Raw genomic sequence first — 56,989 nt, 5'->3', positions numbered from 1 at the left:
TGGACGCCCTGGCTGTATCTGGCGCCCGCGCTCGTCGTCCTCGCCGGACTGCTGGTCTACCCGATCTACCAGCTCGGCCTGATTTCCTTCCTCGAGTACACCCAGGCCCAGGTCAGCGGCGGTGAACCCACCACCTTCAAGGGGCTGGGCAACTACCAGGAACTCTTCTCCGACCGGCAGTTCTGGGACGTCCTGCTGGCGACGGTGGTCTTCGCCGCCGCCTGTGTGATCGCCACCCTGGCCGTCGGCTGCGCCCTGGCCGTCCTGCTCACCAGGATCCGGGCGCTGCCCCGGCTGCTGCTGATGATGGCCGCGCTGGGCGCCTGGGCGACCCCCGCGATCACCGGCTCCACGGTCTGGGTCTTCCTCTTCGACCCGGACTACGGCCCGGTGAACCGGCTGCTCGGGCTCGGCGACCACTCGTGGACGTACGACCGGTACAGCGCATTCGCCCTCGTCCTGTTCGAGGTCGTCTGGTGCTCGTTCCCGTTCGTCATGGTGACCGTGTACGCGGGCATCAAGGCGATCCCCTCCGAGGTGCTGGAGGCGGCTTCGCTGGACGGCGCCTCCCAGTGGCGCATCTGGCGTTCGATCATCGCGCCGATGCTCCGGCCCATTCTGGTGGTCGTCACCATCCAGTCGATCATCTGGGACTTCAAGGTCTTCACCCAGATCTATGTGATGACCTCCGGCGGCGGTATCGCCGGACAGAATCTCGTCCTCAACGTGTACGCGTACCAGAAGGCCTTCGCCTCCTCGCAGTACAGCCTGGGCTCGGCCATCGGCGTCGTGATGCTGCTGATTCTGCTGGCCGTCACGCTCGTCTATCTGCGGCTCATGCGACGCCAGGGAGAAGAACTGTGAGCAGCACCGTGAACGCTCCCGCGAACGAGCCGGACGAGGCCCCCGGCACGGACTCCGCAACGGTGTCCGGGAAGGCGGCCGGAAAGCCGGCCGGGAAGGCGGCCGGAAGGGCGGCCGGGAAGGCGGGAGGCGGCTTTGCGGTCCGCCGCGGGGGGCCGCTGATCCGCCGCCCCTGGCGGCTCGCCGCCGAGATCTCGGCCGTTCTCATCGCCGTCGTGGTGGCCTTTCCGCTCTACTGGATGGTGCTGTCGGCGTTCAAACCGGCGGGCGAGATCCAGTCCACCGACGCCAAGCCCTGGACGCTCAATCCGTCCCTGGACTCCTTCCGCCGGGTCTTCGAGCAGCAGGAATTCGGGCGGTATTTCCTCAACAGCCTGATGGTGGCCGGAGCGGTCGTCCTGGCGTCCGCGCTGATCGCCTTCCTGGCGGCGACGGCGGTCACCCGCTTCCGTTTCAAGTTCCGTACGACGCTGCTCATCATGTTCCTGGTCGCGCAGATGGTCCCGATCGAAGCGCTGACCATTCCGATGTTCTTCCTGATGCGCGATCTGGGGCAGCTCAACACCCTCTGGTCGCTGATCCTGCCGCATATCGCGTTCTCCCTGCCGTTCGCGATCTGGATGCTCCGGGGATTCGTCAAGGCGGTCCCCGAGGCGCTGGAGGAAGCCGCGTACATCGACGGCGCCAGCCGTACCCGCTTCCTGTGGCAGATCCTGTTCCCGCTGGTGTTCCCCGGTCTCGTGGCCACCAGTGTGTTCTCGTTCATCTCCACCTGGAACGACTTCCTCTTCGCGAAGTCGTTCATCATCAGCGACACTTCCCAGTCGACGCTGCCGATGGCGCTGCTCGTCTTCTTCAAACCGGACGAGAACGACTGGGGAGGAATCATGGCCGGGTCGACCGTGATGACGATCCCGGTGCTGATTTTCTTCGTACTCGTACAGCGGCGGCTGGTCTCCGGACTGGGTGGCGCGGTCAAGGACTGAGCGGTACCGGGGGAGCGGGGGGCAAAAAGGGGGCCTAAGGAACCGGCGCCGCCGGGACGACCCCAACCGGCCCGAGCGACCCGACACGAGACGACCCGAGACGATCCGAGAGGAAGGCTGAAGACGGTATGAGCGACACAGCAGCGACGGCGGGAGCCGGAGAGCGTACGGCAGGTTCCGGGGGGCCCGTGGGGGCCGCCGGACTGATCCCCGCCCCGGTGTCCGTCACCGCGGTGCCGGACGGCGGGACGTTCACCGCCGACACCGCCACCGCGCTCGCCGCGGGCCCGGGTACGGAGACCACGGAGCGCTGGCTGCGGGGCACCGTCGGCGGCGCCCTCGGACTGCCGCTGCCGCCCGGCCCGGCCGGGGCGCCCAACACGGTGACGCTCGTCGTCGACGCGGAGCTGGCGCCCGAGGCGTACCGCCTGACCGTCACCGCCGGCATCGGGGTGGAGATCCGCGGCGGCAGCGGCGCCGGGGTGTTCTGGGGTGCCCAGACCCTGCGCCAGCTCCTCGGCCCGGGGGCCTTCCGGGCCGCGCCGGGCGCCGGATCGGCGATCCCCGCGATCCCCGCGCAGACCGTCGCGGACGAGCCGCGGTTCGGCTGGCGCGGGCTGATGCTCGACGTGTCCCGGCACTTCACCGCCAAGAGCGACGTCCTGCGGATGCTCGACCTGATCGCCGCCCACAAGCTGAACGTCTTCCACTTCCACCTCACCGACGACCAGGGCTGGCGTATCGAGATCAAGCGCCACCCCCGGCTCACCGAGGTCGGCGCCTGGCGGCCGCGGACGAAGTGGGGCCACCGGGCCTCGGAGCTGTGGGACGAGAAGCCGTACGGCGGCTACTACACCCAGGACGACATCCGGGAGATCGTCGCGTACGCCGCCGAGCGGCATATCCGGGTGGTGCCCGAGATCGACCTCCCCGGGCACTCCCAGGCCGCGATCGCCGCCTATCCGGAACTCGGCAACACCGATGTCCTCGACACCTCGAAGCTGGAGCCGTGGGGCGACTGGGGCGTCAGCCCGAACGTCCTCGCCCCCACCGAGGACGTCCTGCGGTTCTACGAGGGCGTGCTGGAGGAGGTCCTGGACCTCTTCCCGGCCGAGGTGTCGCCCTTCGTCCACATGGGCGGCGACGAATGCCCCAAGGACCAGTGGAAGGCGTCCCCGGCGGCGCAGGCCCGGATCGCGGAGCTGGGCGTAGGCGACGAGGACGGCCTCCAGTCCTGGTTCATCCGCCACTTCGACACCTGGCTGGCCGAGCGCGGCCGCCGGCTCATCGGCTGGGACGAGATCCTGGAGGGCGGGCTCGCACCGGGCGCCGCGGTCTCCTCCTGGCGCGGCTACGGGGGCGGTATCGAGGCCGCGCGGGCGGGCCATGACGTGGTGATGTGCCCCGAGCAGCAGGTCTATCTGGACCACCGCCAGCACGGCGGGCCGGACGAGCCGATGCCGATCGGCTACGTCCGCACCCTGGAGGACGTCTACCGCTTCGAGCCCGTTCCGCCGAGCCTGGAACCGGAGGCGGCGGCCCGGGTCCTGGGCACTCAGGCGAACGTCTGGACCGAGGTCATGCAGGACCGTTCCCGCATCGACTACCAGGTCTTCCCGCGGCTCGCGGCCTTCGCCGAGGTCGCCTGGTCGCCGCTGGGCGCCCCGGCGGACCGGGACTGGGCCGGATTCGAGGGCCGGATGGGCGCGCACTATCCGCGGCTTGAGGCGCTCGGCGTCGACTACCGGCGCCCCGCCGGTCCGCTGCCCTGGCAGAAGCGTCCGGGCATCAAGGGCCGTCCGATCGAAGGGGCCCCGCCGAACGTGTGACGCCGTCGGTGCCGGAGCCCGTGAACGGGGCCGGGTGCCGGGCTGTGTCCCCGCGCCCGGCCCCGTCGGCATGCCCCGACAGCCCGGCCGGTCCGCCGGGTTCACCCGGTTCGCGCCGCCACGGCCTCGCCCACCGGAACACGGCTCGGGCGGTGCTTTCCGGGCTTTCCGGCCGCCGTACGGGCCCGGCCGCTCCACCCGCACCGGGGAGGGCACGCCGCGGTGGGCGGAACGGGAGTTCTCCACCGGGAACGCCTGTTTCGGCTACTGCCGGGCGTGCCATGCCATTTCGGTCTCCGCGGGGGATGCCGGATGGCGCGGGTGAAAGGGGTGCATCGGGGTAGTAAAGGTGGCATCTGTCGTGGACGGGCCCTTCGCGGACCCTCCCGCCGGTCGGTCCGGAAGATGTGCCAGAGTTGCCACGTCCGGGCTGTGAGCACGTACGGTACGGCAACACAGGCGGGACGCCGGTACACCGGGAAGGGGCAGCTAGGTGACCACGCACGCACCGCGGACATCGCAGTCGGTGACGCTGCCGGGTTCGCTCGACGAAGCCGTGGCTGCGCTGGCGGCCATGCCTGCGGCCGTACCGGTCGCGGGCGGCACCGACCTCATGGCAGCGGTCAACCGGGGCCAGTTGCGGCCCGCGGGACTCGTCGGCCTCGGCCGGATCAGCGAGCTGCGGAGCTGGCGCTACCAGGACGGCGGACACGCCCTCCTCGGCGCCGGACTCACCCACGCGCGCATGGGGCGGCCCGACTTCGCCGCGCTGATCCCCGCGCTCGCCGCATCCGCGCGCGCGGCCGGACCGCCGCAGATCCGCAACGCGGGCACGCTCGGCGGCAATATCGCCTCCGCCGCACCCACCGGGGACACCCTGCCCGTGCTCGCCGCCCTGGAGGCCGAGCTGATCATCGCGGGCCCCGGCGGCATCCGCCGGGAGATCCCCGTCGCCCATCTGCTGACCGGCCGCGATCTGCTCGGGCCCGCCGAACTCATCGGCTTCGTCCGGGTCCCGCTGCTCCACGCGCCCCAGGTCTTCCTGAAGGCCACCGGACGCACCGGTCCCGGCCGGGCGACCGCATCGGTCGCGGTCGTCCTCGATCCGCAGCGGCGCGGGGTGCGCTGCGCCGTCGGCGCCATCGCGCCGATGCCGCTCCGCCCGCTGGAGGCCGAACGCTGGATCGCGTCGCTGATCGACTGGGACGGCGAGCGCGGGCTCGCGGCCGAGGCACTGGCGGCCTTCGGCGAGTACGTCGCCGCCGCCTGCATCCCGGATCCGGAACCGGCCGCCGCGGGCGAGGAACAGCAGGTGCTGTCGCCCGCGGTACTGCATCTGCGGCGCACGGTCGCCGCGCTGGCCCGGCGTGCACTGGGGAGGGCGCTGTCGTGAACGGCTCCAACGACATCAACGGCATCAACGGCACCGACGACAACACGGCCGACGACCACCGGGTGCGGGGCGGTGAGCACCCCGGGCAACACGAACACGAACACGAGCACCAGCACCAGGGGCACCATCCGCAGTACCCGCAGCAGCCGGGCCACGGGGGCTGGCAGCCCATGCCCCAGGGCGCGTTCGACCACGAGGCCACCGCGTTCGTCCAACTGCCGCCGGAGGACGCGCTGCACGCCGCGCCGCTGGAGGCACCCGGGCACGGCTACGTACCGCCGATGATCCTGCCGCTGACGCCCGTCGCCGATCCCCAGGTGCCGCCGGAGGCCCGGCTGCCCGAGGACCACGGCCACGGGCATGCCCCGGGGCAGCCGCACGGCGGCTGGCCCGAGCCCGCCGCGCCCTACGCGGACGCTCCGCACCGGCCGCACGATCCGCACGCCACCGGCCAGTGGGCCTTCCACGACGCCGCGGGCGGGCAGGGCGCCGGGCCCGCGACCGATGTCACCGGGCAGTGGACGATTCCGGTCGCCCGTGGGGACCTCCCCGAGGAGACCGGCGAGTACACCCCCGCCATGCTCCAGGGGCAGCAGTGGCACGCCCCCGCCCCGCACGCGCCCGCGGCCCCGCACGCGCCCGCGCGGGAGGCCCACGCGCCCGCGCCCCCCCAGGACACCCTCCCGGGCGCCACGGAGGCGCCCTGGGCCTCGGGGGCGCCCGCGACCCTGCCGGGCGGCGCGTCCGCGCCGTGGGCGCCGGAGCCGCATCCGCACGCCGGGACGGGGGCGCACCCGGAGGCGGTCGCGCACCCCGGGACGGCCACGCGCCCGGAAGCACCGGAAACCGTCGCCCACCCGGAAACGGGCGCGCATCCCGAGGCGGTCGAGCACAGCGGCCCCGCCGGTTTCGCCCCGCCGGTCGAGCCCGCGGACCCCGCGGGCCGGCCCGTTGTGCCGCAGCCCGCCGCGCCCGCCGCCGAGGAGCCGGCCGGACACCCGGCCCATCCGCCGGCCGCCGAGGCCCCCGCGCCCGACCCCGCACCGGAACCGGAGGCCGGTCCGGAGGCCGGCCGGGAAACCGCGCCGGAAGCCGCGGTGGAGCCTGCCGCCGAAGCCCCGGCCGCCGCATCCGATTCCGCGCCCGATTCCGCGCCCGAGCCTGCGCCCGAGCCCGGTCCTGAACCCGTACCGGAGCCGGAAGGCGGGCCGGAGGCCGCGGCCGACCCCCATCCGGAGCCCGCCGCCGAACCCGCCCCCGAGCCGGTGTTCGCCGAATTCGAGGAGCACCCGCCCACCTCGTACGTCCTGCGCGTCAACGGCACCGACCGGCCCGTCACCGACGCCTGGATCGGCGAGTCCCTGCTGTACGTGCTCCGCGAGCGCCTCGGCCTCGCGGGCGCCAAGGACGGCTGCTCCCAGGGCGAGTGCGGAGCCTGCAACGTCCAGGTCGACGGCCGGCTCGTGGCCTCCTGCCTGGTGCCCGCCGCGACCGCCGCCGGAACCGAGGTCCGTACGGTCGAGGGGCTGGCCGCCGACGGCGAACTCTCCGACGTCCAGCGGGCCCTGGCCGAACAGCGCGCCGTCCAGTGCGGCTTCTGCATCCCCGGTATGGCGATGACCGTCCACGATCTGCTGGAGGGCAACCACCGCCCCACCGACCTGGAGACCCGGCAGGCGCTCTGCGGCAACCTCTGCCGCTGCTCCGGCTACCGCGGGGTGCTGGACGCCGTGCACCAGGTCGTCGCCGAGCGCGAGGCGAGCGCCGCGGCGGCGGAGGAGGGCGCCGGATCCCCGGCGGAGACCCCCGGCCCGGAAGCCCGCATTCCGCACCAGGCGCCGCCCGGCGCGGGTAGTGTGCAGCCCCACCCCCATGACGGAGGCATGGCGTGACCAGCGACGCCACGGCGACCACCACCGCGACGCCCCGGACGGCAGCGGTCTCCGGACCCGGCCCCGAACCGGTACCCGGGCCGCCGCCCCACGGCCTCGGCACCTCGCTGCCCCCGGCCGACGCCCGCGCCAAGACCGAGGGCACCTTCCCGTACGCCTCCGACCTCTGGGCCGAAGGCCTGCTGTGGGCCGCGATCCTGCGCTCGCCGCATCCGCACGCCCGGATCACCTCGGTCGACACCTCGGCCGCGGAGCGGATGAAGGGCGTCCGGGCCGTCATCACCCACCGCGATATCCCGGGTGACGCCGCCTACGGCCGCCGGATCGCCGACCGCCCGGTCTTCGCCGCCGAACTGGTCCGCCACCACGGCGAGGCGATCGCCGCCGTCGCCGCCGACCACCCGGACACCGCCCGGCTGGCCGCCGCCGCCATCGCCGTCGAGTACGAGGTCCTGGAGCCCGTCACCGACCCCGAACTCGCCTTCGAGGCACCGCCGCTCCACCCGGACGGCAATCTGATCCGGCATATCCCGCTCCGCTACGGCGACCCCGACGTCACCGGCGAGGTCGTCGTCGAGGGTCTCTACCGCATCGGCCGCCAGGACCCCGCGCCGATCGGCGCCGAGGCCGGACTCGCCGTCCCCCGCCCGGACGGCGGCGTCGAGCTGTACGTCGCCTCCACCGACCCGCACACCGACCGCGATCTGGCCGCCTCCTGCTTCGGCCTCGAACCGGACCGGGTGAAGATCGTCGTCACCGGGGTGCCCGGCGCCACCGGCGACCGTGAGGACCCCGGCTTCCAGCTTCCGCTGGGCCTGCTGGCGCTGCGCACCGGCTGCCCGGTGAAGCTGACCGCCACCCGCGAGGAGTCCTTCCTCGGGCACGCCCACCGCCATCCCACCCTGCTCCGCTACCGCCACCACGCCGATACCGAGGGCCGGCTGGTGAAGGTGGAGGCCCAGCTCCTGCTGGACGCGGGCGCCTACGCCGACTCCTCGTCGGAGTCGCTGGCCGCGGCCGTCGCCTTCGCCTGCGGCCCCTACGTCGTCCCGCACGCCTTCATCGAGGGCTGGGCCGTGCGCACCAACAACCCCCCGTCGGGCCATGTCCGCGGCGAGGGCGCCATGCAGGTCTGCGCCGCCTACGAGGCGCAGATGGACAAGCTGGCGAACAAGCTCGGCATGGACCCCACCGACGTCCGGCTCCGCAATGTCCTGGCCACCGGCGACATCCTGCCCACCGGCCAGACGGTCACCTGCCCGGCGCCCGTCGCCGAACTGCTGGAAGCCGTACGCGACCATCCCCTCCCCGCGCTGCCGAAGGACTCGCCCGAGGACGACTGGCTGCTGCCCGGCGGCCCCGAGGGCGCGGGCGAGCCCGCCGCCGTCCGCCGGGGTGTCGGCTATGCCCTCGGCATGGTCCATATGCTGGGCGCGGAGGGCACCGACGAGGTGTCCACGGCCACGGTCAAGGTCCAGGACGGTACTGCCACGGTCATCTGCGCGGCCGTCGAGACCGGATCCGGATTCAGTACGCTCGCCCGCCAGATCGTCCAGGAGACCCTCGGCGTCGACGAGGTCCACATCGCCTCCGTCGACACCGACCAGCCCCCGGCGGGCGCCTCCTGCCACGGACGCCACACCTGGGTTTCGGGCGGCGCGGTGGAGCGGGCCGCGAAGATGGTCCGTACGCAGCTCCTCCAGCCCCTGGCGCACCAGTTCGGCATGTCCACGGAGCTGCTCCAGATCGCCGACGGCAAGATCACCTCGTACGACGGGGTGCTCTCGGTGACCGTCGCGGAGGCCCTGGAGGGCAAGGAGCTGTGGGCGACGGCGCAGTGCCGCCCGCATCCGACCGAACCGCTCGACGAGGCCGGTCAGGGCGATGCCTTCGTCGGTCTGGCGTTCTGCGCGGTGCGCGCGGTCGTCGACGTCGACATCGAGCTGGGCGCGGTCCGGGTGGTGGAGATGGCGGTCGCCCAGGACGTCGGCCGGATCCTCAATCCGGCGCAGCTGGCGGTCCGGATCGAAGCGGGCGTCACCCTCGGCGTCGGTACGGCCCTGACGGAGAACCTCCGCACCAACCGCGGCGTCGTCCGCCGCCCCGATCTGACCGGCTACCCGCTGCCGACGGCGCTCGACGCGCCGGATATCCGGATCGTGAAGCTGGTGGAGGAGCGGGACGTCGTCGCCTCCTTCGGCGCGAAGCCCGTGAGCGCGGTGCCGGTGGTGACGTCTCCGGCGGCGGTGGCGGCGGCGGTCCGCGCGGCGACGGGCCGCCCGGTCAACCGCCTCCCGATCCGCCCGCAGGCGGCGGTGGCGCACACGTAATCCGGGCGCCGTTGGAAATGCCGTGGAGAAGGCCAGGGGCCGTGCATAGCGTCGCCCCATGACCGATCACCGCCACGCCCCCTTCGGCCCCGTACCCTCCGTCGTCCTCGTCACGGGCATCATGGCCGCCGGGAAGTCCACCGTCGCCCAGGCGCTGGCCGAGCGGCTGCCCCGGTCCGCGCACGTCCGCGGCGACGCGTTCCGGCGGATGCTGGTGTCCGGCCGGGCGGACATGGGCACGGACGAGGCGGGCCGGGCGGAGGTGCTGGAACAGCTCGCACTCCGCCACCGGATCGCCGCGCACACCGCCGATCTGTACACGGAGGCGGGCTGGACGGCGGTCGTCCAGGACATCGTGATCGGGGCGGCGCTGCCCGCGTTCGTCTCGCTGGTCCGCACCCGCCCGCTGTACGTGGTGGTGCTCGCCCCGCACGCGTCGGTGGTCGCGGCCCGGGAGGAGCAGCGCCCGAAGACCGGTTACGGACTGGGCTGGACCCCGGAGGGCATGGACGCGCTGCTGAGGGCGGAGACCCCGAGGACCGGGCTCTGGCTGGACTCGGCCGGGCTGACACCGGCGGAGACGGTGGACGCGGTGGTGGCGCGGGCGGCGGAGGCGAGGGTGGAGTAGGGGGTACGGGTCGCCTGGGCGCCCGGCGGAAGGGGGCGTACCACCCGCGCATCGGTCCTGAGCGTCTTGAGTGCACCGGCCGCAGCAGAGCGCGACGGCCTCCGGACGGCGCAAGCCCGGCCGCCCCCCTTCCGCCGGAGGGGGACGGCCGGACCCGTTCCCTGTTGCCATGGGCGCTGCCATGGGTCGCCCGCCCGAAGGCGGGACGGACCGAGACCGTGACCGGAATCGAACCGGCGTAACTCGTTTTGCAGACGAGTCCCTGAACCTCTCGGGTACACGGTCGTGAGTTTCTCCCGCCGGGCTTCCCCTGTGCTCCACCCGGCCGGGCCTTCCCTCTGGTCACGACCGTAGGCCCCATCCGCCTTGTGGACCAAGGGAATCGGGGGCCCCGCAACACGACCGCCATGCTCCGTTCACAGACTCCGCTCGCGGACGTAGGTCCAAGGGATGAAGCCGATCCCCGCCCTGCGACAGGTTTTATCGTTGGCCATGCCACTTACCCTGGGCTGATGAGCGCCCTCGAACCCCGTGGCCCGGAGGTCACCCAGCAGCCCCCCGGACCTGTCGTATCCCCCGCCCTGGAGCGTCCCCTCGCCGTGGACACCGGGCCGGACGCCCTGGGACCGGAGGCCGGGGTGCTCAGCCGTACCTACCGGGCGCTCAGTATCGGGATCATCGCGGTGGTGCTGCTGATCGCCTTCGAGGCGACGGCGGTCGGCACGGCGATGCCGGTCGCGGCCCGGGAGCTGAACGGCGTCGAGGTGTACGCGTTCGCGTTCTCGTCGTACTTCACGACCAGCCTGCTGGGCATGGTGGTGGCCGGGCAGTGGGCGGACCGGGACGGTCCGCTGCGTCCGCTGGCCACCGGGATCGCGGCCTTCGCCGTCGGTCTGGTGCTGTCGGGGACGGCGACGGCGATGTGGCTGTTCATTCTGGGCCGGGCGGTGCAGGGGCTGGGCGGCGGTCTGGTGATCGTCGCGCTGTACGTGGTCATCGGGCGGGCGTACCCGGAGCATCTGCGGCCGAAGATCCTCGCGGCGTTCGCGGCGAGCTGGATCATTCCGTCGATCGTGGGCCCGCTGGCCTCGGGGACGGTGACGGAGCAGCTCGGCTGGCGCTGGGTGTTCCTCGGCATTCCGGCGCTCGTGGTCTTCCCGCTGGCGCTGGCGCTGCCCGCGATCCGGCGGATGACGTCGGGCCCGGCGGACCCGTCGGCGCCCCGGCCGCCGTTCGACCGCCGCCGGATCCGGCTGGCACTGGCCATCTCCGTCGGCGCGGGGCTGCTCCAGTACTCGGCGCAGGACCTGGTCTGGCTGTCGCTGATCCCGGCGGCCGCCGGTGCGGCCCTGCTGGTGCCCGCGGTCCTGGGCCTGCTGCCGAAGGGCACGTACCGGGCGGCCCGCGGACTGCCGTCGGTGGTGCTGCTGCGGGGTGTGGCGGCGGGTTCGTTCATCGCCGCCGAATCGTTCATCCCGCTGATGCTGGTGACCCAGCGCGGTCTCTCCCCGACGATGGCCGGCTTCTCGCTGGCGGCGGGCGGGCTGACCTGGGCGGCGGGCTCGTTCCTCCAGTCGCGCCCGTGGATGGAGCCGTACCGCGAGAAGCTGATGGCCGCGGGCATGGTGCTGTGCGGTCTGGCGATCGCCGCGGCCCCGACCGTACTCATCGACGCCGTCCCGGTCTGGACGCTGGCCGTCACCTGGGCACTCGGCTGCTTCGGCATGGGCATGGTGATCGCGTCGACGGCTGTGATGCTGCTGAAGCTGTCCGCGCCCGAGGAGGCCGGGGCCAATTCGGCGGCGCTCCAGATCTCCGACGGCCTCTCCAACATCATGCTGCTGGCGGCGGGCGGCGCGGCGTTCGCGGCCCTGGGCGGCGGCGCGGTGGGCCACCACGGGGCCGCGGCGGCCTCGTCCTCCGGCGGCTCCCACCCGGCGGCGTTCGCGGTGGTCTTCATCCCGATGGCGGTGGTGGCGATCCTCGGCGCCTGGGTGACGACGCGCCTCAAGCCCTCGGCGCCCGAGACGGTGTGAGCGGCCCCCGATAGGGTCGGGCCCCCGTACCGAGACAGAGGGAGCGGATGTGCCGGCGGACATCGTGATCGCACAGACCACCATCGACGACGAGGGCAGGGCGGAGGCCCTGGCGCGGGGCGCGGTGGAGGCCCGTCTCGCGGCCTGCGCCCATATCGACCCGCCGCTGAAGGCGGTCTACCGCTGGCAGGGCGCCGTCCAGGCCGAGCGGGAGTGGCGGATCTCGTACAAGACGCCCCGCGACCGGCTGCCCGCACTGGCGGAGTGGGTGGCGTCGGCGCACGCGTACGAGGTCCCGGAGTGGATCGTGCTGCCGGTGGACGGGGGCTCGGAGGCGTATCTGCGGTGGGTGGCGGAGGAGACCGCGGACGTCTGAGACGCCCATGCGAAGGCCCGTACCGGTCGGGTACGGCCCGCAGCCGTTCGGATTCCGTCTGCTCTCCCTCCGTCCGCAGGACGCCCGTCCGTCCCGCTGAGTACGGTGCTGGAAAGCGTCCGAGCGGATGGAGCCCGAGCATGCTGGAAGAGCCTGAGGAGATCGGCCGCCGGGTGCGGCGGGCGCGGCTGCGGCTGGGGATGCCGCAGGCGGATCTCGCCGCCGCACTCGGGCGGACCCAGGGCTGGGTGTCCAAGGTCGAGCGCGGACTGATCGAACTCGACCGGGTCGGACTCCTCAACGAGGTCGCCGCCGAACTCCACATCCATCCGAACGATCTGATCGGACGGCCCTACAACAGCTCGCCTGAGGAGAACCAGTGGCAGATCGCGGCCTCCGCCATCCTGCGTGAACTGCGGCGCTACGACCTGACCCCGGTCTTCGACGGAACACCCCGCCCGTCCCGCGAACTCTGGCGGCAGACGGAACGGCTCCACCGGCTGCGGGACTCGGCGGCGAACACGGCGATCCTCCGCGTCCTCCCCGACCTGTTCCGGGAGGCGCGGGCGCTCGCGGAGGTCTCCACCGGGCACGAACGGCAGGAGGCGTACGCGATCTACGCGGTCTGCTGCAAGTTTGCCCACACCGCTGCGCATGCGCTGGGCCACCCCGAACTGATCGCGATGGCCTGTGAACGGGCGGCGTGGTCGGCCCGGCTCTCCGGAGACTCCGTCCTGCCCGCCGTGGCGGACTGGATGCGGGTGTGGGACATGTGGGCCACCGCCGACTGGGACGACGCCGTCGCCCTGTCGGACCGGGCCCTGGAAAGCATCCGGCAGGGGTACGAACGAGGCGACGAACCGGCCGTACGCGCCTGGGGGACACTGCATCTGAGGGCGGCGGTCTCCGCGGCACGCGGCGGCAGAGCGGCGGAAGCACTGGAGCGCATCGAGCACGCCCGGACCGCGGCCGGCCGACTGGGCGACCGCACCGGCCCCCCGGCGTACGACCGGCACTCCCTCACCTTCTCGGCGGGCAACGTCGAGATCCACGCCATCAGCGTGGCCCTGGAACTCGGCGAACACGCCACGGCCCTGGCCGCCAACCGCACCACCGACCCCGCCCTCGTCGCCGCCCTCCCCAACTCCCGCCGCGGCCACCACCACATGGACCTGGCCCGCGCATGGCTCTGGGACGGCAGCCGGGACAAGGCCCTCGCGGAACTGGAGACCGCCGAACACCTCGCACCGCAGCTGGTACGCAACCACCCCGTCGCCCGCGCGACGCTCCGCAGCCTGGTCTGCGCCGAGCGCACGACGACCCGCGAGAAGCTCCGCCGCATGTCGAACCGGTTCCACCTGGACGGATAGCGGATCAGTGTCGGCCCCACCGGGCATCGTGACGGCCCGACCTCAGGGTGTCGAGCCGGTGCCTGAGTTCGGCGGCAGCGGTCCGGTCGCCCGTGTCGGCGCGCTGGATGAATGAGCCGAGGGTGTGCAGGTCGCGCATGGTTACCAGAGTCCGCAGGCCCGGCCAGGGCGAGGGATCGTGGCCGTAGGCATCGGTGAAGGACCGGATCTCCTGGGGCGTACGTCCGTACCGGACACCCTGAAAGGTGTTGGCGAGGTCGAGTTCACGGGGTCCGACGGCGACTTCGTCCCAGTCGCCCAGCCGCACCTGCTTGCCGTCCCACAGGGTGTTTCCGGGGTAGGCGTCGCCGTGGACGAGGCCATGCCCCAGCGGGAAGTCGAGCCGCCGGTATTCGTACACCAGCTTGTCGGTCATCTCGATGAGCCACGCGCACTCGTCGGTGTCCAGGGTGCGGCTGCGCTTCACACTCGCGGTCAGGGAAGTGAGCGGCTGGTACGGCGGCAGGGCGACCGGCGGTTCGGGGAGGTGGTGCAGCTCCCGGAGCAGTGCGCCGAGTGCTCCGGCGGGCGGTGGCGTGGTCGGCTGCGGATAGTGGGACCACAGAGTCACCACGTACGGAGGCTCCGTCAGCGGTTCGGTCAGCGGTTCGACCGCCGGATAGCCCAGGCCGATCAGCCACCGCAGCAGTTCGGAGAGCTTGAGGGCGGCCGTCGACTCGTCCACCGGGCGCACTCGTGCCACCGCGCCCTCAGAGGGCAGTAGATAGACCCCGGTGGCGTGCCGCCGGATCGCCCGCAGCCCGGCGGTGGACAGCCCGGCACGGCGGCAGACGTCGCGGACGGCTTTCTCCTGGGCGTGCTGCGTCGAGGTCATCACTGGGACGGTAGCGCGGGTGCGCCGAACGCCCGGTGGGTCAACTCGTTTTCTGCGCAACAACGTTCTCGGTCTGGGTAGGGTCGTTGTCCCTGACGGAGGAGGGAGCGGACGTGCCGACGGACATCGTGGTCGCGCAGACCACCATCGACGACGAGGGCAAGGCAGAGGCGCTGGCGCGGGGCGCGGTGGAGGCCCGGCTCGCGGCCGGTGCGCATATCGACCCACCGCACAAGGCGATTTACCACTGGAAGAACGAGATTCAGGTCGAGAGGGAGTGGCGGATCTCGTACAAGACGACTCGTGACCGGCTGCCCGCGCTGGCGGAGTGGGTGGCGTCGGTGCACGCGTACGAAGTACCGCAGTGGAATGTGCTGCCGGTGGACGGGGGCTCGGAGGCGTATCTGCGGTGGGTGGCGGAGGAGACCGCGGACAGTTGACGTGCGTCGGGCTCTGCGCAGGGGCAGCCGCATGACCTACAGGGTGGAGGCCGCCCAATCCCATGGGCGAGCCGCCACCTTCTCCTACGTCAGGGACGTGCCGTGGCGCTCTACCGGATCAGGCGTTCCAGTCTGCCAGCAGATCGTGCACAGTGGGCAGGTGCCGATGGGGTGTGAGGCGGTCGAGGACCCCGTTGACCCAGTTGTCGGTCCGCGGTGAGTCGGTGCCCTTGACGAGTGCGACGGCCCGTCCGGCCGAGGCGACCGCGCGGTCGAGGTCACCTGCGTCGATGTACGAGCCCGCCAGCCAGCAGGCGAAGAGGGCGACCTCGCGGGAGTGGGTCTCGTCGTACGGCATGTCGATGCCTTCGAGGACGGGCACGGCACGCCGGTGCTCGCGCAGCTCGGCCCAGCAGCGGCCTGCCATGATCCGCGACTCGTCCCGGTTGATCCAATACACCCAGTCGGGCTCGGGTTCCGTACTGGAGTCGCGGCGGTCGTGGAAGTCTTCCGACAACCCCAGTGCCCGGTCCACCCCCTGCGCGTCGCCGGTACGGGCGCAGGCCCAGGCCAGCCGATCAGCGAGGAGGACCCGGGCGGAGGGCAGGGCGTCCTGCGGCGCGAGTGCGAGGGACGCGCGGGCCATCTGAACGGCCTCGCGCGGCTGCGGCCCCGATGCCGTCAGATACGACAGCTCCGAGAGCGCGGAAGCCGCGAGGATCCGGTTGCCTGCCTGGTGGGCTGCCGTCGATGCCCGCTGGGCCAGTCGTTTGGCCTCGCCGAGCCTGCCCGAGTCGAAGGCCACCCAGGAGGTGAGCTGGTGCGTTTCGGCGAGCACCTCCAGCATCCGCCGCCCCACCTCGTCCGTGTAGACGGCCCTGCTGAGGACGTTCTCGGTTTGCCGGGCCGTCCTTACCGCCAGCGGGTAGGTCACTCCGCCGCCCGAGTAGTCGTCGAGCCTCCGGAGATCCGCGAGTGCGAGCCGGAGCCGCTCGACATCGGCCTGCCCGACCCGGCGGCCCTCCTGGGCCGAGGCCTCTCCCGGGACCATCGCACCCGCGAAGACGCCCGCTCCGGCACTGATGAGTTCTCTGCGGTCCACATCCGTCTCCTTCTCCTCCAGTGCCTCTGCGGCCAGTGTGGAGCACGGCACCGACGATGCGATCTCCAGTTCGAGAACGGTCGCGAGGGCAGATAACCAGTCGCGCGGTGAGCGCCGTCCGGTCTCCCAGCGGTAGACATCGTTGGCCGTGCAGCCGCCGTACTCGTATCCGCGCAGCTCATTGAGGCGATCGGCCAACTGGCGCTGAGTCCAGCCCCGTTGCCCCCGGGCCGATTTGATGGCGCTTCCGATGAGTGACGGTCGACCCTCATGCATCACTCGTTCCCCCCGTCAATCTGCCTGGTTGGCAGAAGCCTGGCAGACCGTCGGGCAGGTCCACGGCCGTACGCAGAAGGGCTTCACTTCCATCAGCGGCCGGATCGGCGGCTCCGCCTGTGATCGGACACCAGGCCGGACCGGGCGTACCTCGTCCACCCCCCTTACATCCCCCTTCTGGAGGTGCCCATGCGCAGTTCACCCGGTGCCCGGCCGGTTTCGTTGACGCCTGGACCGAGGTGCTGGAGCTGCGGCACCGAGAACGGCGTCCAGCAGGTTGCGTCCGTGCCCACCGCGTCCGGTTCCGACCGTCCCGTGTACGGGTGCCCCGAGCACGCCGACGGGCTGCGCCGGGCCGCGGACAAGACGCTCCGGGTCGCGGAGGCGCTGCTGCGCATCGCCGGTCGGGGGGCGCCATGAGCACCCCGTACCGCATGGACTGGTGCACCCGCTGCGGGCGGCCCGTCGAGGCCACCGAGGAGAACGAGGTCTTCGACGGGTTCTCCGCCTCCGGCGCCCGGCCCGCGCTCTACGCGCACCCCGACTGTGACAACCCCCTGCCGCCTGCCGCCGGGCGGACCTGAGACCGGGTTCCGGCCCGGTGTCCCCGTCCCGGGCCGGGGCCCCCGCATCCGAGGAGCCGACGCAACCGTGCGCGCACTCGTCAACCGACTCGCCGCCCGACTCGCGGGTGCCCGGCGCCCGGGGCCGGGCCGGCACACCGCCACCCACCTTCGCGCCGCCCGCGTCCCGCGCGCCCGGGCCACCCGGCACGGCACCCGCACCCGGCGTGCCCCGAACCGGCCCGCGAGCCCCTGGGACCGGCCCTTCGCCGGGCCGACGCAGGCGCAGGCCCGGGCCTTCTTCGCGCGGCAGGCCGCCAGCCCGCTCCGGACCCGCTTTCTGCACCGCGGCCACCGCACCCTCTACATCGCGCCCCAGGGCATCGACCTGCCCCTCCTCGCACTCCTCGCCGGGCCCCCGGCGCCCCGCCGCGAGGTGTGCTGCGTCTGCGGGCGCGCCACCGCCGCGCCCGTGGCGATACGGGACGTCATGGGCCCCGGGGGCCGTACCCGCACGCTCTACGCCTGCCCCCACCACGTCGACGCCCGGCTGACCGGCCCCGGGGGCGACGATGCCCCCTGACGGGAGCCTTCACCGGACCCACCCCTCCTCCGGGGCCGGCGCACCGGGCCCGGAGGTTAGCCTGCGGGCGTGGACATTCCTCGCGCAGCCCGCATCCCGCATGTACCGGGGAAGCGCCCCCGGGTCGGGCACATCCAGTTCCTCAACTGTCTGCCGCTCTACTGGGGCCTGGCCCGTACCGGCACCCTGCTCGATCTGGAGCTGACCAAGGACACCCCGGACCGGCTGAGCAGTCTGCTGGTCGACGGGAGCCTGGACATCGGCCCGATCGCCTGTATGGAGTACCTCAGGCACGCCGGTGATCTGGTGCTGCTGCCGGACATCGCCGTGGGCAGCGACGGGCCGGTGACCTCCTGTCTGATCGTCAGCCAGGTGCCGCTGGGCGAGCTGGACGGGCGCCGGGTCGCCCTGGGGTCCACCTCGCGCTCCTCCGTACGCCTGGCCCGGCTGCTGCTGGAGGAGCGGGAGGGGGTCCGTCCGGAGTACTTCACCTGCCCGCCGGACCTGCCGGTGATGATGCAGGACGCGGACGCCGCCGTGGTGATCGGCGACGCCGCGCTCCGCGCCTACCTCCATCAGGCCGAGGAGCTGGGCCTGCGGGTGTACGACCTGGGCGCGTTGTGGCGGGAGTGGACCGGTCTGCCGTTCGTCTTCGCGGCCTGGGCCGTCCGGAAGGACTATCTGGCCCGGCATCCGCACATCGTGCGCGAGGTCCACCGGGCCTTCCTGGAGTCCCGGGACCTCTCCATGGCCGAGATCGACAAGGTGTGCGAGCAGGCCGCCCGGTGGGAGGCGTTCGACGAGGAGGCCCTGCGCCGCTACTACACCGAGGCGCTGGACTTCTCCTTCGGGGAACGCCAGCTGGAGGGGGTGCGCGAGTTCGCCCGCCGGGTCGCCGCGGACTCGGGCTTCGATCCCGAACTGGAACTGACGATCCTGCGGCCGTAACCCACTCCCGCCGGGCGGGGGACCGGTCAGAAACCCGAGGCGGGGCGCGCGGTGTAGTGCTCCCCGAGCCGGGCCAGCTCCTCGGCGCCGAGCCTCAGCCCGACCGCGGCGACGGCGTCGGTGAGGTGGTGCGGCTTGGTGGTGCCGATGACCGGCGCGGTGACGGCCGGCTGCTGCATCACCCAGGCCAGCGCCACCTGGGCGCGGCTGACACCGCGCTCCGCCGCGATCGCGGCGACCGCGTCGGTGATCCCCCGGTCGGCGTCCGCGGTCCCGCCGTAGAGGATGGTCCCGGAGCCGTCCGTGTCGCTGCGCAGGGTCTGCTCCTCCGGGTCGCGGGTCAGTCGGCCGCGGGCCAGCGGGCTCCAGGGGATCACGCCGATGCCCTGGTCCAGGCAGTACGGCAGCATCTCCCGCTCCTCCTCGCGCTGGAGCAGGTTGTACTGGTTCTGCATGGACACGAACCGGGTCCAGCCGTGCAGGTCCGCGGTGTGCTGGAGCTTGGCGAACTGCCATGTCCACATCGACGACGCGCCGATGTACCGGGCCTTGCCCGCCTTCACCACGTCGTGGAGCGCCTCCATGATCTCCTCGGCCGGGACCTCCGGGTCGAGCCGGTGGATCTGGTAGAGGTCGATGTAGTCGGTGCCCAGCCTGCGCAGGCTCTCGTCGACCTGGGTGAGGATCGCCGCCCGGGACAGGCCGCCGCCCTTCGGCCCGGGGCCCATCCTGGCGTGCACCTTGGTGGCGATGACCACTTCGTCCCGCTGCGCGAATTCGCGCAGCAACCGGCCGGTGACCTCCTCGCCGGCGCCCAGCCCGTACATATTGGCGGTGTCGAAGGCCGTGATCCCGGATTCGACGGCCTGCTTGAAGTACGGCCGGGACGCGTCGATGTCCAGGGCCCACTGATGGATGCCGCGGGCCGGATCGCCGAAGCCCATACAGCCCAGCACGACCTTGGAGATCGACAGCCCGCTCTTGCCCAACCGGATGTACTGCATGGCGACAGGTCCTTACCAGGTGACGGGAGGGATGGGACGCCGTACACGAAGGTGCCGTACTCGAACGGGTGAGGCGGAGAGGGCGTACGAGTACGGCAACTCTGCGTAACTTAGCGTTCGTTCAGTTATGGAGGGCAGAGTAGCCCCGCCCGGCCGCGTGCGCTGTTGCGTACGGGCCGGATGTGACCCAGGTCATTCCGTGACGAGCCAGACCACTTCGTCGACGAAGTCGAGGAGGGCCTCGGCCGGTACCGGGTCCCCGGCGGCGTGCCAGAGCGCGACCCGCCCGTGGGTCGCGGTGAAGACCAGGACCGCGGCCCGCCGCGCGGGCAGCCGCAGCCGTACCCCGGCCCGTTGGCAGCCCTCGAACGCCGTGGCCACCCTGGACACCAGGTCGATCATCGGCCCGGTCCGGGGAGCCGTCAGCGGCTGATGGTTGATCATCAGGCGGTAGTGGCCGGGGTGGTCCACCACGAACCGGCAGTAGGTCCGCACCTGGGCCCGCACCCGTTCCAGCACGGCGTCCTGCGGGCAGGATTCGTCGGCCGCGGTCATGGCCCGCGAGATCTGCTCGTAGTCGTCGTCGATCAGGCCTCTGACCAGTGCGGGCTTATCGGCGAAGTGCTGGTAGATCGCGGCGGGCGAGATCCGCGCGGCGCGGGCGACGCCGCGGATCGTCAGCCCCTCCTCGCCGCCCAGTTCGGACAGCAGGCGCCCGGCCGCCTCCAGGATCTCCAGGCGGAGCCGGTCGCCCTGCCCTCGTGGATTGCGTGCGCGCTGTGTCGTCTCGGCCACGAGGCACTGTAACCGGTGCGGCCGGACCGGCCGGGCGGGTGCCGCCGCCCGCCCGGATCCCGGTGCGACCGGTGGCCGGGCCCGCCGTGGGGTGCTTCCGGGTGGGCGCTGTCGGTGTGGAAACGCGGGCGGGCGGGTAGCGCTGCCTAGACACACTGAACGAATGTTCACTTATGGAGGATGGTCATGTCCCGAAAAGCTCCCCGCCAGGCCCGGGACCGGACTGCCGGGTCCCGCGAAGCGCCGCGGTCCGCCGCGACCGGCCGGGGGACCGGCCGATGAGCCCCGGCCCCGGACCGGTCGTCGCCCGCCCCGGGTCCGGCCCCGTCACCGGCATCCGCGGAGCGGACCGGTTACTGCGGTTCCCCGGAATCCGCTACGGAACCGCCGAACGGTTCGCGCGGCCGGTCCGGGCCGCCCGCCACCGGGACACCGTCGACGCCACCCGGCCCGGCCCGATCTGCCCGCAACTCCCGTCGCTCCTGGAACCGGTCTACGGCCCGCAGCGGGACGAGCCGCCGCACTCCGAGGACTGCCTCTACCTGGCGATCACCACACCGGATCTCACCGGGACCCGCCCGGTGATGGTCTGGGTCCACGGCGGCGGCTATCTCACCGGTGGCGGCACCCTCCCCATGTCCGACGGCGGGCGGCTCGCCGCCGACGGCGACGTCGTCGTGGTGTCGGTCAACTACCGGCTGGGCGCGCTGGGCTTTCTGGCCCACGAAGGGGTCAGTGACGGCAACCTCGGCCTGTACGACCAGATCCTCGCGCTGGAATGGGTGTCCGACAACATCGCCGCGTTCGGCGGCGACCCGGCGAACATCACCGTCTTCGGCCAGTCCGCCGGTGCGAGCTCGGCCCTGGTGCTCGCGTCCGTCCCCCGCAGCCGGCGGCTCATCCGGCGGGTGATCGCACAGAGCGCGCCGACCCTCGCGACGCTCCCCACCCGCGAGGAGGCCTTCGCCGCCGGGCCCCGCTTCGCCGAAGCGGCCGGGGGCGGCGATCCGAGGACCCTCCCGGTGGAGCGGATCCTCGAAGCCCAGGCCCGGACCGCGCAGTGGAACGCCGATCCGTCGGCGGGGACGGGGGCGGTGCCCTTCCGGCCCGCGCTGATGGAGCCGCTCGGGGAGCCCGCGGCGTACGAACGGATCTTCCGCTCCGAGCCGGTACCGGACCTCGTCATCGGCTACACCTCCCACGAGGGCAGGGCGTTCGCCGTCAGCGCCCCGTCCCCGGTGCCGGAGGAGGCCGTCGCGGAGCTGACCCGCACGCTGTTCACCGAACCGGCGCACCGGACCGGGCGGCAGCTCCTCGACGCCGGGGGAGCGGTGTTCCTGTACGAGTTCGGCTGGGCCCCGGCTGAAGGCGGCTTCGGCGCGGTCCACGGGGTCGAGCTGCCCTTCCTGCTGGGTACGGAGGAGGCCTGGGCCGGCAGCCCGGTACTGGGCGGCACCGACTGGGCCGGCGTCGAGGCCGGGGGCAGGATCCTGCGGCGGAGCTGGGCACACTTCGCCCGGTACGGATCGCCCGGCATCGACGGATTCGCCTGGCCGCGGTGGACCGGCGACGACACATCCGTCCGGCTGATCGGCCGGTGACCCGTACCGGTCCGCAGGAACCCGGCCCGCCCCGTGTGAGGTAGGTCGCACCCGGCACCGCACCGGCCTCGTCCGGCCCGGGGCGGTCCGGGTGCACCGGTAGGGTGGCCCGGTTGTCATACCGAGCCCCGGGGGCCCGGACGGGCCCGCCCGGGACCGTGCCGGACCGCTGGATTCCGGGGTACGCGACCGACCGCCCGCCGCCCACCGAGCCCCTGCACCGGAGACCGTGACTACTACCGCCTCCCACTCCCACCACCTTTCCCCCGCCTTCCCCGGCCGCGCCCCCTGGGGCACCGCGGGCAAGCTGCGAGCCTGGCAGCAGGGGGCGATGGACCGGTACGTACAGGAGCAGCCGCGGGACTTCCTCGCGGTCGCCACCCCCGGCGCGGGGAAGACCACCTTCGCGCTCACCCTCGCGTCCTGGCTGCTCCACCACCACGTGGTCCAGCAGATCACCGTCGTCGCGCCGACCGAGCATCTGAAGAAGCAGTGGGCGGCCGCGGCCGCGCGGATAGGGATCAAGCTCGACCCGGACTACAGCGCCGGTCCGCTGAGCCGGGAGTACCACGGCGTGGCCGTGACCTACGCGGGTGTCGGAGTCCGCCCCATGCTCCACCGCAACCGCTGCGAGCAGCGCAAGACGCTGGTCATCCTGGACGAGATCCACCACGCGGGCGACTCCAAATCCTGGGGCGAGGCCTGTCTGGAGGCCTTCGACCCGGCGACCCGGCGGCTCGCCCTGACCGGTACGCCCTTCCGGTCCGACACCAACCCCATCCCCTTCGTCACCTACGAAGAGGGCAACGACGGAATCCGCCGCTCCGCCGCCGACTACACCTACGGCTACGGGCACGCCCTCGGCGACGGCGTCGTCCGGCCGGTCATCTTCCTCTCGTACAGCGGCAATATGCGCTGGCGTACGAAGGCGGGCGACGAGGTCGCCGCCAAGCTCGGCGAGCCGATGACCAAGGACGCGATCTCCCAGGCCTGGCGGACCGCGCTCGACCCGCGCGGCGAGTGGATGCCGAACGTGCTGCGCGCCGCCGACCAGCGGCTGACCGAGGTCCGCAAGTCCATCCCGGACGCCGGGGGGCTCGTCATCGCCGCCGACCAGGACGCGGCGCGGGCGTACGCGAAGCTGATCCGTGAGATCACCGGGACGAAGGCGACGGTCGTCCTCTCCGACGACACGGGCGCCTCCAAGCGGATCGACGAGTACAGCGAGAGCACCGACCGGTGGATGGTCGCCGTCCGGATGGTGTCGGAGGGCGTCGACGTACCGCGGCTGGCGGTCGGCGTGTACGCCACCACTATCTCGACCCCGCTGTTCTTCGCCCAGGCCGTCGGCCGTTTCGTACGGTCGCGGAGGCGCGGCGAGACCGCGTCCGTGTTCCTGCCGACCATCCCCATGCTCCTCGGCTTCGCCAACGAGATGGAGGTGGAGCGCGACCACGTCCTCGACCGTCCGAAGAAGGACGGCGACGAGGATCCGTACGCCGAGTCCGAGAAGGAGATGGACGAGGCGAACAAGGCGCAGGACGAGGACACAGGAGAGCAGGACCAGCTCCCGTTCGAGGCGCTGGAATCGGACGCCGTCTTCGACCGGGTGATGTACAACGGCGCCGAGTTCGGGATGCAGGCGCACCCGGGCAGCGAGGAGGAGCAGGACTACCTCGGCATCCCCGGCCTGCTGGAGCCGGACCAGGTGCAGATGCTGCTCCAGAAGCGGCAGGCGCGGCAGATCGCCCACAGCCGCAAGAAGCCCGACGACGAGGCGGACCTGCTGGAGCTGCCCGCCGAGCGGCGGCCGGTAGTCTCCCACAAGGAGCTGCTGGAACTGCGGAAACAGCTCAACACGATGGTGAGCGCGTACGTCCACCAGAGCGGGAAGCCGCACGGCGTGATCCACACCGAGCTGCGGCGGGTGTGCGGCGGCCCGCCGAGCGCGGAGGCGACGGCGGGGCAGATCCGCGAGCGCATCAAAAAGGTGCAGGAGTGGGCGACCCGGATGCGGTGAAGGGCCTCGCCCGCTCCGGCATCGCCCATATGTTCGGTCGGTCTATCGTGGCGTCATGACGACGACCGCCCCGACACCGAACCGTGTGCTGAGAGCCGTCCGCATCGACATGGGCCTGAGCCAGGACGATTTCGCCGCCGCACTCCGCCGGGCCGGCGACGAACTCGGGGAACCGAACAAGGCCTCCCGGCGGCTGGTGGAACGCTGGGAGTCCGGTACGAGCAGGACGCCTCGGGCCGGGTACATCAGGGCCCTGGAGCGGGTCACCGGTATGACGGCCGAGGACCTGGACATCGGCTGGTAGGTCCCGGCTTGCCTCAGCCGAGTCTGGTCCGTGCCGACCGCGGGCCGGACGCAGACCGCCGCCCGCGGGCGCGCCGGACCGGGCGCGCCGGATCGCCCGCGGCGTCCGCGGCCTGAGCCGCCCGGAGGGCCATCGCCTCGAACAGCGCGGCGGGCAGCCCGGACCGCGCGACGATCTCCCGGGCGGCGGCCCGGCACTGCCCCAGCCCGCAGTGGACCGGGCTCGCGACGAGCCCGGGACGACCGGGGTACGTCATCGACTCGGGGGGCAGGTAGTGGGCCGCGCAGCCCAGGCACAGGTACCACGTGCGCACTTTCGCTCCTTACTGCGGGTGCTGGTGGCTGGTTCCGGATCCCGAACAGTGGCTGCACGCCCCGGTCCACCGGTGCACCACCGGTCTGTGGTGGCCGTGTTCGTCCGGTTCGACGGTGTGCCGCTCGTGCTCGGTCAGCCCCGTCTCGCCACACGAGGTGCACGGCTGCTCACTCATGCCACCAGGATGGCGCACCGGGGGGCCGGCCGGGAGGGGGCGTTCGGGGGCGTCGGCCGATTACCGTGCCGCGCGGACGGACTCCACCGTCTCCCGTACGCCCGGGTCCGGATCGCCGGCGAGACCGACCAGCAGCCCGGCGACCCCGGGCGAGGGCCAGTGGCCCACGGCCCGCGCCAGGGCGTCCCGTAGCGGACGCCAGATGTACGGACATCGCCATGAGCGGGCATGGTACGGGCCCGTTTCCCCGGCCGTCCCGGGAATGGGCGCCGCTGGACGTCAGGAGGCCCCGAGCTTCCGGTAGTCGAGAACGCCGTCCTTGAGCTTCGCGGTGGGGGTCTCGCCGTTCTGCACCTGACGGGACCGCTCGGCGATCACCTTGCCGAGAGCCACCAGCTCCGCCCCGACGTAGATCTTCGCATTGAGCCCGCCGGTCTCGACGATGAGCAGGGTGGTACCGACCCTGCTGACGGTGACCGAGGCCTGGGAGCGCAGCTTGCTGGTGCCGCGTTTGGCGCGCGAGGAATCACCGATCTCTGCGGGCAGCCGACTGTCGTGGATGCTGTCAGGAAGCAGGTTCGCCGCGGCGTACTGGTCCAGCATGGGCACCGCGGCGCCCATGGCGGCCGAGACCTTGTCGTACGCGTACACGGTGACGGTGATGGTCCCCGCGTCCGGGCGGGTGAACATCGTGCTGGTCGCGAAGAGCGCGCCCGGGCAGATCGGGTCCTTCCGCTTCACGCAGCTCACCGGCAGCCACTCCTGGGTGCGGAGGTTGACGGTCGGGTCGTGCCCCTGGTGGCCTTCCCAGCCGGGAAGATCGCCCTGCCGCGGCAGGACGGCCGCGACCTGCTTGTCGTCGAGCACGGCCCCACTGCCGGCGACCCCGGGTGCGCTCGACGAGGGCTTGGTGCCCTTGGCCCCTGTGCTGCTGTTGCTGTTGTTGTTGTTGCTGCTGCCGTCGCTGTCGCCGGAGCACCCGGTCACGAGCAGCGCGCCGACGAGCGCGCCGACGACGGCGGCCCGGTGCGTGAGCCGACGGCTGTGCCCTGTGGCGCTTCTCCTGTGTCCCATGTTCCCCCCAAGCAGTTGCCCGTCCGCGATGGTACGGACGGCCGGCGCTCCGGTGGGCCGGCCGGGGAGGCGGGGCCGTCGTACGGGAATGACTACGCGGGCGGGGCGGTGTCCGGTTCCAGATGGCCGGACCATCCCCGCGCGTGCGGGGCCGACCTGGCCGCGTCCGGCAGTAGTCCCTCATGAGCGGGAACACCCCCGCTCGCGCGGGGACCACTTCCGCGGCCCTGGCCGAAGATGGGCCGGGGCCGCTGGGTGCTACATCCGGGGAACGATGAAGCCCTTGATCGGTCGTTGGTGCGAGTTGTTGCCCGTCGACCGCTGTGCGCGTCGCCAGGCAGCCACCAACTCGGCGTACCGAGGGTCGATCCACTCCTTCTTCATGGAGCCTCCTATCCGGTCCAGCCTAGAACCATCCCCGCACGCGCGGGGAGCGCCCTTCCGTCCAGGTCAGCGGGCATCCACTCCCCGGACCATCCCCGCACGCGCGGGGAGCGCAAGGGTCCGGGAACGACCTGTAAAGGGTCCGGGGGACCATCCCCGCACGCGCGGGGAGCGCAGACCGGCTATGTGGATGCCGCGCTGAAGCATGGGACCATCCCCGCACGCGCGGGGAGCGCAAGACCGTGGGGTTTACCTACGCGTCCGGGACGGGACCATCCCCGCACGCGCGGGGAGCGCATGGCGGCGCACGTCGCGGTCGCCACCGAGACGGGACCATCCCCGCACGCGCGGGGAGCGCCGATGAACAGCTTCAAGTTGGAGGGGAAGGACGGGACCATCCCCGCACGCGCGGGGAGCGCACTTCCTGACCTGTCGCTTTCTCATCCGCCGACACCGTTTTGAAGCAACTTCACCGACTCCGGCGAAATGCGTCAAATCGGCTCAATGTGTACGGGCCGATACGCCTCCACCCCTCCCGCCGCTCCACCGCACCCCGACCCTACTGACCGGCCCCTCCCCTCACCGCCGAAATGCACCGGCCGATGCGGAAGGGGAGCCTCCGTGGGGCCGTGGTGAAGCCTCGGCAAACAGCTATCAAACGGGCCGCGTTGGTATACCCCCGACCGGATTCTGGACGAGGTCTTCCGCTGAGCGAACCTGGTCGATACTGTCCCGCTCACCAATCTTGCGCCCCGTGGCAGCGAAGCCGCGGAGCCCATCCGGTGTGCCATGGCCTGCCGGCGGGTCCTCGGTGCGTCGCCGGCGGGACGGCGCCGCGTCAGCCGTGGGGCTTCGCCGTCACTCACTCCGAAGGAGAGGGTCTCGTGACCGCGGAGACCTCCCAGACGCTCGACCGGGGACTACGTGTCCTCAAGCTCCTCGCCGATACCGACCACGGGCTGACCGTCACCGAACTGTCCGCCCGGCTCGGGGTCAATCGCACCGTCGTCTACCGGCTGCTCGCCACGCTGGAGCAGCACGCGCTCGTCCGGCGCGATCTCGGGGGGCGGGCCAGGGTCGGGCTGGGCGTGCTGCGCCTGGGGCGGCAGGTGCATCCGCTCGTACGGGAAGCCGCCATGCCCGCGCTGCGCGCCCTCGCCGAGGACATCGGCGCCACCGCCCACCTCACCCTCGTCGACGGCGCCGAGGCGCTGGCCGTCGCGGTCGTCGAACCCACCTGGACCGACTACCACGTCGCCTACCGCGCCGGGTTCCGCCACCCCCTCGACCGGGGCGCCGCCGGGAAAGCCATACTCGCGGCCCGCCAGGGGAACGGCGACAACCCCGGCTACACCCTCACGCACGGCGAACTGGAGGCCGGTGCCAGCGGAGCCGCCGCGCCCCTCGTCGGTGTCACCGGGATAGAGGGCAGCGTGGGGGTGGTCATGCTCTCCGACTCCATTCCCGAGCGCGTGGGGCCCCGCGTTGTCGACGCCGCCCGGGAGGTCGCCGACGCGCTGAGGTGAAGTGAAAGGGGAGGGGAGGAGGGGAAGGGGAGGGGAGCGCGGGGAGTCGGGGGGTGCGCTCGGATGCTCCCGGACCCGCCCCGACCGGCCCCGGCTCCGCCCGCCCCTCCGGCCCCGTCCTCCCCGCCCGCCGCCGTACCCTCCGCCGCCCCGATAGATTGGGCCCGTGCCCTTCCGCCTCACTCGCCCCCGCGCCCTCCTCCTCAGCGCCGCGCCCGTCCTCGGGCTGCTCGTCGCCGCGGCCTTCGCGCCGCTGCCTTTCGTGATCGCGCAGCCCGGGTCCACCGCCGATGTGCTCGGGGCGCAGGACGGCACCCCGGTGATCACCATCGAAGGGGCGCCCGTCCGGAAGACGACCGGTGAGCTGCGCATGACCACCATCTACGCGACCGGGCCCGCCACCGACGTCAATGTGGACGAGGTCGCCGACAGCTGGTTCAGGGGGGACCGGGCGGTTCTTCCCCGGGAGGCCGTCTACCCCTCCGGGAAGTCCGACCAGCAGGTCGAGAAGATCAACCTGGAGGCCATGGAGGAGTCGCAGAATGATGCGGCCAAGGCAGCCCTCCGCTATCTCAAGAAGGACCCCGCCGAGGTGAAGGTGAAGCTCCGGCTGGAGGACATCGGCGGGCCCAGCGCCGGTCTGCTGTTCTCCCTCGGGATCGTCGACAAGCTCGACGGCAACGGCGCGGGCGGCGATCTCACCGGCGGGCGGAGCATCGCCGGTACGGGCACGATCAGCCCCGACGGCACCGTCGGCGAGGTCGGCGGCGTCTCCCTCAAGACCCAGGCCGCCAAGCGCGACGGCGCCACCGTCTTCCTGGTGCCCGAGGGCGAATGCTCCGACGCCCGCGCCGAGCAGCCCAAGGGGCTCAGGCTGATCCCCGTCACGACGCTGACCGGCGCCGTCGACGCACTCCGCGCCCTGGAGAAGGGCGGCAAGGTTCCGTCCTGCTAGACCGAACCCAAGGGCTTGGGTGAGTAAGCCCGGAGCGTGGCCGGTGGTCGCAGGCGACGAGTGACCTGGTCAGTGGGGTGCCGGTGGCCCCGCTGTGCCGGATTGCCGTGGTCGGGGCGAGGGTGCGTCGTCCGACGCCGGCCAGGATTCCGGCAGGGTCCCGGCTTATGACCCCCGGTGATCAACTGTGTCGCCCGCCCTGGCCGTGGCTGCGACGGAACCACCCTGATCAGGAGGCGGCGGTCTCGGCGGAATCGGGGTAGGCGTCCGCCATGGGGGAGGTGCCGGTGGTGAGGAAGTCGTGGATCGCGGCCAGATAGGTGTCGCGGTCGACGGTACCTCCGCCGTGGACGTCGAGTGCGGTGAACGCGGCGGCCGCGCCGCCGGCGCTGTTCCCGGTGGCGGCCCGTAGCCGGGTGAACTCGTCGCGGCTCAGGCGTCCGTCGCCGTCGAGGTCCGCGAGGTCGAACAGCGAGCCGAGTGCGGGGCGGCAGGACTCCTCGAACGCGTCGTGTCCGGCCCAGGCCCGGTACTCCTCGAAGGTGACGCGGCCGTCGGCGTTCCCGTCCATCTGCTCGAAGACTTCCCGGTGTGCCGCCGTGGCGGCTGTGACGAGGGGGTGGCTGGGGTCCCGGCCACTGGCCGCCGCGGCCCGTTCCACCCGGCCGAGGTACTCGGGGAGCGTGATCACGCCGTCCCTGTCGGCGTCCAGCATGGCGAAGATGAGCCGTTTCGCGGTGTCCGACATTCCATCACTTTCCATTCCTCAGGTGCAGTGCCACTCCAGGAACGGCTCCCGGCCCCCTTCGGACACTGGCCCGCCGGTGTGAAAGCCGCAGCCGATCGGCGGCCTGACGCATCGGAGCGGACCCGCCGACCTGGAGAAGTGTCTGCGGGACGAGGAGGCGATCCGGAGCCTGCCGCCGCCCAGCGACCGCCGACGCCCTGCGGGTTCGGCGGCCCGGCGCTGCCGGCCCCGGACGTCGTCCGGCGGCATCGGCACCTCACCCCTTGGCCGTCCCGGAGGCCGGGGCGGGCACGTCCTGGCCGACCCGCGTCGGACGACGCATCCTCGCCCCGACCACGGCAATCCGGCACACCCGGGCCGACGGCACCCCACTGACCAGGTCAGTCGTCGCCTACGGCCGCCAACCACCCACACTCCGGGCTTACTCGTTCAGTGGTCGGCCGCCTGTTCCACCAGCGGGATGATCCGCAGCGGTACGGGGTTCTCCATCACGATCGCCGTCGACGCCCGCACGATCCCCCCGAAGCCCACCACCCGGTCGATCACCCGTTGCAGATCCGCGTTCGACCGCGCCACCAGCCGGCAGAGCATGTCGCCCTCACCCGTCGTCGTATGCAGCTCCAGCACCTCCGGTACGGAGGCCAGATGCGCCCGTACGTCCGGGCCCTGGCCCTGTTTGATCTCCAGGGTCGCGAACGCCGTCACCGGATAGCCCAGCGCCGCCGGATCCACCTGGGGGCCGAAACCCCTGATCACCCCGGTCGACTGGAGCCGGTCCAGCCGCGCCTGCACCGTCCCGCGGGCCACGCCCAGCCTGCGCGACGCCTCCAGTACGCCGATTCTCGGCTCCCGTGCCAGCAGCACGATGAGCCGTCCGTCCAGATGATCGATCGCCACGAGGACTCCCCGATGGTCATCATGTACAGAAAGTGCCCCCATCGTGGACCCACAGTGGGCAGATTGCCCAGGGGTCCCGCGAACTATTGCGCACCTTGTGGATCGGGGGGAGCCTGCGACTATGACTGAGACCACTGACCACCACCCCACCACCGCGCGCGAGGCCGACCCCTTCCCGGTGAAGGGAATGGACGCGGTCGTCTTCGCCGTCGGCAACGCCAAGCAGGCCGCGCACTACTACTCCACCGCCTTCGGTATGAAGCTGGTCGCCTACTCCGGACCGGAGAACGGCAGCCGCGAGACCGCCGCCTATGTCCTGGAGAACGGCTCCGCCCGCTTCGTCTTCACCTCCGTCATCAAGCAGGCCACGGAGTGGGGCGCCTTCCTCGCCGGCCATGTCGCCGACCACGGCGACGGCGTCGTCGACCTCGCCATCGAGGTCCCGGACGCCCGCGCCGCCTACGCCTACGCCACCGAGCACGGCGCCACCGGTCTCGTCGAGCCGTACGAGCTGAAGGACGAGCACGGCACCGTCGTCCTCGCCGCCATCGCCACGTACGGCAGCACCCGCCACACCCTCGTCGACCGCTCCGGCTACGACGGCCCCTATCTGCCCGGCTTCGTCGCGGCCGACCCGATCGTCGAGCCCCCGGCCCGCCGTACCTTCCAGGCGATCGACCACTGCGTCGGCAATGTCGAACTCGGCCGGATGAACGAGTGGGTCGGCTTCTACAACAAGGTCATGGGCTTCACCAATATGAAGGAGTTCGTCGGCGACGACATCGCCACCGAGTACTCCGCGCTGATGTCGAAGGTCGTCGCCGACGGCACGCTCAAGGTGAAGTTCCCCATCAACGAGCCCGCGATCGCCAAGAAGAAGTCCCAGATCGACGAGTATCTGGAGTTCTACGGCGGCGCCGGAGTCCAGCACATCGCGCTCGCCACCAACGACATCGTTGCCACGGTGCGTACCATGCGTGCCGCCGGGGTCCGCTTCCTCGACACCCCCGACTCGTACTACGACACCCTCGGCGAGTGGGCCGGCGAGACCCGCGTCCCCGTGGAGACCCTGCGCGAGCTGAAGATCCTCGTCGACCGCGACGAGGACGGCTATCTGCTCCAGATCTTCACCAAGCCGGTCCAGGACCGGCCGACGGTCTTCTTCGAGATGATCGAACGCCATGGCTCCATGGGCTTCGGCAAGGGCAACTTCAAGGCCCTCTTCGAGGCCATCGAGCGCGAGCAGGAGCGCCGCGGCAACCTCTGAGACTGACCGCCCCGGAAAGAGACGAGTCCAGGTGCGGTACGGGCCGCCGGCCCCGTACCGTACCCCCGTTCGACTCTCGTACCTGTCTACGATCGGTGCCGTGTGCGCACATGTGATGATCGCCGAGGACGACGACAAACAGGCCGAGCTGATCCGCCGCTATCTGCTGCGCGAAGGGCACTCCGTCACCCTGGTGGCGGACGGCCGCACCGCGGTCGAGGCCGTCCGGCACCGGCCCCCCGACCTGCTCGTCCTGGATGTGATGATGCCCAGGATCGACGGCCTGGACGTGCTGCGGATCCTGCGGGCCGAGGCGTACGAACTGCCCGTGCTGATGCTCACCGCCCGCTCCACCGAGGACGATCTGCTGCTCGGACTCGACCTCGGCGCCGACGACTACATGACCAAGCCCTACAGCCCGCGCGAGCTGATGGCCCGGGTCCGTACCCTGCTGCGGCGCACCGCACCGCGCGGCACCACCGCCCCGCCCGCCGGCGAGCATCTGCTGACCGTCGGAGACCTGGTCGTCGACCCGGAGAAACACGAGGTCAGGGTGAGTGGCAGCGGGATCGACTGCACACCGGGGGAGTTCCGGATCCTCGCCGCGATGGCCTCCGAACCGGGCCGGGTCTTCACCCGCCCGCGCCTCCTTCAGGAACTCCACGGCTACACCCGCTATATCGGCGACCGGACCGTCGACGTCCACATCATGAATCTGCGGAAGAAGGTCGAGACCGAGCCCAGGCGGCCCGAGAAGCTGCTGACCGTTTTCGGCGTCGGCTACAAGCTGGTCGACCCCGCGGCCGGTACGGCCAGGGGCACCGGCACCGGCACCGGAGGCGGTGGACGTGCGTCGTAGCCGCCCGGGACGGCAGGACCCGCGCGCCCGCCCCCTGCCGCTCCGCAAAAGCCTGCTCGCCCGGCTCCTCGCGGTCTCCGCCCTCGTCGCCGTCTGCTCCGTCGCCGCCACCGCCTGGCTCGCCGCGCAGACCACCACCGGCGCCATCAAACGCGAACAGGGCCGCGATCTGGCCAAGGACGCCCAGATCTACCGCGAACTCCTCGGCCACGCCGCCACCGGCCCCCAGTGGGACGGGGTCGAAGGCAAGGTCGCTGCACTGGCCGCCACCCACGACCGGCGGATCGTCCTGGTCAACCGCCGTACCCAACTCGTCATCGCCGACTCGTCCACCGCGAAGAACCCGCCCCCGCTGCCCGAGACGTCGTCCGCCCTCATCGACCCGCTGAACACGGACGCCGCGCTCGTCGAAGCCACCGAGCGGACCACCGCCGGCGCCGGGGCCAGGGCCGGCAAGGGGAGTATCGACCCGCGTGCCGTCGGCCCCTTCCAACTGCCCGGCAAGGAGCGGGAGGCGCTCCGCGGCCTCGCCGAGAAGGCCGTCTCGTGTCTGCGCGAGCTGTCCGTCACGGCCGAGCGCATGACCACCCCCAGCGGCCGTTCCTACGTCCGGATCGCGGGGCTGGAACCCGAGGGCTACCGGCAGTGGTGCTCACTCGAACGGCTGGCGCGGCCCACCGCCACCGAGGAGAAGGCGGTCGCCGCGCTCAACAAGCTCTCCGACGACTGTCTGCGGCAGGCCAAGCGTCCACCCCTTCCCCTCTGGCTCAGCCATGGCTCCGAGGGCGAACCCCGGATCCTCATCGGCGACGGGAAGGGCCTCATCGAGCCGACGATCTTCCCCGTCTATCAGCCGAAGCCGGGACCCGCCGAGAAGGCACGCGTGCCCCGTATCGAGATCGTCGACATGAAGCTGGCTCCCCACAAGGTCGACAGCATCGTCGAGAACTGCGTCGAAACCGCCCGCCGGGGCCAGCTCGGCTCCCATGTCGCCGCCCCCGCCCAGCTTTACATCAGCGACCCCGACGGCAGTCCCACCGCTCCCGGTTTCGACCTCTCCCCGGACGACTCCGCCCGGATCGCGGGCGTCGCCGCACTGGTCCTGGCGCTGACCGTCGGTGCGTCGGTGCTGGCCGCGACCCGCCTGGTCCGGCCTCTGCGGGCGCTGACCTCGGCCGCGCAGCTCATGAAGGACGGCGAGGCCACCGCCCCCGTCCCCGTGCGCTCCGACAACGAGATCGGCCGGCTCGCCGCCGCCTTCAACGATATGGCGGCCCACCGGGCCCGGCTGGAGACCCAGCGCCGCGAGATGGTCGGCGATGTCGCCCATGAGCTGCGGACCCCGCTGAGCACCATCCGGGGGTGGCTGGAGGGCGCCCAGGACGGTGTCGCCGACCTCGACCCCGCGTTCGTCTCGTCGCTCCTCGAAGAGGCCGTCCAGCTCCAGCACATCATCGACGACCTCCAGGACCTCGCCCAGGCGGAAGCGGGGGAGCTGCGGCTGAGCCCCGCGCCGGTACGGATCGGGGAACTGCTCGCCCAGGTCGCCACCGCGCACGCGCCCCGCGCCGAGACAGCCGGGGTCCGCCTCGCCGTCGCCGCCCCCGACGGGCTGCCCGATCTCACCGCGGACCCGGTCCGGCTGCGGCAGGCCGTCGGGAACCTGGTCTCCAACGCCGTACGCCACACCCCGCACGGCGGCACGGTCACCCTGCGGGCGCACACCACCGGGACCCGGCTGACCGTCGAGGTCGAGGACACGGGGAGCGGGATCCCGGCCGAGGATCTGCCGTATGTCTTCGACCGGTTCTGGCGGGCCGACAAATCCCGCAACCGGCGGACCGGCGGCAGCGGGCTCGGCCTGGCGATCGTACGGAAACTGGCCGAGGCGCACGGCGGTACGGCGACGGCCCGCAGCACCCCGGGGAAGGGGTCGGTGTTCACCCTGGAACTGCCGGTGGCGGGACGGGAGGACGCGGCGGGGCCGGGCCGGTGAGCCGCCGGGCCGCCGGGCCGCCGGGCCGCCGGGCCGTCGGGCCGTCGGTGGCTGCGACGCGGCTGCGACGCGGAGGGGCTCGGCCGCGATGCGGCTGCGATTCGGCCGGGATACAGCCGGAATCCGACGGTACGGCCGCGGTACGGCCGCGGTACGGGCCCGGCGCTGACCGGGAGGCGACAACACCCTGACAGGTTCTTCATACGCCTTGGCCAGCCTGGGGACCGTACCCATCCGAACCTCCGAATGGAGCACCCCATGACAGCTGCGTCCTCGCGTCGCACCCTGCGTGCCATCGCCGTCGCGACCGCCGCCCTCGGTGCCGTCCTGGTCTCCGGCAGCGGCGCGTTCGCCGACAGCAGCCCCTCCCCGGTCAAGATCGAGGTCGTACCGGCCGAGAAGCAGAAGTGCACCCCGGTGCCGGAGAAGGGCAAGGAGAGGGCGAAGCCCGCCGACGGCAAGGACGGCCTCATCTACTGCGTCCTGGCGTCCGACGCCGAGCGCCGTGCCGCGGTCGCCATGCCGCGCGGCGGCGTCGCCGCGGGCGAGCGGCCCACCACGGTCCAGGGCGGCGGCAACCCCACCACCGTGATCGTCGGGGCCACGGCCGCGGCGGTCACCCTGGCCGCCGCGGGCACCGTCGTGATCCGGCGCCGTACCGCGCACCACGACGCCCGCTGAGCCCCAGTAGCACCAGTAGCACCAGCAGTCGTACACCGGTCCGGTCCGCGGTGGTGCCGCTCCCGTCGCCGCCGCGGCCCGGCCCGGCCGCCGTACCCCACCCTGAACATGCGTTACCGGAAGGCTTCCTCATGCGTCGTCGTCGCCTGCCGGCCTGGTACGCCGTCGGTCTGGCCCTCGCCCTCGCGGTGACGGGCTGCTCCACCGAGGCCGGATCCGAGGCCGGATCCGAGGCCGGATCCCCGACCGGAACCGGGACCGGAGCCGGAGCCGGAGCCGGAGCCGCGAAGGACCCCGCGCCGCCGTCCGCCCCGCTCTCCGGGACCTCGGCCGCCGACCCCGTCCAGGTCACCATCCCCGCCATCAAGGTCAGCAGCAAGCTGCTGCGCCTCGGCCTCAACCGCGATCAGACGGTCGAGGTGCCGGCCCCCGAGCAGGGGATGACCGCGGGCTGGTACACGGGCGGCGCGATCCCGGGCCGGAAGGGCGCCGCCGTGATCATCGGCCACAACGACACCAGGTACGGCCCCGCCGTCTTCAAGAATCTGAAGAAACTCGGCAAGGGCGCGAAGGTCACGGTCCGCGACGCCCGCGGCAAGAACCTCACCTTCACGGTCACCGCGACCGAGACCGTACGGAAGACCGCCTTCCCCACCCAGCGCGTCTACGGCCCCACCGCCACGCCCGAACTGCGCCTCGTCACCTGCGACGGCGAGTTCGACGCCCAAGGGCATCCGGTGGACAACCTGATCGTCTACGCGAAGCTCTGACGCTCACGACCGGACCGGACGCCCCTCACCGCGCGGCGGTCGCACGGCGCGGTGTCCGGGCCGGTGAACCGTACGAACCCTGCCCCTCCCGGCCCGTCATCTTCCGGGGGCCGCCCGCCGGGGGATCGCCCAGCGCGGTCAGCGCCGACCGCGCCGCGGGAGCCAGCAGCGGCGAGAACTCGGGGTTGATGCGCAGCGCGTCCCCGAGATGGCGGCGGGCCGCCCCGTACATCCCCAGCGACCGCTCCAGCTCACCGCGGTGGTACGCGAACATCGCACTGCGCGCGCCATCCTTCGTCGCCCGCATCGCGTACGGCAGGGCCTCCTTCCCCCGGCCCGACCGGAACAGCGCCCAGGCGAGCGCGTCCGCCGCCCACGGGCTGCGCACACCCCGGTCCCACTCCTCCTGCAGCCGCTTCGCCGCCACCGCCGCGTCACCCGCGTCGCCGTGCTCCGCCTCGTAACGGGCCAGCGCCAGACCCTCGTTCGCACCGTGCTCCGCCGCCCGGTCGGCGAGGGTGCGCACCTTTCCGTACGACTCCGCCGCCTCCGCGTCCCGCCCCAGCGACTCGTACAGTTCGCCCGCCTCCAGCGCGTACTGCGGCAGCGGCGCCTTCGCCAGCGCGGCCTGCCAGTCCCGTACCGCCTCGTCCGTACGGCCCAGCGCGGTCAGGACACGGGCCCTGGCCGCCAGCGCCTGATGCTGGTCCGGGGCCAGCCGCAGCGCCGAGTCCAGGCTCGTCACCGCCTCCTTGTGGTCCCCGCGCTCCCAGGCCAGCTCCCCGACCCGCCACAGCGCCACCCCCTTCTCCGCGGCGCTCTGTGCCGCTCCCACGGCGTCGTAGGCGTTCGCCGTCGCGTCCTCGCGCCAGCCCAGCTCGCGGTAGACCCGGGCGGCGAGGGCCCGCGCCTGCGAACCGCCGTAGAGGTTCTGCACCGAATCCAGCGACTTCTGCACGGCCTTCTTCGCCCCGAGTCCGCTGTACGCGTCGACCAGCGCCCGGTGCACCGTCCAGCGGCGCGGCTTCTGCTTGCGGGCCAGGACCGCGTAGTCGCGGGCCGCCGCGTAGTCGCCGCGGGCGTTGGCGAGACCGGCCATCCCGAGCAGCGCCTCCGTATTGCCGCGCTCGCCGGACCGGACGGTGAGGGACCGTTTCAGCGCCGTCTCCGCCTTGGCGTACGCCGCCCAGTCGGCGCGCCGTACGGCCCGTTCCGTGTAGGCGGTCCCGAGCGTCGCCCAGGACTCCTCGTCGCGCGGATGCGTCCGCAGCCACGTCTCCCGGTCCGCGATCAGCGCGTTCAGCTCGGCCGGGGAGGCCGGGGCGCCCGCCTGCGCCGCCGACTGCGCCCGGGCGAGCGGGCCGGGCAGCGGGGGCGGGCCCTTCGGCGGGGAGCCGGGGATCGCGAGCACGATCCCGGTGAGCAGGGTGACGGCGACGAGCGCGGCGACGGCGGCGTTCTTCGCGGACTCGGTGGCGAGCAGCCCGCCGGAGCCGGAACCGGAACCGGAGCCGGAACCGGAGCCGGAACCGGAGCCGGAACCGGAGCCGAAATCGGAGCCGGAGCCGGAGCCGGAGCCGGAATCGGAATCGGAACCGTCGTGGCCGGAGGCGTACCCGTAGCCTCCGGAGCGGCTGCCGAAGGGGCCCGGGTCCGGCGGGCCTCCCGGACCCCCTGTGCCCCCTGTGCCCCAGGGACCCCCTGCGCCTTCCGCGCCTTCCGGGCCGCCGGGCACCCCGTCTGCTCCTGCGCTCACTCTCCTCATGTCCCTCACTCTGCGTCCGCCGACCGTCCGGTACGACGATCCGCCAAGGGGCGCAAGCACGGGTTCACACCGATGGCGGTCGGTGCGACGCTGGACCCATGGATCATGACGACGATCTCCGCGACGGTCCGCCCCCCGGCCGCTCCGACGGTCTCCTGGACCGGCTCCGGGCGGGGCTCCCCGCCGAAGCCCTGATCACCGACCCCGACGTCACGGTCTCGTACGGACGGGACATGGCGAGCTTCTGCGAGGCGGGCACCCCCGCCGTCGTCGTCCTGCCGCGCACCGTCGAGCAGGTCCAGCATGTGCTGCGGACGGCGACCGAGCTGCGGGTGCCCGTCGTCCCGCAGGGCGCCCGCACCGGCCTGTCGGGCGCGGCCAACGCCTCCGACGGCTGCATCGTGCTCTCCCTGGTCAAAATGGACCGGATCCTGGAGATCAGCCCGGTCGACCGGATCGCCGTCGTCGAACCGGGTGTGATCAACGCCGATCTGTCGCGCGCGGTGGCCCGGCACGGGCTGAGCTATCCGCCCGATCCGTCGAGCTGGGAGTCGTGCACGATCGGCGGGAACATCGGCACCGCGTCCGGCGGGCTGTGCTGCGTCAAGTACGGGGTGACCGCGGAGTACGTCCTCGGGCTCGACGTCGTCCTCGCCGACGGACGGCTGCTGACCACCGGCCGCCGTACCGCCAAGGGCGTCGCGGGATACGACCTCACCCGGCTCTTCGTCGGCTCCGAAGGCAGCCTGGGAGTCGTGGTCAAGGCGGTGCTGGCGCTGAAGCCGCGGCCGCCGGAGCAGCTGGTCCTCGCCGCCGAGTTCCCCAGCGCGGCCGCCGCCTGCGCGGCGATCTGCGCGATCATGGAGAGCGGGCACACCCCGTCCCTGCTGGAGCTGATGGACCGGACGACGGTCCGGGCGGTCAACGCGCTGGGCCGGATGGGGCTGCCCGAGACCACCGAAGCCCTGCTCCTGGCCGGTTTCGACACCCCGCACGCCGCCGGGGACCTGGCCGCGGTCGGTGAGCTGTGCACGGCCGCCGGGGCCACGGAGGTCGTCCCCGCGGACACCGCCGCCGAGTCCGAACTCCTCCTCCAGGCACGGCGGACGGCGCTGCCCGCGCTGGAGACGCTGAAACCCGCCACGATGATCGACGACGTCTGCGTACCGCGTTCGGCGCTGGGCGCGATGCTGGAGGGTACGGCCGCGATCGCCGGGAAGTACGGACTGACGATCGGCGTCTGCGCGCACGCGGGCGACGGCAACACCCACCCCGTTGTCTGCTTCGACCACCACGACCCCGACGAGTCCCGGCGGGCCCGCGAATCCTTCGACGCGATCATGGCCCTGGGCCTGGAGCTGGGCGGCACGATCACCGGCGAACACGGCGTCGGGGTGCTGAAGAAGGAGTGGCTGGCGCGGGAACTGGGACCGGTGGGTGTGGAGTTGCAGCGGGGGATCAAACGGACCTTCGACCCGCTGGGGATCCTGAACCCGGGCAAGCTGTTCTAAGAGGTTCCGGCAGGGCCGGTTCGGTACGGAGCCGGGGGCGCGGGGTGCTGGAGTACGGCCCCCACGCCTACTCCCCCCGGACCCCCCCTGCCGCACCTCATCGCGTCCCGCCTCCGTTCACCTCCAGGCGCCAGCTCACTTCCAGGCGCCCGCCTCCGCCGCGTCCGCAACAAAGGCCGTGAAGTCGCGCGGCTCTCGGCCCAGCGCCTCACGCACCCCCTCCGACAGCTGCGCCTCGATACCCCGCCGGATCGGCGAGAGCAGGTCCGCGAACCAGCCCGCGTCCTCCTCCGGCATCCCGGCGGCGACCAGCCCGGCCGTGAACTCCTCCGGTGCCAGCGGCACATAGCGCAGCGGCCGGCCCGAAGCGGCCGAGATGGCCCCCGCGGCCTCGGCGAACGTCAGCAGGCGCGGGCCCGACAGCTCGTAGGTACGGCCGTGGTGCCCGTCCTCGGTCAGCGCGGCGACGACTACATCCGCGATGTCCTCGGCGTCCACAAACGGGACCAGCCCGTCCGCGGCGGCCAGTGCCAGTTCACCGCCGCGGACCGAGTCGGCGAAGAGGCCCTCGCTGAAGTTCTGCGCGAACCAGCTCGGCCGGACCACCGTCCACTCCAGACCGGTCTCCCGGATCGCCGCGTCCCCGTCGATATGGGTGATCGCCGACGGATTGCCGTCGGCCATATAGCTATCGACGTCGACCCCGCGACCCGAGAGCAGGACGGCCCGCCGGACACCGGCCCGCTCGGCGAGGGCGAGGAAGGGCCGGGTCAGCCGGGCGCCCTCGTGCGGTACGACGTAGACCGCGTCGACGCCCTCCAGCGCCGGGTCCCAGGTCGCCGGGTCGGTCCAGTCGAACCGGACCGGCTCACCGGTGCGGGAGCCGATCCGGACGGTGTGCCCGAGGGCCCGGAGCCGGGCGGCGACCCGGCGTCCGGTGGTGCCCGTGCCCCCGAGGACGAGGATGTGCTGCTGCTGGTGCTGCCTCTGCTCTGCCATGCCTCCAGTCAATCGGCGGTGGCGAAGACGAACCATTGCTCAGGCTCTTCGTTCCATATCCCATCGTCTTACGCTGAGTTCATGGATGCGGGGAGCGGCGCGACCACGAAGGGGACGGCCATCGGCGGGGTCGGTCCCGACGGCAGGACCTCCGCCGGTGCTGTCCGTACGGATGCCGCCGGCGCGGACGTCCTGGCCGAGCTGATGGACGGCGTGCGGGCCCGTGGTGCCGTGTTCCGCTGCGCCTGCGTCGACGGCCCGTGGTCGCTGCGGTTCGCCGGAGGCGCCCCGCTGACCCTGGTCGCCCTGGTGCGCGGTACGGGGTGGATCGTGCCGGACGCGGGGGAGCCGGTGCCCCTGGCGGCGGGCGATGTCGCGGTGGTCAGGGGCCGGGCCGCGTACACCGTGGCCGACGACCCCGGGGCGGGGCCGCGCACGCTGATCACGGGCGCCGCCTACTGCCCGCCGCCGGCCGGGGGCGACGGTGTGGAGATCCTGGTCGGTACGGGCCGTGCCCGGACGGCGGAAGCCGCCGTACCGGCATCTCACGAGGACCCCCGCGATCCTCGCGAAACCGCGGCGGGCCGCCCGCCGCGCCCTTCCGTACCGCCCTGCGGCACCGAAGCCGTGCCCGGCACCGAAGCCCCGCCCGGGGACGCCCCGTGCGACGACGGTGTCCCGTTCGGTGATGGTGTCCCGTACGACAACGGCGTTCCGTTCGGCGATGGTGTCCCGTTCGGCGACGGAGTTCCGCCCAGTGACGCCGTCCTGCTCAGCGGCGCGTACGACGCCCCGGGCAGCATCAGCGACCGGCTGCTGCGGGCGCTCCCCGAGATCCTCGTCGTCCCCGGCACCGACTTCGACCGCCCCCTGTTCGATCTGGCCGCGGCCGAGATCGGGAGTCCGCGGCCCGGCCGCCGTACGATGCTCGACCGGCTGCTGGACCTGATGCTGCTGGCCGCCCTGCGCGCCTGGTTCGACCGCCCCGGTGCGCAGGCCCCGCCGTGGTACCGGGCCTGGGAGCACCCGGTGGCGGGCCCGGCCCTCCAGCTGATGCACGACGCCCCGGCCCACCGCTGGACCGTCGCCTCCCTCGCCCTCCGTACCGGAGTGTCGCGCGCCGCGCTCGCCCGGCACTTCACCGAACAGGTCGGGGAGCCGCCCATGACGTATCTGGCGGCGTGGCGGGTCGGCACGGCGGCCGATCTGCTGCTCGGCACCGACGACACGGTCGACACGATCGCCCGCCGCGTCGGCTACGCCAACGCCTTCGCCCTGAGTGTCGCCTTCAAACGGCTCCGCGGCATCAGCCCCACCGAACACCGGTCCCGCCGACCGGTCCCGGCGACCTAGGTCCCCGGCCCGGGCCCCTGTCCGAGCCCCTGTCCGAGCCCCTGGCCCGGCACCGGCGTCTGCCGGGTCCCGCGCCCTACGACCAAGGCCCGATGGCCCCGCCCCGCCTCCCGCTCCTAGGGTGGGGAAGACGGCTGCCGCCGGGCTCGACCATCCCTGGGACAGCGGTAATTGACCCGACCGGAGTACGACTGAGGAGGACCCGTGTCCGCACAACTGGACCACACCATCGTCCACAGCAGCGACCGCTTCGGGGGCGCCCGCTTCCTGGCCGAACTGATCGAAGCGGCGGAGCCGCCGTACACCAACGGCCCGTTCGCCGCACTGACCCTCGACGACGGGCTCACGCTCGACTATCTGGACCGCGAGGGCGCCATCGTCTCCCAGCATCTGGCCTTCCGGGTCCCGGACGACCTGTTCGAGCGGATCCTCGCCAAGGTCGTCGAGCGCGGGCTGCCGTACTGGGCCGATCCGTACCACACCCAGCCCGGGGCGACCTACCTCCTCCACGGCAGTCGCGGTTTCTACGTCGACGACCCCGACGGGCACGCGCTGGAGTTCCTCACCCCGCCCACCGAGGCCGCCGCCGGCTGAACCGGGCGCCGACCGGGGCGGTCCCCAGCGGTCCGCCTCCGGTGCCCGGCCGTCCACGGAACCTCTCTCAGGCATCGCCGTCCTCCGTCTCGCCGGTCTCCGGGCGGGAGCACCGGCCCCGGCCGTCCGCCGAGTGGTGCGCCAGCAGCCCGGCGATACCGTCGTCGATGTCGAGCATCCCGGCCTCGGAGCCCGGCGGCACCAGCCGCAGCGTCCGCTCCAGCCAGGACGACACCACCGAGGACGGTGCCTCCAGCAGGGCGTCGCCGTCGGGGGAGCTGAGGGCCATCAGCACCACGTTCCTGCCGTCCACCTTGGTCGGCCAGATCCGTACGTCTCCGTGGCCGCACGGCCGGAACACCCCCTCCACCAGCAGCTCGCGGGCGAAGGTCCAGTGGACCGGGGACTCGGAGCCGATGTGGAAGGTGATGTGCACGGCAAAGGGGTCGTCGGTGCGGTACGCCAGCTTCGCGGGCACCGGAATGCTCCGCTCCGCCGACAGCACCAGCCGCAGTTCCAGTTCGCGTTCCACCGTGGAGTGCATGGGCTTCTTCTCCTCGTCGTCACGGGCCCCGAAACGGGCCCACGCAAGGGAGAGCGGCCGGACGCCGGACTATTACGCGACTTCGGCAGATTTTTTTTCGGTCCGCTTCCGGTTCGGTTCCGGTCCGCTTCCGGTCCGATCCGGTTCCGGTCCGGTTCCGGTCCGGTTCCGGTCCGGGCCGCTGCGACCGGCCTCGACACGGCAGCCAGGGGGCCGGTGCGGGCCGCTCTCCACCGTCCGGTGAGGAACCCGGCGGCCGCGAACACCGTGGTAAGAGTGAAGGGCTGATGTTCACTCAAACGGGGGCTTGACGCTATGGCAGTAACCGTGCCGGACTGGGCGGATACCCTGCTCGACCTGATCGGCGTCAACTGGCCGAACGTGGACGAGGACGCCTACCGCGATATGGCGGCCAGTCTGCGGTCCTTCCAGGAGGACATCCTCGACGACGGCCAGATCGCCAACCGGCACGTCCAGCGGCTGCTCTCGTCCGGCGAGGGCGAGGCGATGACCGCCCTCAACCAGCACTGGGACAAGGTCAAGGGCAAGCACCTCAAGGACCTGGCGACGGCGGCCGGGCTGATCGCGGAAGCGTTGGAGAAGGCCGCCACTGCCATCGAGGCGATGAAGTACGTGGCCATCGGCCACCTCGGCGCGCTCGCCGCCAAGGCCGGTATCTCCATGGCCCTCATCCCGGTGACCGGCGGCCTCTCCGGACTCCTCGGCGCGGGCGCGATCGCCGCCTGCCAGCAGCTGGTCCGCAAGGCCATCAAGGAGTGCATGAACGAGGTCGTGAGCTACATCGTCGGCGCCATGACCGCACCGGCGGTCGCCGCGCTGGAGTCGATGGCCGCCGACCTCGTCGTCCAGGCCGGATCCGCCGCGCTCGGCCTCCAGGACGGCGTCAGCCCGGAGCAGACCGCGCAGGCGGGGAAGGACTCCCTCAACCTGAACTCCGCGGGTGGGGGCGGCCGCGGCGGCGATCGGGGGAAGGTCGACCACGCGGAGCACGAACGCGCGGGCAACGACCTCAACCTGGTCAGCGTCCGCGTCAACGGCCGCACCACGTCCCGCCTCGACAAGGCCCGCTCCCACCACGGCCGCACCCGGGGCCGCGACGATATCGCCCAGGCGCTCGACCCCGTCGTCGACAAGGCGATGGAGGCCCTCACCAAGGCCACCTCCACCATGGGCAACCACCTCGGCACGACCCTCCCGGAGAACGTCCGCCGGATTTCGCGGATCAACAAGGGCGTCGACGTCGATACCCGGGACAGCGTCAACAAGGGCCGCAAGGTCCAGGGCGACGGCGGCGACATATCCGGCACCACCCCGCCCGGGTCCGGCAACACCCGCAAGGGCCCCGCCGACACCCGTACCCAGCCCGCGTCACTCGACGGTGCCAAGTCCGATCCGCGCGGCAACAGCATTCCGCCCGAGCTGCGGGAGTGCGAGGGCGACCCGGTGGACGTCGCCTCCGGGCAGATGCTGCTGCCGCAGACCGACCTCACCCTCCCCGGCACCCTCCCGCTCGTCCTGCGCCGCGTCCATCTCTCCGGCTACCACCACGGGCACTGGTTCGGCCGCAGCTGGGCCTCCACCCTGGACGAGCGCATCGAGTTCGACAGCCGCGGGCTGGGCGCCCTGTGGGCCCGCGAGGACGGCACCGTCCTGATCTACCCCGCCCTCCCGGCGCCCGGCGACCCGACCGGGGTCCTGCCCCTCGAAGGCGACCGGCTGGCGCTGACGCACGGCGGCACCGACGAGTCGGGCGCGGAGACCGCGTACACCGTCACCGATCCCCGCACCGGACTCGTCCGCACCTTCACCGGCAGCCCCTACCACCCCTCGACCGCCTTCTGGCTCACCCGGATCGAGGACCGGCACGGCAACGGCGTCACCTTCCACCGCGGCCCCGACGGCGCCCCCGACCGCATCGTCCACGACGGCGGCTACCGCATCGCCGTCACCGTCCGCGACGCCCGCGTCGACCGCATCGCCCTGCGCACCCCCGACGGGCCCGTCACCGTCATGTCGTACGGCTACGACGGCGACGGCAACCTCGACGCCGTCACCAACTCCTCGAACCTCCCCCTCCGCTTCACCTACGACACCGAAGCCCGCATCATCTCCTGGACCGACCGCAACGAGTCCACGTTCCACTACGTCTACGACACCGCGGGCCGCGTCATGCGCACGGTCGGCCCCGACGGACACCTCTCCGGCGTCTTCGCCTACGACACCGCGGGCCGGACCACCAGCTACACCGACTCCACCGGCGCCACCAAGGTGTTCCGCTTCGACGACCGCCTCCGCGTCGTCGCCGAGACCGACGCCCTCGGCCACACCGAACTCCGCTCCTACGGCCCGGGGGACCGGGTCGTCAGCCGTACCGACCGCCTCGGACACACCACCGAGTACGACCACGACGACCGCGGCAACCTCGTCGCCGTACGCCACCCGGACGGCACCGCCGCCGCCGTCACCTACGACGACCACGGCCGCCTCACCTCCGTCACCGACGGCGAAGGAGCGGTCTGGCGGCAGGAGTACGACGCCTCCGGCAACCCCACTGTCTTCACCCACCCCGACGGCACCACCACCCGCACCGGTCACGACGCCCACGGCCGGCTCACCGCACTCGACGACAGCCTCGGCACCCTCGACCGCGTCCGCCACGACGCCGCCGGACTGCCCGAGGCCGTCCGCGGCCCCGGCGGCACGGTCACCCGCTACGAACGCGACCCCTTCGGCCGCCCCGTCCGCATCACCGGCCCCGACGGCGGTACGACCGTCCTCGAATGGACCGTCGAAGGCCTGCCCGCCCGCCGCACCGAACCGGACGGCACCGAACAGTCCTGGACCTACGACGGCGAAGGCAACTGCCTCAGCCACACCGACGCCCTCGGCGGCACCACCTACTTCACCTACACCCACTTCGACCTGCTCAAGACCCGTACCGGCCCGGACGGCGACCGCCACACCTTCGGCTACGACACCGAACTCCGCCTCACCCGCGTCACCAACGCCCGCGGAATGAGCTGGACCTACGGCTACGACCCGGCGGGCCGCCTCACCGCCGAAACCGACTTCGACGGCCGCACCCTCGCCTACACCCACGACGCCACGGGCCGCCTCACCAGCCGCACCAACGGCGCCGGGCAGACCGTCCGCTACGAACGCGACCGGACCGGCCGGCTGATCACCAAGGACGTCGAAGGCGCCGTCACCCGCTTCGGGTACGACGCCCGCGGACTCCTCACCCATGCCACCGGACCCGGCTTCGACCTCCAGTACACCTACGACACGACCGGCCGCAGACTCCTCCGCGAACTCTGCAACGGCCGGGAGCTGACCTTCCACTACGACGCCGGGGGCCGCCGCGTCCACCGCACCACGCCCAGCGGCGCCACCAGCGACTGGACCTACCCCGGCGGCACCGCCGAACTCGACGCCTCCGGCCACCGGATCGTCTTCGGCTTCGACCCCGCAGGCCGCCGCAGCACCCGCCGCCACGGAGACCGCCTCACCGTCGACCAGAGCTACGACGGCCTCGGCCGCCTCACCGCCCAGCACGTCCGCACCGGCCCGGAAGCCGACCGGACCGTCCAGCGCCGCGCCTATACCTACCGCGAGGACGGCGCCCTCACCGCCGTCACCGACCTCCTCGACGGAGACCGCGCGTACGCCCTCACCCCCACCGGCCGGGTCACCGCCGTCACCGCCGAGGGCTGGACCGAGCGGTACGCCTACGACGACCTCGGCAACCAGACCGAAGCCCGCACCCCGGCCGCGCCCGACACCAACGGGCCCCGCGGGTACGCCGGCACCCGGATCAACCGCGCCGGCACGATCCGCTACGAGTACGACACCCAGGGCCGGGTCGTCCGCCGCCGCCGTACCCGCCTCTCCCGCAAACCCGACAACTGGCACTACACGTGGGACGCCGAAGACCGCCTCACCCAGGTCACCACCCCCGACGGCACCCGCTGGCGCTACACCTACGACCCCCACGGCCGCCGTATCGCCAAGGAACGCCTCGCCGCCGAAGGCGACCACGCGGTGGAGCGCACGGACTTCACCTGGGACGGTGACGTCCTGTGCGAGGAAGCCTCCGGCTCCACGAGCAGCCCCGGCATCACCACCGTCCTCACCTGGGACCACGACGGCCTCCACCCGGTCTCCCAGACCGAACGCCGCCTGCGCGCCGACGCGCCCCAGGAGGAGATCGACCACCGGTTCTTCGCCGTCGTCACCGATCTGGTGGGCGCGCCGCGCGAACTCGTCGACGAGCAGGGCGATGTGGCCTGGCGCGCCCGCACCACGCTCTGGGGTACGACGGGCTGGCACCCGGGCGCGACGGCGTACACCCCGCTGCGCTTCCCGGGCCAGTACTTCGACCCGGAGACGGGCCTCCACTACAACCGCCACCGCCACTACGACCCGGCGTCGGGCCACTATCTGACACCGGACCCGCTGGGGCTCCTGCCGTCGCCGAACGCTTATGCGTATGTGGGGAATCCGACGGGGGAGATCGACCCGCTGGGGCTGGCGGCAGAGCCGGGTACGGGCTGTCCCACCAGAGACAAGGGGGGACGGCACAGTGTGGTGCTGGGTGTGGATCTGGGCCCGAACGCCGGGTCGGACGGCCTGGCTGATCATCTGCGGAGGAATGGAGACCCGGGAGCCCATACGTACAACGGCCCCGAATTCTCATCCCTCGGGAGTGGGAATCCGCATTGGATGCTCAACGTTGGGGAAGCGGTGTACGACCGCAATGGAACGACGCTTTCTGTGACTCTCGACGGTATGCCCATTACGAGGGACGGCAAGGACGTGCTGGGGAACTGGAACACTCCCGAGACGATTGTTGAAGCCTTCGTCAAGGCGGTGGAGAAGGGGGAGAATTTCGGTCTCAACAACTGGCCGGGTTCTGGTAGCGGGACGGCATGGGAGATGAGTGTCATCGCCAGGGCCGTACGGGAATATGAAGGGGGTATAGCCCTTGGCGATACCGAGGAGGAGGCGCGGGGCCGTTCCTGGGACTCGATCCGCTGGTACTCGGAGAATCAGGAAATCAAGGTGCCGCGGCCCGATATTCCGCACCTGGGCAAGTTCGGCCCCAAGTCGACGGCGGACTGACCACGTATGCTGTCGGGCGCATGCGTAACGGCTCGTATGAAGAAGGATTTGGTGGAACATGTTGACTGCTGACACGGTGGACGAGCAGTGGGAACTGGTGCTCGGGATGACTGATCGCCAGATCAGCGCCGAAATTCCCAGGGCCGCTTACGCTCGCCTTGAACTCCGGCAGTTGTATCCACTCGTCAGTCACGGCGCCCTCTCCTTCAGTCGGTGCATTCGCTTTCCCTGGCTTGAGGATGTGGGAACGATCTACCTGATGGGGGAGGGGTACTTGGTGCGTCGTGCAAGTGATGGCGCCACCCTCGGGACGCCCGACACGATCGAAGAGGCCATGGACCTGATCGTGGCCAACCTCCCAGCCGGGACCGGGCCCGCGATCGACGGGACCGCGGACGACGTGCCGCGGGGCTGACTGCCCTCCCCGGACCGGCCCGGACTCGTGCAGATGTCGTGGACAACATTCCGCTGTGAATGCAGAAGGTTTCGCATGCCGTATCGGATCAAAAGATGCGACTCCATTGATCACCGTCGACGGTATATTCAACAAGGAAAGGCAGAAAGATAACCGGACCACCCCGGAGATCATCGTGCAAGTTTTGCAGTCGACTGCCGCCAAGGGCAGGAACTTCGGTATGGCCAGCCGTGACGTTCGGCCGGATTCCTGTCATACGGTACCGGCCGGGAGATGAGCCTGCTCCTGAATGCCACACGCGCACACGATCCGGATTTTCTCGACAGTGCTACCAACTCTCGTCGGCAGACCCGGCGGTCGATCAACCGGCACTCGGAGAATAAGAAGATCCACATACCCAAGGCGAACATCCCGGACCTCGACCCGCTGAGGCGGTTCGGACCCGGCCCGTGTCGCCACACTGTGGACCCGGCCCGGAGCCGTCAGGGCCTGGGAAGCGGCAGGCTGGGCATCTGCGGGTGCCGCAGATGTTGCCCGTCGGCGTGGACGTGCAGAGTGAAGCTCTCCGGCCCTGGCTGACCTGCTGCGTCATAGGCGTCCAAAACGCGCTCGATCCGCTCCCACAGCTTCACCGGCCCGCCTTCGCGTACGGCCCAGCCGCCCTCGCCGGGACTGAGGGTCGCGGCGGAGCCGCTGACGACGTCCACCAGGTGCACCACCTCCGCGAGCCCGCGCTGGAAGAGGTCGCCACCTTCTTCATCGCGGCCGACGCCTCCAAAGGAGGCGGCCTGTACCGATCTGCGATCGTCGCCCAGCTCGCCGAAGTCGCCCGGCGCATTGAAAACGGCGTACCGCCGAGCCTCAAGACCCGGGTCTTCTCCGCGACCGCCGACCTGGCGGCCCTGGCCGGGTGGGTCAGCCACGACAGCGGCCGGTATCCGGCAGCGCAGCGGTACTGGAGCTACGGCATCTACTCCGCCAGCGAGGCCGGACAGCGCGACCGCGGAGTCGAGATCGTCACCCGCATGTCGCACCAGATGATCTATTTCGGGCGGCCGCAAGATGCCCTCGGGCTCCTCGGTATCGCCGCTAGGAAGGCGACACGGCCCGCGATCCGCGCGCTGGTGGCCTCGCAGACCGGCCGCGTCCACGCTGCCCTCGGTAGCGCCCACGAGGCTGACAGGCACCTGGACGAGGCCGGCGCCCTTCTGGCGGACGGGCTCGGAGATGACGTTCCCGCGTGGGTGGACTATTTTGACGCCGCCGAGCACGCCGGCGCCCGCGCGGTCTCCGCGCGCGACCTCGCCGCGCTCCACCGGGGCCGCAGGACGGCGAGCATCCACTTCGAGGACGCTCTCCGCCTCCACCGGCCCGGCTTTGACCGGGTGAAGGCCATGGACTGTGTCGGGTTCGCCGCCGAGCTGTTCGATGAGGGCGAGCCGGAGCGCGCCGCCGCAGCAGCCCATGAGGCATTCGACAGCGCAGCCCGCATCGACTCAACGCTCATCACATCCCGGCTCAACACCCTGCTTCACGCCGCCCGCACGTACGAGACTGCCGCGGTTGACGACGTACGAGACAGAGCCAGGGACCTTGCCGCCAGTCGTCCAGCCACGATCGCTGCCTGAGACAATCGAACGCATGGGCAAGCACCGCCGACCCGGCCCTCCGAACCAGCCGTCCCGCGCCGCCCCGCGGCTTGACGCCATCAACCCACTGGCCATGTACGACAAGCGGCGCCGCCCACCGCTGGACGTCTACCGCCGCCACCGGCCCCTCTATGGCGGCGCCGGACACATCCGACCGGACACACCACGCGCGCTGGAAGAGTGGGACGGCTTCACCTTTACTCCGGCCGGGACGGCACCCGATCTTGCCTCAGCCCAGCTATGGGTCAACGAGCTGAGCCCCGACGAGATCGGCTGAGCCATGTAACGCCTGGCGGCGTAAATCCGTCCATAAGGCGAGGCCAATCCGACACGGGTCGGCCCCACCCTGATCTGTCGCCGCCGGGAGGACCCAGACTGTGCCGACTCCAGTCCGCGAGGACAGAATGCAGTTCGAACTCGAACTGTTTCGCGACCTCTTCGCCGAGTGCGTCGGCACCGCCCGATCGCCAGCCGTGGGCGATCCGGAGCTGAGTTTCGCGCGTGTCTGGATCGTTGCGGCCGAGAGCAAGGTGGAGGAGCGGGTTGCCAAGCTCGCGGACTTCCGCGGCAGCTTCACCACGCTCCCAGGCACCCGCGTCCCGCCCCGGAACACCCCCGCATGCGCGGGGCCGACGCTACGTTTTGGTAGGCATCGGGCTTGTGATGAGGAACACCCCCGCTGGCGCGGGGCCGACGACCCGCGGACCCCGCAAGTAGCCGAGCAAGCAGGAACACCCCCGCTGGCGCGGGGCCGACCACATCACCCAGAACATCACCTCAACCGGCCTCGGAACACCCCCGCTGGCGCGGGGCCGACGGATGGACAACTCGTGTACCGGCGGTGGCGCGCGGAACACCCCCGCTGGCGCGGGGCCGACAACTCGCTTCCGGGCGGGGCCTGGAGACGGCGGGGAACACCCCCGCTGGCGCGGGGCCGACGTAGACGTTGCCGTCCTCGCCGCTCAGCTGCACGGAACACCCCCGCTGGCGCGGGGCCGACAGGCTCCAGGCCAGTCCGCACTCGCGGAGCTCCGGAACACCCCCGCTGGCGCGGGGCCGACGTGTGGTCGGCGATGAGGGCGAGCACGGGGCGGGGAACACCCCCGCTGGCGCGGGGCCGACTTCAGCCGGTTGGATGCCGCGAGGAATGCCGTGGGAACACCCCCGCTGGCGCGGGGCCGACGCCTTCGCCACGCCGGGCAGCTTCGACGGCACCGGAACACCCCCGCTGGCGCGGGGCCGACGCGCCAGCTCGTTCGGCCCCGCGATGGACTGCAGGAACACCCCCGCTGGCGCGGGGCCGACTTCCTCGGCGAGGGCGTCGGCGAGCGCGAGGGAGGAACACCCCCGCTGGCGCGGGGCCGACGTCACGGCGCGATCACCCTCGTCGGCGCCGAACGGAACACCCCCGCTGGCGCGGGGCCGACCGCAGTGCGGGTACCCCGAGGTCACGCAGGGCCGGAACACCCCCGCTGGCGCGGGGCCGACCATCCACTGGGCCGGGCACTCTGGTGATCCTGCGGAACACCCCCGCTGGCGCGGGGCCGACATGGGCATCCACGCCGATGAGACCGGGTTCCGCGGAACACCCCCGCTGGCGCGGGGCCGACTGGAGCAGCAGCCGCTGTTTCGCGGGCCACTTCGGAACACCCCCGCTGGCGCGGGGCCGACAACCGGTCACCGGCCACATGCTCGGCGCGGTACGGAACACCCCCGCTGGCGCGGGGCCGACCTCCCGTACTCCGCGTACGTGTCCACGCTGGTCGGAACACCCCCGCTGGCGCGGGGCCGACCGCCCAGGCGGATCGCTCCGGAGATCCAGGCCGGGAACGCCCCCGCTGGCGCGGGGCCGACGCTACCGGCTCGGCGCCGAGGACGCGCTGCGCCGGAACACCCCCGCTGGCGCGGGGCCGACCTGGTAGTAGGGAGGAAGCGCGGCGTGGATGAGGGAACACCCCCGCTGGCGCGGGGCCGACGTGACCGTGCCCGTGTCGCCGATGCTCCAGACGGGAACACCCCCGCTGGCGCGGGGCCGACTTCCCTCTCTCGTCAATGGGTGATGAAGCAGGGGGAACACCCCCGCTGGCGCGGGGCCGACAATCTTGAGCCCATTCTCGCGGCACTTTCTGACGGAACACCCCCGCTGGCGCGGGGCCGACGGGACCGTGCTCGGGTGGGGCTGCAACGCGGCGGGAACACCCCCGCTGGCGCGGGGCCGACTTGTGGGACGCCCACACGCACCTGCTCGACGCGGGAACACCCCCGCTGGCGCGGGGCCGACGCTGAGGAGGGGCCGGAGGAAGAGGAGCGGGTGGGAACACCCCCGCTGGCGCGGGGCCGACTGGGACTGGGCGGTCACGCACCCCCCGCTCCGGGGAACACCCCCGCTGGCGCGGGGCCGACACTTGCTGACCTGGGGTTCTTTCAGCCGTTGACGCCCGTTTCATTTAGTTGGAACGTGCGCTCTCGGCTACCGGCCGAGTCGGTGTGCGGGAATTGGACATCATCATGAACACCATGGCCTCGGAGACAGGCGCGAACCACTTGGCAACCCCTTGTCGCGGAAGATCGTGCCGTATCGCCATCGTTCCCGATGCCGCACGCTCCCGTCCAGCACAGCACACTGGGGTGCGCGGGGCCTGAATGGCCAAAGGCCGCCCGCCGGGGCGGCAGACTGCCCGCGCGCCGCAGGCGCGCCTTCGGGCAAGGGAAGGAGGTTTGGACCGATGGCCTCTCGGGTCGGCTTCGGCCCGACAGCGACCGTGCGTATGCCCTCAGCTCCACCGGCCGGGTCACCGCGGTTGCCGCGAGGGCGAGCGAGCGGTATGCCTACGACGACCTTGGCAATCACGAAGCTCACGCCCCAGCCGTGTCTGATGCCAACTGGCCGCGTGCGTCAGCCGGTACCCGGTCCGCCACCGTACCCGCCTCTCCTGTAAACCCGTGGGGTACTTGGTTCGTCGTGCAAGCGATGGTGTCATCCTCGGGACGCCCGGCACCATCGCAGAGGTCATTGACCTGATCGTGGCCAATCTCCCGACTGGGACCGGGACAGGGGCCGCGCACGACGTGCCGCGGGGCTGCATGCCCTCCCCGGGACGCCTCGAAACGGGGTACCTCAGCGTTTGGCCTTCCCTGAAGGCTCGGGCGCACGAGCGACCTGAGACACGTGATCTTGAAAATCTCTGGTGGGGGATTCGCGGGGGTAGCGGGCGTCCAGCTCTCCGGTGAGTTCTCCGGCCACGAGAAGCAGGGACGGGAGGGACTTCCGAGAGGTTTGCAGGGCGCGGGCTCCGATGGTCACGGCCCCTTCCAGTTCCCCGGAGCGCGCCGAGATCCTGCGTGAAGGCGTCGATCGCCCGGACGATGCGCGACAGCCGACCCGGTTCCTACCTCAGGGGAAGGTCGGCGAGCATCACGGCGTAGAGCGGGGAGTCCGGGAAGGGCCGGCGCTCACCGACCTTCCGGAAGCCCCAGGACTCGTACAGCTTCTGGACCCGGGGATGCTCGGTGTCCACCAGTAGGACGGCGAGGTCTTCGTCTCGGTCGCCCAGCAGCGTCCGGGAGAGTAATTCGGCCGTGCCCGTCTTTCGGTACGTCGCGCGGACTGCGAGTTCGGAGTAGGCGAAGGTCCGATCGGCGCCCGGGGCCGGGCTCAGGTGCTCTCGCCACCACTCGCGGTATGGCGGAGCCGGTGCTCCGTATGCGAATCCTGCTGCGATGTCGCCGTCGAAGGCGATCACGCAGGCGAAGTGAGGATTGCCGCCCCAGTGGTCCACGAACCAGGGGAACCGCTGGTTGAAGTCGACATCCATCGCGTCTGCGTAGGCGTCTGCGTGGATGTCTATGAGTGTCTGGCGGATTCGAGGCCGGTCGTGATGGGTGAAGCGCCGGATCTCCAAGGCGGCATTCAAGCTAGCTCCATTCAGATCGGTAGCGGTCTTCCCACTCTCGGGCGACTCGCGCATCGGGGACCAGGGTGATCAGTTCCCGGTAGAAGTCGGCGAGAAGGGATCGCATCCGTCCGGGGATCGGGTGTCCGGACATCAGAGAGAAGGCGGTCGCGGCTGTGGCGCAGGCCTGGTCGGTGTCGCGCTGGTGCAGCTGGGCCAGGGCCAGTCGGGTTGTAGCCATGGCCCGGTTCCGCAGGAAAGCCATGGGGATGTTGCTCAGGGCCTGGTGGGAGGCGGCTTCAGCGTCGGCGGAGTCTCCGATGCGGTCTCGGACGATGGATGTGATGGCGGCCAGTTCGGCCGGCCCGTAGAAGGCGACCCAGCTGGGGCGCGCATGGGCCTGTGCCTTGCCGAGGGCTTCTTGGGCGCATCCCAAGGAGCGCAGGGCTGCCTGCCGGTCGCCGAGGGACGAGTGCCCGACGGCGGTGCGGGCGTGGGCGAGGGAGGCGAAGAGGGGATCGTGGCGGCCTGGGCGGCCTGGGCCGAGGCGACGGCTTCGCCGTGCTGGCCACGCTGGTGAGCGAGCATGGCGTACGAGTTCCACACTCGCATTTCGATCGCAGGGTCTTGGGCCATGCCTGCAAGGTGATGCGCCCTGCCCAGGAACGTCCGGGCCTGCTCGCAGCGCTGGGCGTCCAGAGCGCTCCAGGCGGCGGTCGCTGTGTAGTCGGCGGCCACGGCGTAGAGGCGCTGCCGAATGCGCTGTGTGGCTGAAAGCTTTTGCTTGGCGAGCGACTCGGCCGCCCCGGCCAGTGCGGCGCGCTCCAGCGCCTCGTGCCCACCCTGGGTGTCGTCCAGTGCCATGAGGGCGTCCAAGCCGCTACGGAGGCGGAGCACGTCTGATGCGCCGACGGCGGGTGGGGCGCCGACCTGGGGAATCGCGGCAGATACGGAAAGGCTGCCTGCTGCGGTGAGGAAGTTCCTGCGATCCACAGGGCCCTCCGGAGGTGTCGGGGTGCGCCGTCGTACCGGTGGGCTGAATCCCAGCTGTTCGGCGGTACAGGCGAATACTCCCTCCAACGCCTCGCGCTGTCGCCGATGGGGCCACCTGGTCTTCCCGGTCAGCCAGTTGCGGACTGTGCGGTCTCCGACTGTGCCCTCGTGACCGTGTGTCCGCAGATGGCCGTTCACCGCGTCGGCTAACTCGCACTGCTTGAAGCCGCGGTCCCGCATGGCGTCGGCGAGGCTCTCGTTCCCCTTCACCTACTCACCGTAGCGACCAGGTTCCCGGAGCGAGCGCGGGTGCACCGAAAATTCCGGTCGCTGTGATGGCACGACCGCCGGGTTTTTCCTCTGCTTCGGAGCCAGCGCGTCGTCGACTGAGACGACTGACCCCTGCGGCCTTGCCCGGCCCGGGGGATAGCCGACTGGACGGAGTCGACGCATGCAGCCTACCGATCGCCCTCCCGCTGCGCCGGGCCTGCCGGCTGCGGCTCCCGAGCAGGCATGGCCGCCATGCCGGTGCGGCGCTGCGATGTGCCGGGATTTCCACCGCGGCGTACGTGACCGAGCCCACCAGCCGGCACCCGAGGGTGCGATCGTACGGGTGGTGCCCAGCGCGGCAGTCGCGGAATTCATCGAGCGGCTCCGTGCGAAGAGCAGGCGGCCCCTGTGACGCGGGCGGTGCACCGGCACGCGCTGTGGCGGCTTCTCCCGGACCCCGAGCCCATGATGTACGAGATGCACTGCCGCTCCCGCCCTGGTCGGGTGCGCGGCGAGCCCCGGGCCGCGGTGGAGCAGTGGGCGCTGGAGCACACCGGCCGAGAGCCGCTGCACCGTGAGTTCGTCGGACGGATACCGCTCGCCCTCCGGGTGGTCCCCGCCCCGGGGAACCCGCTGTACGGCCAGGACGCCGAGCTGCCCGGCCCGGATGCCGACCCGGGCCGGGCCACGGTGACCGCGCTGCCGTTACCCATGGCGTGCGTCGTGTGCTGCCGCACCGATGGGGTGGAGGAAGCGGCCGCGATACCGCGCGGGACCGGCGGCCAGGACAGGCAGCTCTACGGCTGCCCCGACCATGCCGACGCGATTTCCACCCGCGCGCTCCAAGAGCTGGAGGACGTGGAGGCCGAGCTGGGAGTGGGCCGTCGGTAGCACTGGGCTGCAGTACCGCTACCGCTGCGGCGGGAAGACCGACGGGACCGACAAGAACCGATGGTCCATCGAGTCGATGTCCGGAGCCCGCCTGGACTTCTATGCCCATCCGCGGTGCCGGCCGCCGGTGCCGCCGGGGATGGACGAGGCCGGGGTGCGGTCGGCGCCTTCCGCTCCGCAGATGCCGACCGCCCGGCCTCGGCGCGGCCGTTGAGATCCCCGGTCGCGAGGGAAGTGCGGGACCCCACCGCCGGGATGTGCGGCTCCGGCCTGTGCCCCTGTCACGGGCCGGGGCCAAGGCCCTCGTCGTCGCGGACCAGCTCTGCGAGCGGCACGTCGAGCGCGCGGGCGATGAGCAGTAGGTGGCTGTACCGGGCGTCACTCTGCCCCTGCTCAATCCGCTGAACGGTTGGCCGGTCAAAACCGGCTAGGTGGGCGGGCCGCTCCTGACTCAGTTGAGCGCCCCCGTTCGGGGGGCGGCGATACGCCGCGCCAAGGCGAAGCGGGCGAGGGGACTTCAGGAACACCCCCGCTGACGCGGAGCCGACGGACCGTGCGGCGTGCGCGCGGGCAGGAACCCGGGAACACCCCCGCATGCGCGGGGCCGACTCCAGGAACACCGGCACGATGATCCTGGCCACCGGAACACCCCCGCATGCGCGGGGCCGACCGCGGACACCCGCACCAGGTCGATGAGCCACAGGGAACACCCCCGCATGCGCGGGGCCGACGGCGCCCACTGTGGCGGCGGCCATGCTGCGCCGGGAACACCCCCGCATGCGCGGGGCCGACACATGGCAAGCCATTTGACACTGATCGGCCGGGGGAACACCCCCGCATGCGCGGGGCCGACGGGGGCTCTACCGGTGTAGAGGGGCCCCTCTACGGAACACCCCCGCATGCGCGGGGCCGACCGAGCGGCTGTTGCGACTCCTCCCCCGTAGATCGGAACACCCCCGCATGCGCGGGGCCGACGTGGCGCCCCACGGGGACGAGGGCGGTGGCCAGGGAACACCCCCGCTGGCGCGGGGCCGACACCCGGGCGATGGAACGGCTCGACAACTCCGGGGGAACACCCCCGCTGGCGCGGGGCCGACACCCGGGCGATG

General features: G+C 72.0%; 48 protein-coding genes, 1 tRNA gene, 1 pseudogene and 3 CRISPR repeat arrays (2 of these 53 only partly in view). Of the genes and pseudogenes, 33 read left to right on the top strand and 17 right to left on the bottom strand.

Annotation, left to right across the window (positions count from 1 at the left end; translation table 11 throughout):
• The 7 genes from ACIQ9E_RS16270 to ACIQ9E_RS16240 all read left to right on the top strand — a co-directional run.
• Positions 1–864 carry the 3' portion of a carbohydrate ABC transporter permease gene (locus tag ACIQ9E_RS16270; RefSeq protein ID WP_403707311.1) on the top strand. Its footprint begins 132 nt before the window's first position, so 864 of the gene's 996 nt are visible here — the last part of the coding sequence; the start codon falls outside the window, past its left edge; the stop codon is at positions 862–864.
• 158 nt (positions 865–1,022) lie between these two features.
• Positions 1,023–1,850, top strand: coding sequence for a carbohydrate ABC transporter permease (locus tag ACIQ9E_RS16265; protein WP_403707430.1), 828 nt, complete (start codon positions 1,023–1,025; stop codon positions 1,848–1,850).
• 128 nt (positions 1,851–1,978) lie between these two features.
• Positions 1,979–3,679, top strand: coding sequence for a beta-N-acetylhexosaminidase (locus ACIQ9E_RS16260; RefSeq protein WP_403707309.1), 1,701 nt, complete (start codon positions 1,979–1,981; stop codon positions 3,677–3,679).
• 493 nt (positions 3,680–4,172) lie between these two features.
• Positions 4,173–5,072 carry a xanthine dehydrogenase family protein subunit M gene (locus ACIQ9E_RS16255; RefSeq protein WP_006349046.1) on the top strand — a complete coding sequence of 300 codons (900 nt, stop codon included), beginning with the start codon at positions 4,173–4,175 and terminating at the stop codon, positions 5,070–5,072.
• A gap of 170 nt (positions 5,073–5,242) precedes the next feature.
• Positions 5,243–6,964 (top strand): (2Fe-2S)-binding protein, encoded by a 1,722-nt coding sequence (locus ACIQ9E_RS16250; RefSeq protein WP_403707428.1) that lies wholly within the window; start codon positions 5,243–5,245, stop codon positions 6,962–6,964.
• Positions 6,961–9,294 (top strand): xanthine dehydrogenase family protein molybdopterin-binding subunit, encoded by a 2,334-nt coding sequence (locus ACIQ9E_RS16245; protein ID WP_403707307.1) that lies wholly within the window; start codon positions 6,961–6,963, stop codon positions 9,292–9,294. Before ACIQ9E_RS16250 ends, ACIQ9E_RS16245 begins: the two co-directional genes overlap by 4 nt.
• Positions 9,295–9,352: 58 nt before the next feature.
• Positions 9,353–9,922: an AAA family ATPase gene (locus ACIQ9E_RS16240; protein ID WP_403707305.1), complete on the top strand. Its 570-nt coding sequence runs from the start codon at positions 9,353–9,355 to the stop codon at positions 9,920–9,922.
• 213 nt (positions 9,923–10,135) lie between these two features.
• Here ACIQ9E_RS16240 and ACIQ9E_RS16235 read toward each other — a convergent pair.
• Positions 10,136–10,207 (bottom strand) — tRNA-Cys (locus tag ACIQ9E_RS16235).
• Between the two features lie 227 nt (positions 10,208–10,434).
• Between ACIQ9E_RS16235 and ACIQ9E_RS16230 the strand changes: the two genes are divergently transcribed.
• The 3 genes from ACIQ9E_RS16230 (at position 10,435) to ACIQ9E_RS16220 (ending at position 13,704) form a co-directional block, all read left to right on the top strand.
• Positions 10,435–11,958, top strand: a complete 1,524-nt coding sequence (locus tag ACIQ9E_RS16230; protein ID WP_403707303.1) for an MFS transporter — start codon at positions 10,435–10,437, stop codon at positions 11,956–11,958.
• A 49-nt stretch (positions 11,959–12,007) separates the two neighbouring features.
• Positions 12,008–12,334 carry a divalent-cation tolerance protein CutA gene (gene cutA, locus ACIQ9E_RS16225; RefSeq protein WP_403707301.1) on the top strand — a complete coding sequence of 109 codons (327 nt, stop codon included), beginning with the start codon at positions 12,008–12,010 and terminating at the stop codon, positions 12,332–12,334.
• Between the two features lie 140 nt (positions 12,335–12,474).
• Entirely contained in the window at positions 12,475–13,704 is a 1,230-nt protein-coding gene (locus ACIQ9E_RS16220; RefSeq protein WP_403707299.1) for a helix-turn-helix domain-containing protein, read from the top strand.
• A gap of 4 nt (positions 13,705–13,708) precedes the next feature.
• On the opposite strand, the gene ACIQ9E_RS16215 is transcribed toward ACIQ9E_RS16220, so the two are convergent.
• Positions 13,709–14,578, bottom strand: coding sequence for a phosphotransferase family protein (locus ACIQ9E_RS16215; RefSeq protein ID WP_403707297.1), 870 nt, complete (start codon positions 14,576–14,578; stop codon positions 13,709–13,711).
• A gap of 113 nt (positions 14,579–14,691) precedes the next feature.
• Between ACIQ9E_RS16215 and cutA (ACIQ9E_RS16210) the strand changes: the two genes are divergently transcribed.
• Entirely contained in the window at positions 14,692–15,018 is a 327-nt protein-coding gene (gene cutA / locus ACIQ9E_RS16210) for a divalent-cation tolerance protein CutA (RefSeq protein ID WP_403707295.1), read from the top strand.
• 118 nt (positions 15,019–15,136) lie between these two features.
• Here cutA (ACIQ9E_RS16210) and ACIQ9E_RS16205 read toward each other — a convergent pair whose 3' ends face one another.
• Positions 15,137–16,396, bottom strand: a complete 1,260-nt coding sequence (locus ACIQ9E_RS16205; protein WP_403707293.1) for a helix-turn-helix domain-containing protein — start codon at positions 16,394–16,396, stop codon at positions 15,137–15,139.
• Between the two features lie 285 nt (positions 16,397–16,681).
• Between ACIQ9E_RS16205 and ACIQ9E_RS16200 the strand changes: the two genes are divergently transcribed.
• From ACIQ9E_RS16200 to ACIQ9E_RS16185, 4 genes are all read left to right on the top strand, one after another.
• Positions 16,682–16,816, top strand: a complete 135-nt coding sequence (locus tag ACIQ9E_RS16200; RefSeq protein WP_403707291.1) for a hypothetical protein — start codon at positions 16,682–16,684, stop codon at positions 16,814–16,816.
• Positions 16,813–16,980, top strand: coding sequence for a hypothetical protein (locus tag ACIQ9E_RS16195; RefSeq protein ID WP_403707289.1), 168 nt, complete (start codon positions 16,813–16,815; stop codon positions 16,978–16,980). Before ACIQ9E_RS16200 ends, ACIQ9E_RS16195 begins: the two co-directional genes overlap by 4 nt.
• A 67-nt stretch (positions 16,981–17,047) precedes the next feature.
• Positions 17,048–17,542 (top strand): hypothetical protein, encoded by a 495-nt coding sequence (locus ACIQ9E_RS16190; RefSeq protein ID WP_403707287.1) that lies wholly within the window; start codon positions 17,048–17,050, stop codon positions 17,540–17,542.
• A gap of 69 nt (positions 17,543–17,611) precedes the next feature.
• Positions 17,612–18,490: a menaquinone biosynthesis protein gene (locus ACIQ9E_RS16185; protein ID WP_366260763.1), complete on the top strand. Its 879-nt coding sequence runs from the start codon at positions 17,612–17,614 to the stop codon at positions 18,488–18,490.
• A 26-nt stretch (positions 18,491–18,516) separates the two neighbouring features.
• Here the strand turns inward: ACIQ9E_RS16185 and ACIQ9E_RS16180 are convergent, their stop codons facing one another.
• Complete coding sequence (locus ACIQ9E_RS16180; protein ID WP_403707285.1) at positions 18,517–19,494, bottom strand: aldo/keto reductase; 978 nt, start codon at positions 19,492–19,494, stop codon at positions 18,517–18,519.
• Between the two features lie 192 nt (positions 19,495–19,686).
• Entirely contained in the window at positions 19,687–20,289 is a 603-nt protein-coding gene (locus ACIQ9E_RS16175; RefSeq protein WP_403707283.1) for a TetR/AcrR family transcriptional regulator, read from the bottom strand.
• Between the two features lie 278 nt (positions 20,290–20,567).
• On the opposite strand from ACIQ9E_RS16175, the gene ACIQ9E_RS16170 reads away from it, so the two are divergent.
• The 3 genes from ACIQ9E_RS16170 (at position 20,568) to ACIQ9E_RS16160 (ending at position 24,214) form a co-directional block, all read left to right on the top strand.
• Positions 20,568–21,890 carry a carboxylesterase family protein gene (locus tag ACIQ9E_RS16170; RefSeq protein ID WP_403707281.1) on the top strand — a complete coding sequence of 441 codons (1,323 nt, stop codon included), beginning with the start codon at positions 20,568–20,570 and terminating at the stop codon, positions 21,888–21,890.
• A 229-nt stretch (positions 21,891–22,119) separates the two neighbouring features.
• Positions 22,120–23,910: a DEAD/DEAH box helicase gene (locus ACIQ9E_RS16165; RefSeq protein WP_366260759.1), complete on the top strand. Its 1,791-nt coding sequence runs from the start codon at positions 22,120–22,122 to the stop codon at positions 23,908–23,910.
• A 55-nt stretch (positions 23,911–23,965) separates the two neighbouring features.
• Positions 23,966–24,214 (top strand): helix-turn-helix domain-containing protein, encoded by a 249-nt coding sequence (locus tag ACIQ9E_RS16160; protein ID WP_403707279.1) that lies wholly within the window; start codon positions 23,966–23,968, stop codon positions 24,212–24,214.
• A 13-nt stretch (positions 24,215–24,227) separates the two neighbouring features.
• Here ACIQ9E_RS16160 and ACIQ9E_RS16155 read toward each other — a convergent pair whose 3' ends face one another.
• The 4 genes from ACIQ9E_RS16155 to ACIQ9E_RS16140 all read right to left on the bottom strand — a co-directional run bounded on the left by ACIQ9E_RS16155 (position 24,228) and on the right by ACIQ9E_RS16140 (position 26,162).
• Positions 24,228–24,527 carry a hypothetical protein gene (locus tag ACIQ9E_RS16155; protein ID WP_403707277.1) on the bottom strand — a complete coding sequence of 100 codons (300 nt, stop codon included), beginning with the start codon at positions 24,525–24,527 and terminating at the stop codon, positions 24,228–24,230.
• Between the two features lie 9 nt (positions 24,528–24,536).
• Positions 24,537–24,704 (bottom strand): hypothetical protein, encoded by a 168-nt coding sequence (locus ACIQ9E_RS16150; RefSeq protein WP_403707275.1) that lies wholly within the window; start codon positions 24,702–24,704, stop codon positions 24,537–24,539.
• Positions 24,705–24,983: 279 nt separating this feature from the next.
• A complete protein-coding gene (locus ACIQ9E_RS16145; protein ID WP_403707273.1) occupies positions 24,984–25,778 on the bottom strand; it encodes a hypothetical protein in 795 nt (264 codons plus the stop codon).
• A gap of 258 nt (positions 25,779–26,036) precedes the next feature.
• Complete coding sequence (locus tag ACIQ9E_RS16140) at positions 26,037–26,162, bottom strand: hypothetical protein (protein WP_403707271.1); 126 nt, start codon at positions 26,160–26,162, stop codon at positions 26,037–26,039.
• Between the two features lie 25 nt (positions 26,163–26,187).
• Positions 26,188–26,582: a CRISPR direct-repeat array (repeat unit 28 nt; unit sequence GGACCATCCCCGCACGCGCGGGGAGCGC).
• A gap of 464 nt (positions 26,583–27,046) precedes the next feature.
• On the opposite strand from ACIQ9E_RS16140, the gene ACIQ9E_RS16135 reads away from it, so the two are divergent.
• Together ACIQ9E_RS16135 and ACIQ9E_RS16130 are read left to right on the top strand one after the other, a co-directional pair.
• Entirely contained in the window at positions 27,047–27,688 is a 642-nt protein-coding gene (locus ACIQ9E_RS16135; RefSeq protein WP_366260753.1) for a helix-turn-helix domain-containing protein, read from the top strand.
• A gap of 166 nt (positions 27,689–27,854) precedes the next feature.
• The gene (locus ACIQ9E_RS16130) at positions 27,855–28,643 is read left to right on the top strand and encodes a PDZ domain-containing protein (RefSeq protein ID WP_403707268.1); all 789 of its coding nucleotides are present in this window, start codon (positions 27,855–27,857) and stop codon (positions 28,641–28,643) included.
• A gap of 229 nt (positions 28,644–28,872) precedes the next feature.
• Here the strand turns inward: ACIQ9E_RS16130 and ACIQ9E_RS16125 are convergent, their stop codons facing one another.
• Both ACIQ9E_RS16125 and ACIQ9E_RS16120 read right to left on the bottom strand, forming a co-directional pair.
• Complete coding sequence (locus ACIQ9E_RS16125) at positions 28,873–29,391, bottom strand: EF-hand domain-containing protein (RefSeq protein ID WP_403707266.1); 519 nt, start codon at positions 29,389–29,391, stop codon at positions 28,873–28,875.
• 429 nt (positions 29,392–29,820) lie between these two features.
• Complete coding sequence (locus ACIQ9E_RS16120) at positions 29,821–30,288, bottom strand: Lrp/AsnC family transcriptional regulator (protein ID WP_403707264.1); 468 nt, start codon at positions 30,286–30,288, stop codon at positions 29,821–29,823.
• A 121-nt stretch (positions 30,289–30,409) separates the two neighbouring features.
• Between ACIQ9E_RS16120 and hppD the strand changes: the two genes are divergently transcribed.
• From hppD to ACIQ9E_RS16095, 5 genes are all read left to right on the top strand, one after another.
• Positions 30,410–31,555 (top strand): 4-hydroxyphenylpyruvate dioxygenase, encoded by a 1,146-nt coding sequence (gene hppD / locus ACIQ9E_RS16115; protein ID WP_403707262.1) that lies wholly within the window; start codon positions 30,410–30,412, stop codon positions 31,553–31,555.
• Between the two features lie 115 nt (positions 31,556–31,670).
• Positions 31,671–32,414, top strand: a complete 744-nt coding sequence (locus ACIQ9E_RS16110; protein ID WP_403707426.1) for a response regulator transcription factor — start codon at positions 31,671–31,673, stop codon at positions 32,412–32,414.
• Positions 32,404–34,410 carry a sensor histidine kinase gene (locus ACIQ9E_RS16105; protein ID WP_403707261.1) on the top strand — a complete coding sequence of 669 codons (2,007 nt, stop codon included), beginning with the start codon at positions 32,404–32,406 and terminating at the stop codon, positions 34,408–34,410. Before ACIQ9E_RS16110 ends, ACIQ9E_RS16105 begins: the two co-directional genes overlap by 11 nt.
• A gap of 258 nt (positions 34,411–34,668) precedes the next feature.
• On the top strand, positions 34,669–35,091 hold the full coding sequence (locus ACIQ9E_RS16100; protein WP_403707259.1) for a hypothetical protein: 423 nt from the start codon (positions 34,669–34,671) through the stop codon (positions 35,089–35,091).
• 131 nt (positions 35,092–35,222) lie between these two features.
• A complete protein-coding gene (locus tag ACIQ9E_RS16095; protein WP_403707257.1) occupies positions 35,223–35,861 on the top strand; it encodes a class F sortase in 639 nt (212 codons plus the stop codon).
• 25 nt (positions 35,862–35,886) lie between these two features.
• On the opposite strand, the gene ACIQ9E_RS16090 is transcribed toward ACIQ9E_RS16095, so the two are convergent.
• Positions 35,887–37,617: a tetratricopeptide repeat protein gene (locus ACIQ9E_RS16090; RefSeq protein WP_403707255.1), complete on the bottom strand. Its 1,731-nt coding sequence runs from the start codon at positions 37,615–37,617 to the stop codon at positions 35,887–35,889.
• A 107-nt stretch (positions 37,618–37,724) separates the two neighbouring features.
• On the opposite strand from ACIQ9E_RS16090, the gene ACIQ9E_RS16085 reads away from it, so the two are divergent.
• Positions 37,725–39,137, top strand: coding sequence for an FAD-binding oxidoreductase (locus ACIQ9E_RS16085; RefSeq protein WP_403707253.1), 1,413 nt, complete (start codon positions 37,725–37,727; stop codon positions 39,135–39,137).
• Positions 39,138–39,272: 135 nt separating this feature from the next.
• Here the strand turns inward: ACIQ9E_RS16085 and ACIQ9E_RS16080 are convergent, their stop codons facing one another.
• Positions 39,273–40,136, bottom strand: coding sequence for an NAD(P)H-binding protein (locus tag ACIQ9E_RS16080; protein WP_403707251.1), 864 nt, complete (start codon positions 40,134–40,136; stop codon positions 39,273–39,275).
• 81 nt (positions 40,137–40,217) lie between these two features.
• Between ACIQ9E_RS16080 and ACIQ9E_RS16075 the strand changes: the two genes are divergently transcribed.
• Both ACIQ9E_RS16075 and ACIQ9E_RS16070 read left to right on the top strand, forming a co-directional pair.
• Positions 40,218–41,489, top strand: a complete 1,272-nt coding sequence (locus ACIQ9E_RS16075) for an AraC family transcriptional regulator (protein ID WP_403707249.1) — start codon at positions 40,218–40,220, stop codon at positions 41,487–41,489.
• A 204-nt stretch (positions 41,490–41,693) separates the two neighbouring features.
• Positions 41,694–42,083: a VOC family protein gene (locus tag ACIQ9E_RS16070; protein ID WP_403707247.1), complete on the top strand. Its 390-nt coding sequence runs from the start codon at positions 41,694–41,696 to the stop codon at positions 42,081–42,083.
• Between the two features lie 67 nt (positions 42,084–42,150).
• Here ACIQ9E_RS16070 and ACIQ9E_RS16065 read toward each other — a convergent pair whose 3' ends face one another.
• Complete coding sequence (locus ACIQ9E_RS16065; RefSeq protein WP_403707245.1) at positions 42,151–42,627, bottom strand: SsgA family sporulation/cell division regulator; 477 nt, start codon at positions 42,625–42,627, stop codon at positions 42,151–42,153.
• 315 nt (positions 42,628–42,942) lie between these two features.
• Between ACIQ9E_RS16065 and ACIQ9E_RS16060 the strand changes: the two genes are divergently transcribed.
• Both ACIQ9E_RS16060 and ACIQ9E_RS16055 read left to right on the top strand, forming a co-directional pair.
• A complete protein-coding gene (locus ACIQ9E_RS16060) occupies positions 42,943–47,769 on the top strand; it encodes an RHS repeat-associated core domain-containing protein (protein ID WP_403707243.1) in 4,827 nt (1,608 codons plus the stop codon).
• Between the two features lie 58 nt (positions 47,770–47,827).
• Positions 47,828–48,184 (top strand): DUF6193 family natural product biosynthesis protein, encoded by a 357-nt coding sequence (locus ACIQ9E_RS16055; protein WP_403707241.1) that lies wholly within the window; start codon positions 47,828–47,830, stop codon positions 48,182–48,184.
• Between the two features lie 482 nt (positions 48,185–48,666).
• Here the strand turns inward: ACIQ9E_RS16055 and ACIQ9E_RS16050 are convergent.
• A pseudogene (locus ACIQ9E_RS16050) lies at positions 48,667–48,912 on the bottom strand (SAM-dependent methyltransferase); the annotation flags it as partial.
• Here ACIQ9E_RS16050 and ACIQ9E_RS16045 point away from each other — a divergent pair.
• Positions 48,895–49,812, top strand: coding sequence for a hypothetical protein (locus tag ACIQ9E_RS16045; protein ID WP_403707436.1), 918 nt, complete (start codon positions 48,895–48,897; stop codon positions 49,810–49,812). The pseudogene ACIQ9E_RS16050 and the gene ACIQ9E_RS16045 overlap by 18 nt on opposite strands.
• Positions 49,813–49,825: 13 nt before the next feature.
• Positions 49,826–50,110, top strand: coding sequence for a DUF6087 family protein (locus tag ACIQ9E_RS16040; RefSeq protein ID WP_403707239.1), 285 nt, complete (start codon positions 49,826–49,828; stop codon positions 50,108–50,110).
• A gap of 329 nt (positions 50,111–50,439) precedes the next feature.
• A CRISPR array of direct repeats spans positions 50,440–52,236; the repeat unit is 28 nt; unit sequence GGAACACCCCCGCTGGCGCGGGGCCGAC.
• A gap of 986 nt (positions 52,237–53,222) precedes the next feature.
• Here ACIQ9E_RS16040 and ACIQ9E_RS16035 read toward each other — a convergent pair.
• Both ACIQ9E_RS16035 and ACIQ9E_RS16030 read right to left on the bottom strand, forming a co-directional pair.
• Positions 53,223–53,747, bottom strand: a complete 525-nt coding sequence (locus tag ACIQ9E_RS16035) for a GNAT family N-acetyltransferase (RefSeq protein WP_403707237.1) — start codon at positions 53,745–53,747, stop codon at positions 53,223–53,225.
• Between the two features lies 1 nt (position 53,748).
• A complete protein-coding gene (locus ACIQ9E_RS16030; RefSeq protein WP_403707235.1) occupies positions 53,749–54,162 on the bottom strand; it encodes a hypothetical protein in 414 nt (137 codons plus the stop codon).
• Positions 54,163–55,397: 1,235 nt separating this feature from the next.
• Here ACIQ9E_RS16030 and ACIQ9E_RS16025 point away from each other — a divergent pair.
• Positions 55,398–55,880 carry a hypothetical protein gene (locus tag ACIQ9E_RS16025; protein ID WP_403707233.1) on the top strand — a complete coding sequence of 161 codons (483 nt, stop codon included), beginning with the start codon at positions 55,398–55,400 and terminating at the stop codon, positions 55,878–55,880.
• A 520-nt stretch (positions 55,881–56,400) separates the two neighbouring features.
• Positions 56,401–56,989: a CRISPR direct-repeat array (repeat unit 28 nt; unit sequence GGAACACCCCCGCATGCGCGGGGCCGAC); it runs 306 nt beyond the window's last position.

Origin of the sequence: Streptomyces sp. NPDC094448, from assembly GCF_044763775.1 — a bacterium.
Lineage (GTDB): Bacteria > Actinomycetota > Actinomycetes > Streptomycetales > Streptomycetaceae > Streptomyces.
The sequence above is the reverse complement of the archived record's forward strand: the minus strand, read 5'-3'. Positions and strand labels throughout refer to the sequence as shown.

Bases quoted from the DNA above. Each gene is read 5' to 3' on its own strand.
- ACIQ9E_RS16145 (WP_403707273.1), bottom strand. From the start codon at position 25,778: ATGGGACACAGGAGAAGCGCCACAGGGCACAGCCGTCGGCTCACGCAC.
- ACIQ9E_RS16080 (WP_403707251.1), bottom strand. From the start codon at position 40,136: ATGGCAGAGCAGAGGCAGCACCAGCAGCAGCACATCCTCGTCCTCGGG.
- ACIQ9E_RS16180 (WP_403707285.1), bottom strand. From the start codon at position 19,494: ATGCAGTACATCCGGTTGGGCAAGAGCGGGCTGTCGATCTCCAAGGTC.
- ACIQ9E_RS16110 (WP_403707426.1), top strand. From the start codon at position 31,671: ATGATCGCCGAGGACGACGACAAACAGGCCGAGCTGATCCGCCGCTAT.
- ACIQ9E_RS16170 (WP_403707281.1), top strand. From the start codon at position 20,568: ATGAGCCCCGGCCCCGGACCGGTCGTCGCCCGCCCCGGGTCCGGCCCC.
- ACIQ9E_RS16060 (WP_403707243.1), top strand. From the start codon at position 42,943: ATGGCAGTAACCGTGCCGGACTGGGCGGATACCCTGCTCGACCTGATC.
- ACIQ9E_RS16220 (WP_403707299.1), top strand. From the start codon at position 12,475: ATGCTGGAAGAGCCTGAGGAGATCGGCCGCCGGGTGCGGCGGGCGCGG.
- ACIQ9E_RS16125 (WP_403707266.1), bottom strand. From the start codon at position 29,391: ATGTCGGACACCGCGAAACGGCTCATCTTCGCCATGCTGGACGCCGAC.
- ACIQ9E_RS16230 (WP_403707303.1), top strand. From the start codon at position 10,435: ATGAGCGCCCTCGAACCCCGTGGCCCGGAGGTCACCCAGCAGCCCCCC.
- ACIQ9E_RS16100 (WP_403707259.1), top strand. From the start codon at position 34,669: ATGACAGCTGCGTCCTCGCGTCGCACCCTGCGTGCCATCGCCGTCGCG.
- ACIQ9E_RS16260 (WP_403707309.1), top strand. From the start codon at position 1,979: ATGAGCGACACAGCAGCGACGGCGGGAGCCGGAGAGCGTACGGCAGGT.
- ACIQ9E_RS16040 (WP_403707239.1), top strand. From the start codon at position 49,826: ATGGGCAAGCACCGCCGACCCGGCCCTCCGAACCAGCCGTCCCGCGCC.
- ACIQ9E_RS16160 (WP_403707279.1), top strand. From the start codon at position 23,966: ATGACGACGACCGCCCCGACACCGAACCGTGTGCTGAGAGCCGTCCGC.
- ACIQ9E_RS16140 (WP_403707271.1), bottom strand. From the start codon at position 26,162: ATGAAGAAGGAGTGGATCGACCCTCGGTACGCCGAGTTGGTGGCTGCC.
- ACIQ9E_RS16065 (WP_403707245.1), bottom strand. From the start codon at position 42,627: ATGCACTCCACGGTGGAACGCGAACTGGAACTGCGGCTGGTGCTGTCG.
- ACIQ9E_RS16085 (WP_403707253.1), top strand. From the start codon at position 37,725: ATGGATCATGACGACGATCTCCGCGACGGTCCGCCCCCCGGCCGCTCC.
- ACIQ9E_RS16205 (WP_403707293.1), bottom strand. From the start codon at position 16,396: ATGCATGAGGGTCGACCGTCACTCATCGGAAGCGCCATCAAATCGGCC.
- ACIQ9E_RS16195 (WP_403707289.1), top strand. From the start codon at position 16,813: ATGAGCACCCCGTACCGCATGGACTGGTGCACCCGCTGCGGGCGGCCC.
- ACIQ9E_RS16250 (WP_403707428.1), top strand. From the start codon at position 5,243: ATGCCCCAGGGCGCGTTCGACCACGAGGCCACCGCGTTCGTCCAACTG.
- ACIQ9E_RS16095 (WP_403707257.1), top strand. From the start codon at position 35,223: ATGCGTCGTCGTCGCCTGCCGGCCTGGTACGCCGTCGGTCTGGCCCTC.
- ACIQ9E_RS16215 (WP_403707297.1), bottom strand. From the start codon at position 14,578: ATGACCTCGACGCAGCACGCCCAGGAGAAAGCCGTCCGCGACGTCTGC.
- ACIQ9E_RS16055 (WP_403707241.1), top strand. From the start codon at position 47,828: ATGTTGACTGCTGACACGGTGGACGAGCAGTGGGAACTGGTGCTCGGG.
- ACIQ9E_RS16150 (WP_403707275.1), bottom strand. From the start codon at position 24,704: ATGAGTGAGCAGCCGTGCACCTCGTGTGGCGAGACGGGGCTGACCGAG.
- ACIQ9E_RS16240 (WP_403707305.1), top strand. From the start codon at position 9,353: ATGACCGATCACCGCCACGCCCCCTTCGGCCCCGTACCCTCCGTCGTC.
- hppD (WP_403707262.1), top strand. From the start codon at position 30,410: ATGACTGAGACCACTGACCACCACCCCACCACCGCGCGCGAGGCCGAC.
- ACIQ9E_RS16075 (WP_403707249.1), top strand. From the start codon at position 40,218: ATGGATGCGGGGAGCGGCGCGACCACGAAGGGGACGGCCATCGGCGGG.